Annotated in this window: 55 protein-coding genes (2 of these 55 only partly in view); 34 read left to right on the top strand and 21 right to left on the bottom strand. The window is 64.1% G+C overall.

Going from position 1 to position 56605, the window contains the following annotated elements:
* From C6A77_RS02105 to C6A77_RS02090, 4 genes are all read left to right on the top strand, one after another.
* Positions 1-167 carry the 3' end of a response regulator gene (locus C6A77_RS02105; RefSeq protein WP_114167815.1) on the top strand. It extends 1441 nt beyond the left edge of the window, so 167 of the gene's 1608 nt are visible here — the last part of the coding sequence; the start codon falls outside the window, past its left edge; it ends in the stop codon at positions 165-167.
* On the top strand, positions 164-856 hold the full coding sequence (locus C6A77_RS02100) for a HAMP domain-containing sensor histidine kinase (RefSeq protein WP_114167814.1): 693 nt from the start codon (positions 164-166) through the stop codon (positions 854-856). Before C6A77_RS02105 ends, C6A77_RS02100 begins: the two co-directional genes overlap by 4 nt.
* 46 nt (positions 857-902) lie before the next feature.
* On the top strand, positions 903-1544 hold the full coding sequence (locus C6A77_RS02095; RefSeq protein ID WP_114167813.1) for an MBL fold metallo-hydrolase: 642 nt from the start codon (positions 903-905) through the stop codon (positions 1542-1544).
* A 108-nt stretch (positions 1545-1652) separates the two neighbouring features.
* Complete coding sequence (locus tag C6A77_RS02090; RefSeq protein WP_114167812.1) at positions 1653-2372, top strand: OmpA family protein; 720 nt, start codon at positions 1653-1655, stop codon at positions 2370-2372.
* 180 nt (positions 2373-2552) lie between these two features.
* On the opposite strand, the gene pta is transcribed toward C6A77_RS02090, so the two are convergent.
* Together pta and C6A77_RS02080 are read right to left on the bottom strand one after the other, a co-directional pair.
* Complete coding sequence (gene pta / locus C6A77_RS02085; RefSeq protein ID WP_114167811.1) at positions 2553-4640, bottom strand: phosphate acetyltransferase; 2088 nt, start codon at positions 4638-4640, stop codon at positions 2553-2555.
* A gap of 31 nt (positions 4641-4671) precedes the next feature.
* On the bottom strand, positions 4672-4974 hold the full coding sequence (locus tag C6A77_RS02080; RefSeq protein WP_114167810.1) for a DUF3565 domain-containing protein: 303 nt from the start codon (positions 4972-4974) through the stop codon (positions 4672-4674).
* Here C6A77_RS02080 and C6A77_RS02075 point away from each other — a divergent pair.
* Together C6A77_RS02075 and C6A77_RS02070 are read left to right on the top strand one after the other, a co-directional pair.
* On the top strand, positions 4973-5458 hold the full coding sequence (locus tag C6A77_RS02075) for a peptidylprolyl isomerase (protein WP_003259610.1): 486 nt from the start codon (positions 4973-4975) through the stop codon (positions 5456-5458). The genes C6A77_RS02080 and C6A77_RS02075 overlap by 2 nt on opposite strands.
* Before the next feature lie 145 nt (positions 5459-5603).
* Complete coding sequence (locus C6A77_RS02070; RefSeq protein ID WP_114167809.1) at positions 5604-6086, top strand: glutathione peroxidase; 483 nt, start codon at positions 5604-5606, stop codon at positions 6084-6086.
* A gap of 525 nt (positions 6087-6611) precedes the next feature.
* Here the strand turns inward: C6A77_RS02070 and C6A77_RS02050 are convergent.
* Positions 6612-7829 (bottom strand): glycosyltransferase family 1 protein, encoded by a 1218-nt coding sequence (locus C6A77_RS02050; protein WP_114167808.1) that lies wholly within the window; start codon positions 7827-7829, stop codon positions 6612-6614.
* Between the two features lie 177 nt (positions 7830-8006).
* Between C6A77_RS02050 and C6A77_RS02045 the strand changes: the two genes are divergently transcribed.
* Entirely contained in the window at positions 8007-9323 is a 1317-nt protein-coding gene (locus C6A77_RS02045) for a PAS domain-containing methyl-accepting chemotaxis protein (protein WP_114167807.1), read from the top strand.
* Positions 9324-9357: 34 nt separating this feature from the next.
* On the opposite strand, the gene cysZ is transcribed toward C6A77_RS02045, so the two are convergent.
* Positions 9358-10086 carry a sulfate transporter CysZ gene (gene cysZ / locus C6A77_RS02040; protein WP_114167806.1) on the bottom strand — a complete coding sequence of 243 codons (729 nt, stop codon included), beginning with the start codon at positions 10084-10086 and terminating at the stop codon, positions 9358-9360.
* Positions 10087-10417: 331 nt separating this feature from the next.
* Here cysZ and trxB point away from each other — a divergent pair, with 331 nt between their 5' ends.
* On the top strand, positions 10418-11380 hold the full coding sequence (gene trxB / locus C6A77_RS02035; protein WP_114167805.1) for a thioredoxin-disulfide reductase: 963 nt from the start codon (positions 10418-10420) through the stop codon (positions 11378-11380).
* A gap of 79 nt (positions 11381-11459) precedes the next feature.
* Here the strand turns inward: trxB and nadC are convergent, their stop codons facing one another.
* On the bottom strand, positions 11460-12308 hold the full coding sequence (gene nadC, locus C6A77_RS02030) for a carboxylating nicotinate-nucleotide diphosphorylase (protein ID WP_114167804.1): 849 nt from the start codon (positions 12306-12308) through the stop codon (positions 11460-11462).
* A gap of 242 nt (positions 12309-12550) precedes the next feature.
* Between nadC and C6A77_RS02025 the strand changes: the two genes are divergently transcribed.
* The 3 genes from C6A77_RS02025 (at position 12551) to ampE (ending at position 16198) form a co-directional block, all read left to right on the top strand.
* Entirely contained in the window at positions 12551-14710 is a 2160-nt protein-coding gene (locus C6A77_RS02025) for a DUF1631 domain-containing protein (RefSeq protein ID WP_114167803.1), read from the top strand.
* A gap of 88 nt (positions 14711-14798) precedes the next feature.
* Positions 14799-15371, top strand: a complete 573-nt coding sequence (gene ampD, locus C6A77_RS02020) for a 1,6-anhydro-N-acetylmuramyl-L-alanine amidase AmpD (protein WP_114167802.1) — start codon at positions 14799-14801, stop codon at positions 15369-15371.
* Positions 15368-16198, top strand: coding sequence for a regulatory signaling modulator protein AmpE (ampE, locus tag C6A77_RS02015; protein WP_114167801.1), 831 nt, complete (start codon positions 15368-15370; stop codon positions 16196-16198). The genes ampD and ampE overlap by 4 nt, the downstream gene beginning before the upstream one ends.
* A gap of 477 nt (positions 16199-16675) precedes the next feature.
* Here ampE and C6A77_RS01995 read toward each other — a convergent pair whose 3' ends face one another.
* Both C6A77_RS01995 and cra read right to left on the bottom strand, forming a co-directional pair.
* Positions 16676-17452: a TatD family hydrolase gene (locus C6A77_RS01995; RefSeq protein ID WP_114167800.1), complete on the bottom strand. Its 777-nt coding sequence runs from the start codon at positions 17450-17452 to the stop codon at positions 16676-16678.
* Positions 17453-17454: 2 nt separating this feature from the next.
* On the bottom strand, positions 17455-18450 hold the full coding sequence (gene cra, locus C6A77_RS01990) for a catabolite repressor/activator (protein WP_114167799.1): 996 nt from the start codon (positions 18448-18450) through the stop codon (positions 17455-17457).
* A gap of 284 nt (positions 18451-18734) precedes the next feature.
* Between cra and ptsP the strand changes: the two genes are divergently transcribed.
* From ptsP to C6A77_RS01975, 3 genes are read left to right on the top strand one after another with little or no spacing between them, the layout of a single operon-like run.
* The gene (gene ptsP / locus C6A77_RS01985) at positions 18735-21587 is read left to right on the top strand and encodes a phosphoenolpyruvate--protein phosphotransferase (protein WP_114167798.1); all 2853 of its coding nucleotides are present in this window, start codon (positions 18735-18737) and stop codon (positions 21585-21587) included.
* Positions 21588-22535 carry a 1-phosphofructokinase gene (gene pfkB / locus C6A77_RS01980; protein WP_114167797.1) on the top strand — a complete coding sequence of 316 codons (948 nt, stop codon included), beginning with the start codon at positions 21588-21590 and terminating at the stop codon, positions 22533-22535.
* A complete protein-coding gene (locus tag C6A77_RS01975) occupies positions 22532-24271 on the top strand; it encodes a PTS fructose-like transporter subunit IIB (RefSeq protein WP_114167796.1) in 1740 nt (579 codons plus the stop codon). Before pfkB ends, C6A77_RS01975 begins: the two co-directional genes overlap by 4 nt.
* Before the next feature lie 121 nt (positions 24272-24392).
* Here the strand turns inward: C6A77_RS01975 and C6A77_RS01970 are convergent, their stop codons facing one another.
* Positions 24393-24614 (bottom strand): DUF3820 family protein, encoded by a 222-nt coding sequence (locus tag C6A77_RS01970; RefSeq protein WP_114167834.1) that lies wholly within the window; start codon positions 24612-24614, stop codon positions 24393-24395.
* A 203-nt stretch (positions 24615-24817) separates the two neighbouring features.
* Here C6A77_RS01970 and C6A77_RS01965 point away from each other — a divergent pair, with 203 nt between their 5' ends.
* Positions 24818-25294, top strand: coding sequence for a PA2169 family four-helix-bundle protein (locus C6A77_RS01965; protein WP_114167795.1), 477 nt, complete (start codon positions 24818-24820; stop codon positions 25292-25294).
* Here the strand turns inward: C6A77_RS01965 and C6A77_RS01960 are convergent.
* The 7 genes from C6A77_RS01960 to norR form a co-directional block, all read right to left on the bottom strand.
* The gene (locus C6A77_RS01960) at positions 25291-26781 is read right to left on the bottom strand and encodes a sensor domain-containing diguanylate cyclase (protein WP_114167794.1); all 1491 of its coding nucleotides are present in this window, start codon (positions 26779-26781) and stop codon (positions 25291-25293) included. The two genes, C6A77_RS01965 and C6A77_RS01960, sit on opposite strands and share 4 nt — an antisense overlap.
* Before the next feature lie 238 nt (positions 26782-27019).
* Entirely contained in the window at positions 27020-28354 is a 1335-nt protein-coding gene (locus C6A77_RS01955) for an OprD family porin (RefSeq protein ID WP_114167793.1), read from the bottom strand.
* Between the two features lie 205 nt (positions 28355-28559).
* Positions 28560-28784: a hypothetical protein gene (locus C6A77_RS01950; RefSeq protein WP_114167792.1), complete on the bottom strand. Its 225-nt coding sequence runs from the start codon at positions 28782-28784 to the stop codon at positions 28560-28562.
* A 181-nt stretch (positions 28785-28965) separates the two neighbouring features.
* Complete coding sequence (locus tag C6A77_RS01945; protein WP_114167791.1) at positions 28966-29700, bottom strand: YkgJ family cysteine cluster protein; 735 nt, start codon at positions 29698-29700, stop codon at positions 28966-28968.
* Positions 29697-30008: a hypothetical protein gene (locus C6A77_RS01940; RefSeq protein WP_114167790.1), complete on the bottom strand. Its 312-nt coding sequence runs from the start codon at positions 30006-30008 to the stop codon at positions 29697-29699. Before C6A77_RS01940 ends, C6A77_RS01945 begins: the two co-directional genes overlap by 4 nt.
* An 85-nt stretch (positions 30009-30093) precedes the next feature.
* Complete coding sequence (locus tag C6A77_RS01935; RefSeq protein ID WP_114167789.1) at positions 30094-30993, bottom strand: chemotaxis protein; 900 nt, start codon at positions 30991-30993, stop codon at positions 30094-30096.
* 181 nt (positions 30994-31174) lie between these two features.
* The gene (norR, locus tag C6A77_RS01930) at positions 31175-32728 is read right to left on the bottom strand and encodes a nitric oxide reductase transcriptional regulator NorR (RefSeq protein ID WP_114167788.1); all 1554 of its coding nucleotides are present in this window, start codon (positions 32726-32728) and stop codon (positions 31175-31177) included.
* Positions 32729-32882: 154 nt separating this feature from the next.
* Here norR and hmpA point away from each other — a divergent pair, with 154 nt between their 5' ends.
* From hmpA to C6A77_RS01860, 13 genes are all read left to right on the top strand, one after another.
* Positions 32883-34061, top strand: a complete 1179-nt coding sequence (gene hmpA, locus C6A77_RS01925) for an NO-inducible flavohemoprotein (RefSeq protein WP_114167787.1) — start codon at positions 32883-32885, stop codon at positions 34059-34061.
* 560 nt (positions 34062-34621) lie between these two features.
* Entirely contained in the window at positions 34622-35128 is a 507-nt protein-coding gene (locus tag C6A77_RS01920) for a disulfide bond formation protein B (RefSeq protein WP_114167786.1), read from the top strand.
* Positions 35129-35686: 558 nt separating this feature from the next.
* The gene (gene cyoA, locus C6A77_RS01910) at positions 35687-36631 is read left to right on the top strand and encodes a ubiquinol oxidase subunit II (RefSeq protein ID WP_015268993.1); all 945 of its coding nucleotides are present in this window, start codon (positions 35687-35689) and stop codon (positions 36629-36631) included.
* Between the two features lie 3 nt (positions 36632-36634).
* Positions 36635-38653 (top strand): cytochrome o ubiquinol oxidase subunit I, encoded by a 2019-nt coding sequence (gene cyoB / locus C6A77_RS01905; RefSeq protein ID WP_114167785.1) that lies wholly within the window; start codon positions 36635-36637, stop codon positions 38651-38653.
* A gap of 3 nt (positions 38654-38656) precedes the next feature.
* Positions 38657-39280: a cytochrome o ubiquinol oxidase subunit III gene (gene cyoC / locus C6A77_RS01900; RefSeq protein WP_114167784.1), complete on the top strand. Its 624-nt coding sequence runs from the start codon at positions 38657-38659 to the stop codon at positions 39278-39280.
* Positions 39280-39612: a cytochrome o ubiquinol oxidase subunit IV gene (gene cyoD, locus C6A77_RS01895; protein WP_003259128.1), complete on the top strand. Its 333-nt coding sequence runs from the start codon at positions 39280-39282 to the stop codon at positions 39610-39612. The genes cyoC and cyoD overlap by 1 nt, the downstream gene beginning before the upstream one ends.
* An 11-nt stretch (positions 39613-39623) precedes the next feature.
* Positions 39624-40511, top strand: coding sequence for a heme o synthase (cyoE, locus tag C6A77_RS01890; RefSeq protein ID WP_114167783.1), 888 nt, complete (start codon positions 39624-39626; stop codon positions 40509-40511).
* Positions 40512-40824: 313 nt separating this feature from the next.
* Positions 40825-42033 (top strand): alanine transaminase, encoded by a 1209-nt coding sequence (gene alaC / locus C6A77_RS01885; RefSeq protein WP_112252045.1) that lies wholly within the window; start codon positions 40825-40827, stop codon positions 42031-42033.
* Positions 42034-42149: 116 nt separating this feature from the next.
* The gene (locus C6A77_RS01880) at positions 42150-43277 is read left to right on the top strand and encodes a hypothetical protein (protein ID WP_114167782.1); all 1128 of its coding nucleotides are present in this window, start codon (positions 42150-42152) and stop codon (positions 43275-43277) included.
* A gap of 126 nt (positions 43278-43403) precedes the next feature.
* Positions 43404-43787, top strand: a complete 384-nt coding sequence (locus tag C6A77_RS01875; RefSeq protein WP_114167781.1) for a YkgJ family cysteine cluster protein — start codon at positions 43404-43406, stop codon at positions 43785-43787.
* A 643-nt stretch (positions 43788-44430) separates the two neighbouring features.
* Complete coding sequence (locus C6A77_RS01870) at positions 44431-44994, top strand: GNAT family N-acetyltransferase (protein ID WP_114167780.1); 564 nt, start codon at positions 44431-44433, stop codon at positions 44992-44994.
* An 88-nt stretch (positions 44995-45082) separates the two neighbouring features.
* A complete protein-coding gene (locus C6A77_RS01865; RefSeq protein WP_114167779.1) occupies positions 45083-45622 on the top strand; it encodes a hypothetical protein in 540 nt (179 codons plus the stop codon).
* A 22-nt stretch (positions 45623-45644) separates the two neighbouring features.
* Positions 45645-46031, top strand: coding sequence for a lysozyme inhibitor LprI family protein (locus C6A77_RS01860; protein ID WP_114167778.1), 387 nt, complete (start codon positions 45645-45647; stop codon positions 46029-46031).
* 301 nt (positions 46032-46332) lie between these two features.
* On the opposite strand, the gene mnmH is transcribed toward C6A77_RS01860, so the two are convergent.
* The gene (gene mnmH, locus C6A77_RS01855) at positions 46333-47445 is read right to left on the bottom strand and encodes a tRNA 2-selenouridine(34) synthase MnmH (protein WP_114167777.1); all 1113 of its coding nucleotides are present in this window, start codon (positions 47443-47445) and stop codon (positions 46333-46335) included.
* Complete coding sequence (gene selD, locus C6A77_RS01850) at positions 47445-48479, bottom strand: selenide, water dikinase SelD (RefSeq protein WP_114167776.1); 1035 nt, start codon at positions 48477-48479, stop codon at positions 47445-47447. Before selD ends, mnmH begins: the two co-directional genes overlap by 1 nt.
* A gap of 127 nt (positions 48480-48606) precedes the next feature.
* Here selD and C6A77_RS01845 point away from each other — a divergent pair, with 127 nt between their 5' ends.
* The 4 genes from C6A77_RS01845 to phnE are packed head-to-tail and all read left to right on the top strand — an operon-like array spanning position 48607 to position 51855.
* Complete coding sequence (locus tag C6A77_RS01845) at positions 48607-49461, top strand: putative selenate ABC transporter substrate-binding protein (protein ID WP_114167775.1); 855 nt, start codon at positions 48607-48609, stop codon at positions 49459-49461.
* Positions 49462-49475: 14 nt separating this feature from the next.
* The gene (locus tag C6A77_RS01840; RefSeq protein ID WP_114167833.1) at positions 49476-50270 is read left to right on the top strand and encodes an ATP-binding cassette domain-containing protein; all 795 of its coding nucleotides are present in this window, start codon (positions 49476-49478) and stop codon (positions 50268-50270) included.
* Positions 50264-51091 (top strand): ABC transporter permease, encoded by an 828-nt coding sequence (locus tag C6A77_RS01835; RefSeq protein WP_114167774.1) that lies wholly within the window; start codon positions 50264-50266, stop codon positions 51089-51091. Before C6A77_RS01840 ends, C6A77_RS01835 begins: the two co-directional genes overlap by 7 nt.
* Entirely contained in the window at positions 51088-51855 is a 768-nt protein-coding gene (gene phnE, locus C6A77_RS01830; protein WP_114167773.1) for a phosphonate ABC transporter, permease protein PhnE, read from the top strand. The genes C6A77_RS01835 and phnE overlap by 4 nt, the downstream gene beginning before the upstream one ends.
* Before the next feature lie 136 nt (positions 51856-51991).
* Here the strand turns inward: phnE and C6A77_RS01825 are convergent, their stop codons facing one another.
* On the bottom strand, positions 51992-52885 hold the full coding sequence (locus tag C6A77_RS01825; RefSeq protein WP_114167772.1) for a bestrophin family ion channel: 894 nt from the start codon (positions 52883-52885) through the stop codon (positions 51992-51994).
* Positions 52886-53085: 200 nt separating this feature from the next.
* On the opposite strand from C6A77_RS01825, the gene C6A77_RS25245 reads away from it, so the two are divergent.
* Entirely contained in the window at positions 53086-53331 is a 246-nt protein-coding gene (locus C6A77_RS25245; protein WP_133295859.1) for a transcriptional regulator, read from the top strand.
* Between the two features lie 95 nt (positions 53332-53426).
* Here the strand turns inward: C6A77_RS25245 and C6A77_RS01820 are convergent, their stop codons facing one another.
* Genes C6A77_RS01820 through C6A77_RS01810 form a run of 3 tightly spaced genes read right to left on the bottom strand, consistent with a single transcriptional unit; the run spans position 53427 to position 55977 of the window.
* Positions 53427-54329, bottom strand: coding sequence for a transporter substrate-binding domain-containing protein (locus C6A77_RS01820; RefSeq protein WP_114167771.1), 903 nt, complete (start codon positions 54327-54329; stop codon positions 53427-53429).
* Positions 54330-54356: 27 nt separating this feature from the next.
* Positions 54357-54707, bottom strand: a complete 351-nt coding sequence (locus C6A77_RS01815) for a RidA family protein (RefSeq protein ID WP_114167770.1) — start codon at positions 54705-54707, stop codon at positions 54357-54359.
* 28 nt (positions 54708-54735) lie between these two features.
* Positions 54736-55977: a D-amino acid dehydrogenase gene (locus C6A77_RS01810; protein WP_114167769.1), complete on the bottom strand. Its 1242-nt coding sequence runs from the start codon at positions 55975-55977 to the stop codon at positions 54736-54738.
* A gap of 108 nt (positions 55978-56085) precedes the next feature.
* On the opposite strand from C6A77_RS01810, the gene C6A77_RS01805 reads away from it, so the two are divergent.
* Positions 56086-56605, top strand: the 5' portion of a protein-coding gene (locus tag C6A77_RS01805) for a LysR substrate-binding domain-containing protein (RefSeq protein ID WP_114167768.1). Its footprint extends 386 nt past the window's final position; 520 of the gene's 906 nt are visible here — the first part of the coding sequence; it begins with the start codon at positions 56086-56088; its stop codon lies off the right edge, out of view.

Genomic DNA, 56605 nt, shown 5'->3' with positions numbered 1-56605 from the left:
TCGCCCTCAACACCGCCCAGGCGCTGCTGCGCATCGGCGGGGACAACCCGCAGCCGGCGATCATGCAGGAGTGCCGCGACGCCCTGACCAGCGTGGCCGGCATTCCCGCCAGTGACAACCGCTACGACCGCTATCGCAAATTGCACATCCGGGTGTTCGGCGCATGAATCAAGACAATCAGGGGCTGGACTTCTCCACGGTGATCGCCTCCACCGTGCATGACCTGAAAAACACCCTGTCGGCACTGATCCAGTCCCACAACCAGTGGGTGCAGCGCTTGCCCGAGGAACTGCGCGGCGGCGCCGAGCAAGGGGTCATGGAACATGAGTTCCGTCACCTCAACGGCATGCTGGTGCAACTGCTGGGGCTGTACAAGCTGGGGGTGAACCAGCTACCGGTGTGCCCGGACTACCATGAACTGGACGACTTCATCGAAGCCCAGCTGGCCGCGCACGAAGAGGTGCTGAAGCACAAGAACATTGCAGCAACCTGGCGCATCGACACCGACAACCCGCTGGGCTTCTTCGACCGTGAACTGGTCGCTTCGGTGGTCGCCAACGTGCTCAACAACGCCACGCGCTTCGCCCAACAGGCCTTGCTGATCACCATCGAGGAAGCGGACAACCAGCTGGTCATCTGCGTCAACGATGACGGCCCGGGTTATCCACAGCGCATGCTCGAACGCCAGGAAGAATTCATCCAGGGCATCGATTCGAACAGCGGCAGCACCGGCCTGGGGCTGTATTTTGCCGCGCGGATTGCCGCATTGCACGAAAGCGGCGGGGTGCGTGGGCGGATCGAGATCACCAATGGCGGGGCGCTTGGGGGCGGGTTGTTCAGGTTGTTCTTGCCTTGAAACGTTATTCAGGTCAGCGTTTCAGGTATCTAGCTTGGAGATACGTATGCAGAGCAATTCAGCGCTCATCCGCGAAACCTTCCCCGTAGGGCCCCTGCAATGCAACTGCACGCTGATCGGCGACCCGCTGAGCAAAAAGGCCATCGTCGTCGATCCGGGCGGTGACCCGGACAAGATCCTGGCCCGGCTGCAGGCCCACGGGCTGACGCTGGTGAGCATCATCCACACCCACGCGCACTTCGATCACTTTCTCGCCTCGGGCAAGCTCAAGGAGCTGACCGGCGCCACGCTGCACCTGCACAAGGACGACCAAGCGCTGTGGGACAACCTGGAAATGCAGTGCCAGATGTTCGGTGTGCCCTATACGCCAGTGCCGGCCCCCGACCGTTGGCTGGGCGATGACGAAGAGCTGGCCTGTGGCTGCGGCGTGGCGTTGCATACCCCTGGTCATACGCCGGGCTCGATGAGCTTCTGGTTCGCCGACGCCAAGCTGCTGATCGCCGGTGACACCCTGTTCCGCCGTGGCATTGGCCGTACCGATCTGTGGGGCGGCGACCAGAGGGCGATCGTGCGTTCGATCAAGGAACGGCTGTACCGGCTGGACGAGGAGGCCATCGTGGTGACCGGCCACGGGCCTGATACCCGCCTGGGCGACGAGATGCGCGAAAACCCCTTCGTGCGTGCCTGATGGCACATGAAGGCACTTTAATGGAATTTTTCGTTGCCGATGCAATCCAAGGCTGGCATAGATCCCTTTGCGATCTGTCGCATTCATGAATTCAGTAGGAGCTTGTCCATGTTCACCATGCGTCGTCTGATTATCGTCGCAACCGCCGCTGCCCTGATGACTGGCTGTGCCGGTCAGAACCCTTATGACAGCCAGGGACAGGCGCAAGGCTCCACAGGGATGAGCAAGACCGCCAAGTACGGTGGCCTGGGCGCGCTGGCCGGCGCCATTGCCGGTGCCGCCATCGACCACAACAACCGTGGCAAGGGTGCGCTGATCGGCGCCGCCGCCGTGGGTGCTGCCGCCGCCGGTTATGGCTACTACGCCGACAAGCAGGAAGCCGAGCTGCGTGCGCAAATGGCCAACACCGGTGTGGAAGTGCAGCGCCAGGGTGACCAGATCAAGCTGATCATGCCGGGCAACATCACCTTCGCGACCGACTCGGCGAACATCTCGCCAAGCTTCTACCAGCCGCTGAACAACCTGGCCGGTTCGTTCAAGCAATTCAACCAGAACACCATCGAAGTGGTTGGTTTCACCGACAGCACCGGCAGCCGCCAGCACAACATGGACCTGTCGCAGCGCCGCGCGCAGGCGGTCAGTACCTACCTGACCTCGCAGGGTGTGGATGCCTCGCGTATCTCCGTACGCGGCATGGGCCCGGACCAGCCGATCGCCAGCAACGCCGACGCCAATGGCCGCGCGCAGAACCGCCGGGTGGAAGTGAACCTGAAGCCGATTCCGGGTCAGCAGTATGACCAGCAAGGCCAGGTTCAGCAGTACCCTTGATCTATCCTCGGGGCCGCTGTGCGGCCCATCCCTGGCAAGCCAGCTCCCACTGGGATTTGCACAGCGTTGAGCCTTGTGCCGGACCTGTGGGAGCAACTGTCTTACTCAATTTCTAAAGGCTGGCGCGATCCCTGTGGGAGCTGGCTTGCCGGCGATGGGCTGCAAAGCAGCCCCGGCTTTTCAGTGCGTTACGCTGGCCTGGATAGCGGTCAGGGCAATGGTATGCACGATATCGTCCACCTGCGCCCCGCGCGGCAAGTCATTCACCGGCTTGCGCAGCCCTTGCAGCATCGGCCCCAGGCTGACCCCGTCGGTACTGCGCTGCACCGCCTTGTGGGTGGTGTTGCCGGTATTCAGGTCGGGGAACACGAACACCGTGGCACGCCCGGCCACCGGGCTGTGCGGCGCCAGGTCGCGGGCAATCGCCGGGTTGGCTGCGGCGTCATACTGCAGCGGCCCATCGATCAGCAGCCCCTGCGCAGCGTCCTGTGCCAGGCGGGTCGCCTCGCGCACTTTCCCGACTTCCTCGTCGCTGGCCGAATCGCTTGAATAGCTGATCATCGCCACCCGCGGCGCGATGCCGAAGGCCTGCGCCGATTCGGCACTCTGGCGGGCGATCTCGGCCAGTTCGGCGGCATTGGGGTGCGGGTTCATCACGCAGTCGCCGTACACCAGCACCTGCTCGGGGAACAGCATGAAGAACACCGACGACACCAGGCTCGAACCCGGCGCGGTCTTGATCAGCTGCAGGGCAGGGCGAATGGTATTGGCGGTGGAGTGCACCAGGCCCGAGACCAGGCCGTCCACCTCGTCCAGCGCCAGCATCATGGTACCGATCACCACCGGGTCTTCCAGTTGCTGCTCGGCCATCGGCGCGTTGAGGTTCTTGCTCTTGCGCAACTTGACCATCGGCTCCACATAGCGCCCGCGAATCACCTCGGGGTCGAGCACCTCCAGGCCCGGCGGCAGGCTGATGCCCTGTGCGCGGGCCACCGCATCGACATCTTCAGGCTTGGCCAGCAGCACGCAGCGGGCAATGCCGCGTGCCTGGCAGATGGCTGCAGCCTGCACCAGCAGCGGTTCGGCGCCTTCCGGCAGGACGATGCGCTTGTTGGCCTGCTGCGCCCGCTGGATCAGCTGGTAGCGGAACACCGCCGGTGACAGGCGCAGTTCGCGCGGGGTGCCGCAACGCTGGTGCAGCCAGGCCGCGTCGAGGTGGCTGGCGACGAAGTCGGTGATGAATTCGGCGCGCTCGCGGTCGTCCACCGGGATTTCGCGGTTCAGCGAGTTGAGCTGGTTGGCGGTGTCGTACGAACCGGTGCTGACCGACAGAATCGGCAGGCCGGCCTGCAGGGCGCCGCGGCACAAGCCGAGGATGCGTGGGTCGGGCTTGCCGTCGCTGGTCAGCAGCAGGCCTGCCAGCGGCACCCCGTTGATCGCTGCCAGGCTGACGGCGAGGATGATGTCGTCGCGGTCGCCCGGGGTCACCACCAGCGTGCCGGAGGTCAGCAACGGCACGGTATTGGCCACGGTGCGCGCGCAGATGATGATCTTGCTCATGCGCCGCTGCTCGTAGTCGCCGGCGTTGAGCACCTGCGCACCGAGCAGGTCGGCCACGTCGCGGGTGCGCGGGGCGTTCAGTTCGGGCTGGTAGGGGATGCAGCCGAGCAGGCGGAAGTCGTTGCCGCGCAGCAGCGGCGAATGCTCGCGCAGGCGGGTGGAAAAGTCCGCCATGCTTTCCTCGGTGCGCACCTTGTTGAGGATGACCCCGAGCACTTTCGGGTCGCGCGGGCCGCCGAACAGCTGGGCCTGTAGTTCGACCCGGCCAGACAGCTCGCTGAGCACTTCGTTTTCCGGGGCCGATACCAGGATCACCTCGGCATCCAGGCTCTTGGCCAGGTGCAGGTTGACCCGCGCCGCGTAGCTGGCGTGGCGCGTGGGCACCATGCCCTCGACCACCACCACATCGTTGCCGACGCAGGCTTGCTGGTACAGGCGGATGATTTCTTCGAGCAGTTCGTCCAGCTGGCCGTCGCCGAGCATGCGCTCGACCTGGGCCAGGCTCAGCGGCACCGGTGGGCGGATGCCGTGGGTGCGGGCGACCAGTTCGGTGGAGCGCTCGGGGCCGGTGTCACCGGGGTGAGGCTGGGCGATCGGCTTGAAGAAGCCGACCTTCAGGCCGGCGCGCTCCAAGGTGCGCACCAGGCCCAGGCTGATCGAAGTCAGGCCGACACCAAAGTCGGTCGGCGCGATGAAAAATGTCTGCATGCGTGCTTCTCGGAATAAGCGGTGCAAGAAATTAACGGCCAAGGGTAGCGCTATCGGCCCCCTGTGCGCACCAGCCGCAAGCGAAAGGCTGGCCGATGCGCTGCGCGCGCTGGGCCGGGTCGAGCACCCAGGGGCGTGCCTGCCACGGCGGTTGGTGGCGCAGGTGCTGGGTATGGCCGCAGGACAGTTCGGCCACCCAGTGGCCCTCTTCGTCCTGATGGAAACCGCTGATCCGACTGATGGGCCGCTGCTCATCCGCAGTGCGGTCGCAATCGGGCGATGGCTTGGTTACACTTGTCCGCTCTACATTCTTTTGCAAAAGGTCTTGCCCCATGCTGATCGCCGCCAACAAGGCTGTCTCCATCGACTATACCCTGACCAACGACGCCGGGGAGACCATCGACAGCTCCGCCGGTGGCGCGCCGCTGGTTTACCTGCACGGTGCCGGCAACATCATCCCAGGCCTGGAAAAAGCCCTGGAAGGCAAACAGGCCGGTGACGAGCTGAACGTTTCCATCGAGCCGGAAGACGCCTACGGCGAATACCTGGCCGAACTGGTCAGCACCCTGAACCGCAGCCTGTTCGAAGGTGTCGACGAGCTGGAAGTGGGCATGCAGTTCCACGCTTCGGCGCCGGATGGCCAGATGCAGATCGTGACCATCCGCGACATCGACGGCGACGACGTCACCGTCGACGGCAACCACCCACTGGCCGGTCAGCGTCTGACCTTCCAGGTCAAGGTAGTCAACGTGCGTGACGCCAGCGACGAAGAAATCGCTCACCGTCACATCCACGGTGAAGGTGGCCATCACCACTGATTTTCTGCGCTAAGCTCAGAAAGTCGCCAGGCGCTCGGGCAAGCCGATTGGCCTTCCTACGGGAGGTGGACGGTTTGCACGAGCGCCTTTTTAGTGGGCGGAATTCGCCTGCGCGGCGACCGCGAACCTGAGAGGGGATGTCATCATGAGTGCATTTCACGAGCTGAAACTGGACGCGCTGAACGGCGGGGAACTGCCCCTGGCACCGTTCAAGGGCCAAGTGGTGCTGGTGGTCAATGTTGCCTCCAAGTGTGGTCTCACGCCGCAGTACAAGGCCTTGGAGAACCTCTACCAGGTTTACAAGGACCAGGGCTTCAACGTGCTTGGCCTGCCGTGCAACCAGTTTGCCGGCCAGGAGCCGGGCAGCGAAAAGGAAATTCAGGACTTTTGCAGCCTGAATTACGGGGTGAGCTTTCCGTTGGGGGCCAAGCTGGAAGTCAACGGGCCGCAGCGTCATTCGTTGTATCGCCTGCTGGCGGGTGAGGGCGCCGAGTTCCCTGGCGACATTACCTGGAACTTCGAGAAGTTCCTGGTTGGCAAGGACGGGCGGGTATTGGCGCGCTTCTCGCCGCGTACCGCACCGGATGACCCGGCGGTGGTGCAGGCTATCGAGAAAGCGCTTGCCTGAATGCCTGGAGCCGCTTTGCGGCCCATCGCTTACCGTGTGAGCCCGAAGCCCGCGCAGTACCTGTGGGAGCGGGCAAGCCCGCGAAGCAGGCAACGCGGTGTATGGCACCGGCTTCGCCGGTGTTCGCGGCTAAAGCCGCTCCCACAGGTACAGCGTAAGCCCGAGGCCTGTGCGGTACCTGTGGGAGCGGGTTCACCCGCGAAGTAGGCAGCGCGGTGTATGGCACCGGCTTCGCCGGTGTTCGCGGCCATGGCCGCTCCCACAGTGACCGTGTGAGCCCGAAGCCCGCGCAGTACCTGTGGGAGCGGGCAACGCGGTGTAAGGCACCGGCTTCGCCGGTGTTCGCGGCTAAAGCCGCTCCCACAAGTACAGCGTAAGCCCGAGGCCTGTGCGGTACCTGTGGGAGCGGGTTCACCCGCGAAGCAGGCAGCGCGGTGTATGGCACCGGCTTCGCCGGTGTTCGCGGCCATGGCCGCTCCCACAGTGACCGTGTGAACCCGAAGCCCGTAGCCGGCACGCGATCATTCAGCCGCGAGGTGCTGGTGAGCCTGGCTTGATCGCCATTGTGGTTGCTTCGGCCTTTTCAAATGCAGGGGCGATTTGCCGGCAGGCGCCATACAGGTACCCTTCAAACTGCTCGACAATCGCCGGCCAGCCCTGGCGGCTGGCATGCCGCCGCGCATTCAGGCGCACCCGGCGCAAGGTTTCCTCTTCTTCGAGCAGCCAGCAGGCCGCATCGATAAAGGCCATCTGATCCCCCGGCATGGCCAACGCGCCACTGTGGCCATGGCGTATATGCTGCGCAGCCGCCGCTTCGTCATAAGCGACCACCGCCAGCCCCGATGCCATGGCTTCGAGCACCACATTGCCAAAGGTTTCGGTCAGGCTCGGGAACAGGAACAGGTCGCCGCTGGCATAGTGCTCGGCCAGCACCTCGCCCCGTTGGGCACCGCAGAACACGGCATCGGGCAGCTGCTGTTCGAGGGCGGCGCGCTGCGGGCCGTCACCCACCAGTACCAGGCGCAGGCGCTTCTGTGGATAAGCCGTCTGCAGCGCCTGTAGGGAAGGCCGCAGCAAACCCAGGTTCTTTTCCGCCGCCAGGCGCCCTACATGCAGTACGGCGATGTCGTCCGGGCCAAGCCCCCAGCGTTCACGCAACGCCTGGCTGCGCCGGGCCGGGTTGAACAGGCCGGCATCCACCCCCCGCGCCATCAGTGCCAGGCGTTCGAAGCCGCGCCGTTCAAGCTCCAGGCGCTGGCTGAGGCTGGGTACCAGGGTGATCGCCGTGCGCCGGTGGAACCAGCGCAGGTAATGGGTGAGCAGGCGCGTCAGCAGGCCCAGCCCGTATTGCCCGGAATACTGCGGGAAGTTGGTATGAAAACCGCTGACCACCGCGACCCCCAGGCGCCGCGCTGCACGCAATGCGCTGAGCCCGAGCGGCCCCTCAGTGGCGATGTACAGCACATCCGGAGGTTGCCGACGCCAGTGGCGCAACAGCTTGTGCATCGACACCTCGCCCCATTGCAAACCGGGGTAGCCAGGCAGCGGCCAGCCGCGGCACAGCACCAAGTTCGGGGCGTTGTGCGCCGGGCCCTCGCCGACCTGGCGCGGGCGCACCACTTCGACCTCGTGGCCGCGTTGGCGCAAGCCTTCGCTGAGGCGGCCAAGGGTATTGGCCACGCCGTTGATTTCCGGTGGGAAGGTTTCGCTGACCAGGGTAATGCGTAGCGCGGGTGTATTCATGACAAGAAGTTTCCGCCTGCTCGGTTGCGCCAATGTGACCGCCAGGTGACGTACAGATGACGCCTGATCACCGGCGCTTTTCGCTTGATGAATTTTTCCTTGCAGGCCGCTCAAGAGGCCACACCGGCAGCCGATGCAAAGGCATCCGACTATCTGATTCGCTCCAGGAGAGCGGTGATGTTCAACAATAAGCTCAAGCAAGAAATCCGGCAGCTGCGCGAAGACCTGATGTCCATCGAACAGGTCAAGAGCAGCCTCGACAGCGAGATGCTGGTGCTGCAACTCGACCCCCAGGGGCGAATCGAGATGGTCAACGGCAACTTCGAGAGCGAGATGCTCTACCGGGCCGACCAGTTGCTTGGGCGTAACATCGAGGACATCGTCCCCGCCCATGTGAAAACCCTGGACTTCTACCAGCGCATGAAGGACGCGATCAGCCGCGCAGAGCACCTGAACGGCGCATTCCGCCTGCTGCGCGGCAATGGCCAGGAAGCCTGGTTACGCTCGATCCTGCAGCCGGTCAAGGACAGCGAAGGGCGCATCAGGTACTTCACCCTGCACTCCAGCGACCTAACCCGCACCATCGAGACCTCCCGCGAGCATGAAAGCCTGATCAAGGCGCTGATGCGTTCCACCGCAGTGATCGAGTTCGCCCTCGACGGCACCATCCTCACCGCCAACGAACGGTTCCTGAGCACCGTCGGTTATCGCCTGGAACAGATTCGCGGCAAGCACCACCGCATGTTCTGCGAGCCCGAGGAAACCAGTTCGCCCGCCTACCAGGCCTTCTGGGACAAGTTGCGCCGTGGCGAGTACGTTGCCGACCGCTTCAAGCGGATCGATGCCCACGGCCGGGTGGTGTGGCTGGAAGCCTCGTACAACCCGATCTTCGACGCCCATGACGTGCTCTACAAGGTGGTCAAGTTCGCCACCGTGATTACCGATCAGGTCAACCAGGAGCAGGCTGTGGCCGAGGCGGCGGATGTGGCCTTCAACACGTCGCTGGGCACGGACGCCAGCGCTCGCAAGGCGACCGACGTGGTGACCCAGACGGTCAGCGTGATGCGTGGGCTGGAAGCCTCGATGCAGGAAGCCGCCGAAGGCATCCAGGCCCTGGACACCCAGTCGCGAGTGATCGGTTCGATCATCAAGACCATCAGCGACATTGCCGGGCAGACCAACCTGCTGGCGCTCAACGCAGCCATCGAAGCGGCCCGCGCGGGCGAGCAGGGCCGGGGCTTCGCCGTGGTTGCCGATGAAGTGCGCCAGCTGGCTTCGCGCACCAGCACCGCCACCGAGGAAATCGCCCGGGTGGTGCAGCAGAACGAGCAACTGGCGCAGGCGGCCGTGGCGATCATCGACACCAGCAAGCGCCAGGCCGAGCAGGGCCTGGCGCTGGCCGACGAGACGGGGAACGTGATTGTCGAGATTCAGGACGGGGCGAAGCGGGTGGTGGATGTAGTGGGGCAGTTTTCCAACCGGCTGGGGCAGTGAGGCCCTGAAATTGACTAGGCCCCTGTGGCAGGGGTCAGTCGCGCTCGCGTACCCAGAACAACGTGGCGCCGGCCACCGCCGCCGGCATCATCAGCACGTTCACCAGCGGAATCATCAGCGCCAGGTAGGTGATGCCGCCAAAGCCCAGTGACTGCCAGCGCTTGCTGCGCAGCCAGGCGAGCATGTCCTGCCAGCTCATCTTGTTGTTGTCCGCCGGGTAGTCGATGTACTGGATCGCCATCATCCACACCCCGAAAATCAGCCACAGCGGCGCCGCGACCACGTTGACCACCGGGATCAGCGACAGGATGAACAGGGCGATGGCCCGTGGCAGGAAATAGCCCAGCTTGCGCATCTCCCGGCCGAAGGTGCGCGGCACCATCGCGATCAGCTCGCCCCAGCTGAACGCCGGGAAGTTGTCCTGGCCGCGCACCACCACCTCGACCTTTTCCGCCAGAAAGCCGTTGAACGGCGCGGCAATGATGTTGGCCACCAGGGTGAAGGTGAAGAACACCATCAACACCACCAGGGCGACGAACAGTGGCCAGAGGATGTAGGTGAGAAAACTCAGCCAGCTCGGCAGGCTCGGCATCAGGGCGTCCACCCACAGGCTGAACTGGTGGCCGGCGAAGTAGATCAGGCCGCCGAACAGCAACAGGTTGACCGCCAGCGGCAGCAGCACGAACAACCGCAGGTTGGGGCTCAGCACCAGTTTCAGGCCTTCGCGCAGGTACTGGGGGCCAGAGAGGACAGGGGCTTGCATCGAGACACTCCGCAGAGAAGGAAAACGCGCTGACCTTACCGAGTTTGCCGCGGCGACGAAAGGTGGGCAGCGACTGGGAAACGGGCTGTAACAAAAGCGGCAGGCGTTTGCCTATCGATCAAATCGCTGAATAGACGATGCCTATGAGGTGGATTGTCGAAGGATATTTCCTTAATCTTTGCCACCTCGCTACAGTGCGCTCAACTTTCCGCTTTTCGGGCCTGCGCGTTGTAGCCTTCCCCAAGTGCTGCGTGGGTCCCTTTTAATTTTCCAGCTGGCGCAGCCGGCACACCGATGCCGGCACCTGCGGCCCGCTCGACAGGAGTTCGAAATGTCTGAAGTACGTCATTCGCGCGTCATCATTCTCGGTTCCGGCCCTGCCGGTTACAGCGCCGCGGTGTATGCCGCCCGTGCCAACCTCAAGCCGCTGCTGATCACCGGCATGCAGGCCGGTGGCCAGCTGACCACCACTACCGAAGTCGACAACTGGCCGGGCGACCCCCATGGCCTGACCGGCCCGGCCCTGATGCAGCGCATGCAGGAGCACGCCGAGCGTTTCGAAACCGAAATCGTCTTCGACCACATCAACGCCGTCGACCTGGCCAACAAGCCATTCACCCTGCAAGGTGACAGCGGCAAGTACACTTGCGACGCGCTGATCATCGCCACCGGCGCCAGCGCCCGCTACCTGGGCCTGCCGTCGGAAGAAACCTTCATGGGCAAGGGCGTTTCGGCCTGCGCTACCTGCGACGGCTTCTTCTACCGCAACAAGCCGGTTGCAGTGGTGGGCGGCGGCAACACTGCCGTGGAAGAGGCCCTGTACCTGGCCAACATCGCCAGCAAGGTCACCCTGGTGCACCGTCGCGACACGTTCCGCGCCGAGAAGATCCTGGTCGACAAGCTGCACGCGCGGGTTGCCGAAGGCAAGATCGAGCTCAAGCTCAACGCCACCCTGGACGAAGTGCTGGGTGACAACATGGGCGTGACCGGTGCGCGCCTGAAGAACAACGACGGCAGCAGCGACGAAATCAAGGTCGACGGCGTGTTCATCGCCATTGGCCACACCCCGAACACCTCGCTGTTCGAAGGCCAGCTGAACCTGAAGGACGGCTACCTGGTGGTCAACGGCGGCCGCGAAGGCAATGCCACGGCTACCAACGTCGAGGGCGTGTTCGCCGCCGGCGACGTGGCGGACCATGTCTACCGTCAGGCCATCACCTCGGCCGGTGCCGGCTGCATGGCGGCGCTGGACGTCGAGCGCTACCTGGACGGGTTGGCCAACGCCTCGTTCTGATTCGCGCGCGAAAGGGGCGCAAAACGCCCCCAATAAAAAACCGGCTCAAATGGCCGGTTTTTTTCTGCGCGCAATCAGCTCACAGGCTCAACCGCATCGACAGGTCCACCGCCTTCACATCCTTGGTCATGGCACCGATCGAGATGTAGTCCACCCCAGTCTCGGCAATCACCCGCAAGGTCGTCTCGTTGACCCCGCCACTGGCTTCCAGCTTGGCCTTGCCGGCGGTAATGCGCACGGCTTCGCGCATTTCTTCCAGGTTCAGTTCGTCGAGCATGATGATGTCGGCGCCGGCAGCCAGCGCCTGGCGCAGTTCGTCCAGGCTTTCCACTTCGATTTCCACCGGCTTGCCCGGCGCAATGCGGTGCGCCGCCGCTACTGCCTCGGCTACCCCGCCGCTGGCGGCGATGTGGTTTTCCTTGATCAGGAAGGCGTCGTACAGGCCGATGCGGTGGTTGTCACAGCCGCCGCAGGTGACCGCGTATTTCTGCGCCAGGCGCAGGCCGGGCAGCGTCTTGCGGGTGTCCAGCAGGCGCACCTGGGTGCCTTGCACCAGGTCGGCCAGGAAGCGCGCACGGGTGGCGACCCCCGACAGCATCTGCAGGAAGTTCAGCGCACTGCGCTCGCCACTGAGCAGCGAACGTGCCGGGCCTTCGAGGTGGAACAACACCTGGTTGGCCGTGGCGCGTTCACCGTCGGCCACCTGCCAGTGCACTGCCACGCGCGGGTCGAGCTGGCGGAACACCGCATCGACCCAGGCGCTGCCAGCGATCACGCAGTCTTCGCGGGTGATGATGGTCGCCTTGGCCAGGCGCTCGGCCGGGATCAGCTGCGCGGTGATATCGCCACTGCCGATGTCCTCAAGCAGCGCGCGGCGCACGTTGGCTTCGATTTCAGCGGTCAGGTCGGCAAGGCGTAGGTTCGGCATGGTCGGCTCCACAAGCTAGATGCCGGCGATTATAGGGCAGGGGGCCGGTGTGTACAGCCGCCTTGGCGATGACCTTTGGTCGGCGCGTGCGAGCAACTGGCGCAAATCACTGTCACTAGCCAGCCAGTGAAACGGCGCTGGCAGCAGTACGATTTTTTACCGATAATGACGACCAGTATTTGGCGTCATGACTTTGACGATCTTCTGCCCTTTCGGGCGAGACACCCTGCAAGGAGTACGGGATGCAAAAAGAAGGCAAGGTGGTGCCCTTGGCGGCAGCCATCGACCGAGGCGGGCGTGCGCCTCTGCCTTGCCTTCCGGTGGTGTTGCTGCAGGTCCGCGACAAGGCTGCCTTGCAGCTGCGCCAGGGCCTGCAGGGCTTGTTCGACAACGCCGACGACACCCTTTTCGCGATGGCCGACAAGGCCTTCGATCGCGCTGAGCAGAACCTGTATTTCGAGGCCATGCGCGACCTGCGCCTGAAGCGCAAGAGCATCGAGCGTGGTTTTCTCGACACGTTCTACGGCGCCTTTGCCGGTATCGGCCAGGTCGACTTGCTGGCGCGCCTGGTGCAACCGGGCAACCCGCGCAGCAAGGCCCAGGTGGAGCGCGCCGCCGCCATCGAAGGCATGGTCGCCCGGGTGCTGTCACGCGATGGCATTGCCCTGCAGCAACTGGGCCTGCGCTTGCAAGCGCTGCTCGACCGCCCGCTGCACGAACAGCACAACCCGCTGGGGCCTGCTGCCTTGTGCGGTTATTTCCTCGACGCCGGGCGCGAGTTGGGGGTAGGCCTGCGGGTCAAACTGGTGCTGCTGAAACTGTTCGAGCGCTACGTGCTGCGTGACGCCGATGTGATCTATGCTGAGGCCAACCAGCTGCTGGCCGCGGCCGGGGTGTTGCCCGAGCTGCCGCCAGCGCCGCGCCGGCGTGCCGAAGACCGGCGCCTGAGTGCACGACGCGGGCCGTCGAGCCTCGGCCACGAGGTGGGCGCGGACGCGGCAGGGCAAGCCTTCTTTGCCTCGTTGCAGACGCTGCTGGCGCCGGCGCGCGGGCAGTTCGCGCCCCGTTTGCACACGGTCGCCAGCGCCCACCCCATCAGCACCGCCGACCTGCTGCGGTTGCTGTCGCATCTGCAGCATTATGTGCCCGCCACCCACGAGGCCGACGAGTTCGAGCTTGGCCAACAGCTTGAACAGTTGCTGCTGCGGGTCAGTGTGCGCAGCGGCACGCGTCGGCGTCTCGAAGTTGCCGACGAAGACATGATCAACCTGGTTGGCCTGTTGTTCGCCTTCATCCAGAACGACGACAACTTGCCGGCCAGCCTGCGTGCGCTGATCGCACGCCTGCATATTCCGCTGCTGAAAGTCGCCCTGCTGGACAAGGGGCTGTTCAGTCGTCCCAGCCACCCGGCCCGCCGGCTGCTCAACGAGATCGCCGGCGCCGCCATTGGTTGGGAGTGCGGTGGCGATGGCCTGCGTGACAGCTTGCACCTGCGCGTGGAGCGCATCGTCCAGCGCCTGCTCAACGACTTTGCCGAAGACACCAGCGTGTTCGCCGAGCTTCTCGAAGATTTCCTCGCCTTCAACCAGGATGAACGGCGGCGCAACGAGCTGCTCGAGCAACGCACCCGCGATGCCGAAGAGGGGCGCGCCCGGGCCCAGCAGGCCAGGCAGCAGGTGCAGCTTGTGCTCAACCAGCGCCTGCGCGGTCGGGTGCTGCCGCAGGCGGTGGTGCAGATGCTGGTGCAGGCCTGGAGCCAGGTGCTGCTGCTGGCCTGGCTGAAGCAGGGCGAGGCTTCGCAGGCTTGGCGCGAGGCCTTGCAGACGATGGACACGCTGTTGGCCAGCATCACCCCGCCGCATGAGCCGCAAGCCCTGCTGCAGCAGGTGCCGGGCCTGCTCAAGGCATTGCGCGATGGCCTTGCCAGCGTGGCCCTGGACTCGGCAGCGACGCGCGAATTCTTCCTGCAACTGGAGCAGTTGCATCTGCGCGCCTGCGCCGGTGGCGCAGGGCAGCCTGGCAGTGAGGGCCAGCCCCTGAGTGATGTGCTGGTGGCCGAAGACATCGTGCTGGCGATTGCCGAGGAACCGGCCTGCGCGCCGTTGCAGTTTGCCGAGGACCAGGCTGCGGCAGTGCGCCAGGTGCAGCGCCTGCGCATCGGCACCTGGGTCGAAGTACTGGATGAGGGCGAACCGCTGCGTTGCAAGCTGGTGGCGCGCATCGACGGCAGCGACCGGCTGGTGTTCGCCAACCGCACCGGCATGAAGGCGCGCGAATGGAACGCTGCCAGCCTGGCCCAGGCACTGCACCGGGGCGAGGTGCGGGTGCTGGATGACGGGCTGCTGTTCGAGCGCGCGCTGGAGGCGGTGCTCGACGGGCTGCGGCAACAACGCGCGCTCTAGGCGCCGGTATTACAATCATTCACATGCAAACGGCGCTGGCCACAGGGCATACTGGTGCTCTGTTCACGGCGCTTTCAGGATCTGCCCCATGCAATTGGACCGTGCCACTGGCTGGTTCCACGGAATCGGAATCACCCACTGCCCCTCGCCGAACTTCAATGCCCGCCCCGAAGGCGAATCGATCTCCCTGCTGGTGATTCACAACATCAGCTTGCCGCCGGCCTGCTTCGGCACCGGCAAGGTCCAGCAATTCTTCCAGAACCGCCTGGACCCTGACGAACACCCATACTTCGCCAGCATCAATCACCTGACCGTATCGGCCCACCTGTTCGTCGAGCGTGACGGTGCGGTGACCCAGTTCGTGTCGTTGCTCGAGCGCGCCTGGCATGCCGGGGTGTCGTGCTTCGACGGGCGCGAAGGCTGCAACGATTTTTCCATCGGCATCGAGCTGGAAGGCACCGACGAGCTGCCGTATACCGATGCCCAGTATGCGGTGCTGACGCAACTGACCCAGCACATCCGCGACGCCTGGCCGGCCATCGACCTGGGCCGCATCCAGGGCCACAGCGATATTGCCCCGCAACGCAAGACCGACCCCGGCCAGGCCTTCGACTGGCCGCGTTATCGCGCAGCGTTGCAGCAGAACGAGGACAAGGCATGAGTTTCCTGGTGTTGTTACTGGCGCTGTGGGTCGAGAAATTTTCCGCCCTGCGCCATCGGCTGCAGCGTGACGGGTTGTTCCTCGGCGAACTGGTGCGCCTGGAGCGCAGCGGCAAGGTGCATCCGTGGTGGACGCTGGCGGTTCTGGTACTGGCACCGGTAGCGTTGCTGGTGTTGCTGCTGCATGTGCTCGACCCGGTGGCGTATGGCCTGCTGGCCTTGCCGGTGCATTTGCTGGTGTTGATCTACAGCCTGGGCCGCGGCGATGCCAAGGCGTCGCTCGGGCCGTTTCGCGATGCCTGGCGCCGCGGCGATGACCAGGCTGCGCTGCATGTGGCCGAACGTGATCTCGGGCTGGTTGCCGACGCGCCGCACAGCTTGCTGGTGCGCGTGCAGGGCAACCTGTTGTGGCAGGTCTACCAGGGCTTTTTCGCGGTGATCTTCTGGTACTTCGTGCTGGGGCCGGGGGCCGCGCTGGCCTACCGTCTGCTGGCGCTGTGCGCCGAGCATGGCCGGCAGCCAGCGCTCAAGGCCCGCGCCGAGCAGTTGCGCCATATCATGGACTGGTTGCCGGTGCGGGTATTGGCGTTGAGCTTTGCCCTGGTCGGCAACTTCCTCGCGGTCACCCGGGTGATGCTGCACGAGGTGCTCAACTGGCACATCAGCGCGGCGCACCTGGTGGCCCGGGTCGGGCGGATTGCCGATGACATTCCCGAGGAAGAAGACAGCCAGCGCGGGCTGGGGCGGCTGGACAGCCTGTGGGAGTTGCTGCTGCGCTGTGCGGTGCTGTGGTATGCCGGGTTTGCACTGTGGACCGTGCTGGTCTGAAGCCAGGCGCATACCTCAGCGATCAATTTCTAAAAGCTGGCGCGATCCCTGTGGGAGCGGGTTCACCCGCGAAGCAGGCGGCGCGGTGGATGGCACCGGCTGCGCCGGTGTTCGCGGCCACGGCCGCTCCCACAGGAACAGCGTCAGCCCGAGGCCTGCGCGGATCCCTGTGGGAGCGGGCAAGCCCGCGAAGCAGGCAGCGCGGTGGATGGCACCGGCTGCGCCGGTGTTCGCGGCTAAAGCCCCCCACAAGTACAGCGTCAGCCCGAGGTCTGCGCGGGTCCCTGTGGGAGCGGGTTCACCCGCGAAGCAGGCGGCGCGGTGGATGGCATCGGCTGCGCCGGTGTTCGCGGCTAAAGCCGCTCCCACAAGTACAGCGTCAGCCCGAGGTCTGCGCGGATCCCTGTGGGAGCGGGCGAGCCCGCGAAGCAGGCGGCGCGGTGCGCGTGGCTAAAGCCCCGCACAATCTCCCGGTACCTACCAGCCAAACACCTCACAGGCATTGCGGCTGCTGGCTTCAGCCAACTCCGTAACCTCTACGCCCATCACATCTGCCAGCGCCCCGGCAATTTCCGGCAGATGCTCTGGGCTATTGCGCATTCCCGGGAACATCACCGGTGCCATATCCGGCGCATCGGTCTCCAGAACCACGCTGTCCAGCGGCAGCCGCGCCAGGGTCTTGCGCAGCCGCAGCGCCTGCGGCCAGGTGGCCGCACCGCCCAAGCCAAGCCGGAAGCCCAGCCTGATGTACTCGCGGGCCTCTTCGTAGCTGCCGGCAAACGCATGAATAACCCCCGCGCGCGCCGGCTTGTAGCGCTTGAGCGTGGCGATCACCTGGGCGTGGCTGCGGCGTACGTGCAGCAGGGCGGGCAGGGCGAAGTCACAGGCCATCTGCAGTTGCGCTTCGAACAGCTCCTGCTGGCTGGCCCTGTCCAGCGTTTCGACGTAGTAGTCCAGGCCGAACTCGCCTACGGCACAGAGCCGTGGGTCGCCGTGCAAGCGCTCCAGCCACTCGCGCAACTGCACCAGGTGCTCCGGGCGATGCTGGTCGAGGTAGATCGGGTGCAGGCCGAGCGCGGCGAACAAACGCTGATCGGCGCAGGCCAGGTCCCACACCCGCTGGAAATTCGCCTGGAACACCCCCAGCACCACCATCCGCTGCACCCCGCGCGCCGCCGCGTTGGCCAGCAGGCGCGGGCGGTCGGCGTCGAAGTCGGGGAAGTCGAGGTGGGTGTGGGTGTCGATCAGGCGCATGTTCAGGCCGCCGGGATACGTTGCTTGAAGGTACGGCCGACGGCGTGCACACCCGGTTCGTAGCGTTTCTCTTCGATGGCCGCCAAGGCCAGTTCCAGCGCGGTGGCGGCAATCTGGCCATGCTGCTGGGCCATGGCATTCACCGGCAGCGGCAGGAAGTCGAGCAACTGGTTGTCACCAAAGGTGCCCAGCTGCAGCTGACGCGAGTCGGCCGGGCGCGCCTGCAGGGCGTCGAACACGCCTTGCAGCAGCACGTACGAAGTGGTCACCAAAGCATCCGGCAGGCCGCCAAGCTCGTCGATCAGTCGCTGCATCAGGCGCTGCCCGCACTCACGGCTGAACGCTTCGCCCTGATAGCGGCGAACGTCCCCGGCATAGCCTTGCAGGGCTTCGTCGAAGCCGCCGGCACGGGCCTGGCTGACCGACAGCTCGGGGCGTGCGCCGATCAGCGCGATGCTGCGCGGCGCGGCACTGAGCAGGCTGGCGGCCAGTTGCCGGCTGGCGTCACGGTCATCGCTGATCACCGAACAGAAGTGCGCAGGGTCCAGGCGGCGGTCGATGGCGATCACCGGCAGGCCTTTGTCCTGCAATTCGCGGTAGCTGTCATCTTCCGGCGGCAGGCAGCTGGCGACGAACAGCGCGTCGCAGCGGCGCGCGCGGAACAGCTGCTGCAACTGGCGCTCGCTGTCGGGCTGGTCGTCGCTGCTGGCGATCAGCAGCTGGTAGCCGCGGGCCCGGGCACCTTGCTCGAGCTGCTTGGCGATGCGGGCGTAGCTGGGGTTCTCCAGATCCGGGAGAATGAAGCCCAGCGTGCGGGTATGCCGGCTGCGCAGGCCAGCGGCCTGCGGGTTGGGGGTGAAGCCGTGGGCCTCGACCACCGCGCGTACCCGCTCGACAGTGCTGTTGCTGATGCGTTGTTGTTCGGCCTTGCCATTGATGACGTAGCTGGCAGTGGTCACGGACACACCGGCCAGACGGGCGATATCGCTGAGTTTCACCGAATTTTCCTTGTTATTACCGGGGCTGGCTGGGAAGCCTGACCGGGTAGTTTGACCCGGCAGGGGCGCCACGCGCAGACGACCATTGTCGCAATTGTCCGACAGGATGGGGCTTTTTCCTCGGCAGATTATCGAGTAACGTGGCCGTCTGGTCAGATTAATCGTTTCAGCTGCCGAATTTTCTGCCTCGGCTGCCTTTCGTGCAAGGCTGTTGAACTGGCCGTTCAGGTGAATTTCACAACAATACTCCAGTACCCGACCGGGAACTGCAAAAGGAGAAGGTCATGCTCGAGCTCGCCAAGGAGCAGATAGCCATGGGCCAGAAGGCCGCCGACAAAGCCGAGGCATTGCGCCTGCTGGCCGAGCGGCTGGTGGCTGACGGCCTGGTTGCCGACGGATACCTGCAAGGGCTGCAGGACCGCGAGGCACAAGGCTCCACCTTCCTCGGGCAAGGCATTGCCATTCCGCATGGCACGCCGCAGACCCGTGACCTGGTGTACGCCACCGGCGTGCGCCTGCTGCAGTTTCCCGAGGGCGTGGACTGGGGCGATGGCCAGCGGGTGTACCTGGCCATCGGCATCGCCGCCCGTTCCGACGAGCACCTGCGCCTGCTGCAATTGCTGACCCGCGCCCTGGGCGAGACCGACCTGGCCGAAGCACTGCGCCGTGCCGGCTCCGCCGAGGCGCTGCTGAAGCTGCTGCAAGGGGCGCCACAGGAACTGGCGCTGGATGCGCAACTGGTCGGTCTGAACCTGCCGGCCGAAGACTTCGCCGAACTGGCCTGGCGTGGTGCGCGCCTGTTGCAGCGCGCCGACTGCGTCGACAGCAGTTTTGCCGCCGTGTTGCAGCAGGCCGAGCCTCTGCCGCTGGGCGAGGGCCTGTGGTGGCTGCACAGCGAGCGCCACGTGCGTCAGCCCGGCCTGGCCTTCATTACCCCGCAGCAGCCGCTGCGTTATCGCGACCAGCCGCTCAATGGCCTGTTCTGCCTGGCCAGCCTCGGAGCGGCCCATCAGGCCTTGCTCGAGCGCCTGTGCGAAGTGCTGATCGAAGGCCGCGGGCAGATGCTCTACCAGGCCACCAGCAGCCGCGCGGTACTGGAAGTGCTGGGCGGTGAGGCCCCGGCGGACTGGCCCAGCGTGCGCGTGGTGTTGGCCAACCCGCATGGTTTGCATGCCCGCCCGGCCAAGGTACTGGCACAACTGGCCAAAGGTTTCGACGGCGAAATCCGCGTGCGCCTGGTCGACAGCGCGCAGCCGGCGGTCTCGGTGAAGAGCCTGAGCAAGCTGCTCAGCCTCGGCGCCCGCCGTGGTCAGGCTCTGGAACTGGTGGCTGAGCCAGGCATCGCCGCCGATGCCTTGCCGGTGCTGCTGGCGGCCATCGAACAAGGCCTGGGCGAAGACGTGGAGCCGCTGCCGCAAAGTGCCGCGCCGGTCGCCAGCGCCGTCGCCGAGGTGCTGCAAGCCCCGCAGGCCGGTAGCCGCGTCCAGGGCGTGGGGGCTGCACCCGGTATTGCCAGTGGCCCTGCGCATGTGTGTGTCGAGCGCGACTTCGACTACCCGCTGCGCGGCGAGTCGTCCGCCCACGAGCGGCAGAAGCTGCGTGAAGCCCTGGCGATCGTTGATGGCGAGCTGCAGGCCTTGATCCAGCGCAGCGACAAGGCCATTGGCGAAATCTTCGTCACCCACCAGGAGATGCTCGCCGACCCGGCCCTGAGCGACGATGTCGAGCAGCGCCTGGGCCAGGGCGAAAGCGCTGCGGCGGCCTGGATGGCAGTGATCGAGACAGCCGCGCGCCAGCAGGAGTCGCTGCACGATGCCTTGCTCGCTGAACGCGCCGCCGACCTGCGGGACATCGGCCGCCGCGTGCTCGCGCAACTGTGTGGCGTGCAGGCCCAGGTGGAACCCGAGCAACCCTACGTGCTGGTGATGCGCGAAGTCGGCCCGTCCGATGTCGCCCGGCTGGACCCGAGCCGCGTCGCCGGTATCGTCACCGCCCAGGGCGGCGCTACCGCCCACAGCGCGATTGTCGCGCGTGCCTTGGGCATCCCGGCAGTGGTGGGCGCGGGGGCGTCGATACTGCTGTTGGCCAGTGGCACACCGCTGCTGCTCGATGGCCAGCGCGGTGTGGTCAGCGTGGCGCCGCCGGCAGATGAACTGCAACGCGCCCTGGCTGAGCGCGACCTGCGCGAGCAGCGCTTGCAGGCCGCCTGGGCCAAGCGCTTCGAGCCGGCGGTCACCCGCGATGGGCACGCCGTGGAAGTGTGCGCCAACATCGGTGATAGCAACGGCATCGGCAAAGTGGTCGAGCAGGGCGCCGAAGGCGTCGGCCTGCTGCGTACCGAACTGATTTTCATGGCCCACCCCCAAGCCCCGGATGTGGCCACCCAGGAAGCCGAGTACCGCCGCGTGCTCGACGGCCTCGACGGGCGCCCGCTGGTGGTGCGCACCCTGGATGTCGGCGGCGACAAGCCGCTGCCGTACTGGCCGATCGCTGCCGAAGAAAACCCGTTCCTCGGCGTGCGCGGTGTGCGCCTGACCCTGCAACGCCCACAGGTGATGGAAGACCAGCTGCGTGCCTTGCTGCGGGCCGCCGACCAACGCCCGCTGCGGATCATGTTCCCGATGGTCGGGCAGGTGCACGAATGGCGCGAGGCCCGCGCCATGGTCGAGCGCCTGCGTGGCGAAATCCCGGTCGCCGACTTGCAACTGGGCATCATGGTCGAGGTGCCCTCGGCGGCATTGCTGGCGCCGCAACTGGCGCGCGAAGTGGATTTCTTCAGCATCGGCACCAACGACCTGACCCAATACACCCTGGCCATCGACCGTGGCCACCCCAGCCTGTCGGCCCAGGCCGACGGCCTGCACCCGGCGGTGCTCAACCTGATCGACATGACCGTGCGCGCCGCTCATGCCCATGGCAAGTGGGTGGGCGTGTGCGGCGAACTGGCGGCCGACCCGCAGGCGGTGGCCGTGCTGCTGGGCCTGGATGTGGACGAACTGAGCGTCGCCGCGCGCAGCATTGCTGAAGTCAAGGCCCTGGTCCGCCAGGCCGATCACCAGACGGCCCGCGCCCTGGCGCGCGAGGCCCTGCAACAGGACAGCGCCGCAGCGGTTCGTGCGCTGGTGGAGCGTTACTGAATGGCCAAGATCCTCACCCTTACCCTGAACCCGGCGCTGGATATCACCATCGGCCTGGATACCCTGCGCCCGGGGCAGGTCAACCGCAGCCAGGCGCAGCACAGCCACGCCGCCGGCAAGGGCCTGAACGTCGCCCAGGTCCTGGCCGACCTTGGCCACAGCGTCACGGTGGGCGGCTTCCTTGGGTGCGATAACCTGCAGCCGTTCGAGGCGCTGATTGCCGGGCGCGGCTTTGCCGACTGCTTTGTCCGTGTGCCGGGCGAAACCCGCAGCAACCTCAAGCTGGTCGAGGCCGATGGCCGCGTCACCGACATCAATGGCCAGGGCCCGCAGGTCGACGAGGCGGCACGCAGCGCCTTGCTGCGCCGCCTGGAGCAGGTCGCCCCGGGGCACGATGCCGTGGTGGTGGCGGGCAGCTTGCCGCGCGGCATCAGTGCCGAGTGGTTCCGCGCGTTGCTCGAACAGCTGAAGGCGCATGGCCTCAAGGTGGCCCTGGACAGCAGCGGCGACGCCCTGCGTGCCGGGCTGCAAAGCGCGCCCTGGCTGGTCAAACCCAATACCGAAGAGCTGGGCGAGGTGCTTGGCCACGCGGTGGATAACCCGGCGCAACAGCGCGCCGCTGCCGAGCGCCTGCTGGCCAGTGGCATCGAACACGTGGTGGTGTCGGCGGGTGAGCAGGGCGTCAGCTGGTTCGCCCGCGACCTGGCCCTGCACGCCTGCCCGCCCAAGGTGCGGGTCGCCAGTACGGTGGGGGCGGGGGATTCGCTGGTGGCCGGCATGGTTCATGGCCTGCTGCAAGGCGAAGCGCCTGCGCAGACCTTGGCCCGGGCCACCGCGATCGCCGCCCAGGCGGTTACCCAGGTAGGATTCGGCATTCGTGACCGCGAGCAACTGGCACGTCTGCAAGCCGCCGTGCAACTGACAGAACAACAAGAGGGTTGCCGATGAACATTGCCATTGTCACCGCCTGCCCCAACGGCCAGGTGTCCAGCGTGCTGAGCGCGCGCCTGCTGTCTGCCGCTGCCCAGCGCCGCGGCTGGAGCACCAGCGTCGAAGTGCAGGATGCCGAGCACCCCGAGCGGCAACTGAGCGCCGCGCAGATCGCCGAGGCCGACTGGGTGCTGGTGGTCAGCACCGGCCCGGTGGACCTGGCCCGCTTCGTCGGCAAGCGCGTGTACCAGAGCACGCCGTCCCAGGCCTTGGCCGACCGCGAAGGCTTTCTCGATGAAGCGGCGGCCAACGCCCGGTTGCTGGCCAGCGTGCCAGACAGCCCGGTCGAGGCCGACAGTGCTGGCGTACGCATCGTTGCGGTAACTGCCTGCCCGACGGGTGTCGCGCACACCTTCATGGCGGCAGAGGCTTTGCAGCAGGCCGCGCAACAACTGGGCTACCAGCTGACCGTCGAGACCCAGGGTTCGGTCGGCGCGCGCAACCCGTTGTCTGCCGAAGCCATCGCAGCGGCCGATGTGGTGCTGCTGGCCGCCGACATCGAAGTGCCCACTGCGCGTTTCGCCGGCAAGCGGATCTACCGTTGCGGCACCGGTATCGCCCTCAAACAGGCCCATGCCACCCTGGACAAGGCGCTGGCCGAAGGCAAAGTGGAGAACGCCAGCGATGATGCCGCTGCGGCTACGCCGGCAAAGGCCGAGAAGAGCGGGGTATACAAGCACCTGCTCACCGGTGTTTCGTTCATGCTGCCGATGGTGGTGGCCGGGGGCCTGCTGATTGCCCTGTCGTTCGTTTTCGGCATCGAAGCCTACAAGGAACCGGGCAGCTTGCCGGCCGCGTTGATGCAGATTGGCGGCGAAGCGGCGTTCAAGCTGATGGTGCCGTTACTGGCGGGCTACATCGCCTGGTCCATCGCTGACCGCCCGGGGCTTGCACCGGGCATGATCGGCGGGCTGCTGGCCAGCACCCTGGGCGCCGGTTTCATCGGTGGTATCGTCGCGGGCTTCCTCGCCGGTTACAGCGCCAAGGCCATTGCCCGCTGGGCGCGCCTGCCCAGCAGCCTGGAAGCGCTCAAGCCGATTCTGATCATTCCGCTGCTGGCCAGCCTGTTTACCGGCCTGGTGATGATCTACGTGGTTGGCCAGCCGGTGGCGGCGATGCTCGAAGGCCTCACGCAGTTCCTCGACAGCATGGGCACCACCAACGCCATCCTGCTCGGGCTGTTGCTCGGCGGCATGATGTGCGTCGACCTCGGCGGGCCGATCAACAAGGCCGCTTATGCCTTCTCGGTGGGGCTGCTGGCCTCGTCCAGCTATGCACCGATGGCAGCGACCATGGCCGCCGGCATGGTGCCGCCGATTGGCCTGGGTATCGCCAGCTTCCTGGCCCGGCGCAAGTTCGCCCAGAGCGAGCGCGAGGCGGGCAAGGCGGCGCTGGCCCTGGGGCTGTGCTTCATCTCCGAAGGGGCCATCCCGTTTGCCGCCAAGGACCCGCTGCGGGTGATCCCGGCCAGCGTGGCCGGTGGTGCGCTGACCGGGGCCTTGTCGATGTATTTCGGCTGCAAGCTGATGGCGCCGCATGGCGGCCTGTTCGTGCTGCTGATCCCCAATGCGATCAACCACGCGCTGCTGTACTTGCTGGCGATCGTGGCGGGCAGCTTGCTGACGGCGGTGGTGTATGCGCTGATCAAGAAGAGCGAGCGGGTGGAGTTGGCGGTGGCGCCGGTGAAGGGTTAGAGATTTCAGTTGGCCTCATTGGCCTCTTCGCGGGTGAACCCGCTCCCACAGGTACTGCACCGGCATCAGGCCGGTGTGGTCTCTGTGGGAGCGGGTTTACCCGCGAAAGGGCCGCAACAGGTCAACGCCTGTGCTTCTGCCGCAACGGCACCAGCAGCTCGCCCAAACCGTTGTGATCGATTTCGTGCATCAAGGCCAGCAAGCCACCCAGTTCCCCCGGTGGGAAGCCCTTGCGCGCGAACCATGCCAGGTAATCCCCCGGCAGGTCGGCAATGATTCGCCCTTGGTACTTGCCGAACGGCATGCTGCGGGTCACCAGCAGTTCGAGGGTTTCCGGCTTCATCATCGGCGCACCTGGCTGTGGAAAAGCGCCGACCATACTGCAATCTGCACGAAGGCCCAAGCGGCAATCATGCAGAACGCCGTTATCAGGCTTCGCTTTAGCGATGCTAAATCATTGAAAAATAACAACATTACAAAATTGCCAGGCTTGGCACGAACGCTGCTCCCTTACAGATGACTATCACCTGCCAAGGAGTTCGTACCATGAGCAATCCCAACAAAGATGTAATCGACGTGCTCAACGACCTGATCGAGTACAGCAAGGATGGCGAGAAAGGCTTCAAAGCCTCGGCCGATGATGTTAAGAACCCCGAACTGAAAGCTTTCTTCGTTCAGCGTGCCGGCGAATGTGCCAATGCTGCCGGCGAGCTGCAGAGCGAAGTGCGCCGCCTGGGTGGTGACCCGGAAACCTCCACCAGCATCAGCGGCGACCTGCACCGTGGCTGGGTCAACCTTAAAGCAATGGTCACCGGCAAGGACGAAGAAGCGGTGCTGAACGAAGTGGAGCGCGGCGAGGACCACGCCCTCAAGGCCTACAAGGAAGCCCGCGAGAAGCTGGTGAAACTGGGTCGCACTGCCAGCGACCAGACCTACGCCCTGGTGGAAAAACAGCTGCAAGGCGTGCAGCGCAACCATGACCAGGTCAAGGCCCTGCGCAACGCCGCCAGCGCCCGCTCTTAAGCTTCCGGCCCCTCTACCCGGTTGCGGCCCTTGGCCTTGGCCCGGTAGAGCGCTTCGTCCGCAGCACCCAGCACCGTCGCCAGATCGTGCTGGGTGCCGGACAGGCCGATGCCGATGCTCACCGTGACCGAGTGGGCATCATCGGCAAACGGCGCCAGTGCCTCGACACTGGCACGGATGCGTTCAGCCAGCAGCTGCGCACCAGCCAGGTCGGTTTCCGGCAACACCACCTGAAATTCCTCCCCACCATAACGTGCCGCCAGGTCTGCGGGGCGGCGGATGCACGCCTCGATGGTCTTGGCCACTTCGCGCAGCGCATGGTCGCCACCGGCGTGGCCGTGACGCTGATTGAACGCCTTGAAATGGTCCACATCCACCATCAGTACCGCCAACGGCTTGCGGTTGCGTTGCGCGCGCGCCCACTCCTGACGCAAAACCTGATCCAGGCGGCGGCGGTTGGCCAGGCCGGTCAGGCTGTCGGTGGCGGCCAAAGTTTCCAGGCCTTGTTCGGCTTCTTGCCTGCGGCGTAGTTCCCGGCCCAGCAGCAAGGTCAGCCAGAGAATGCCCACGCACAATACGCCGGTGGCAACACTGACCAGGATCGCCGTGCGGCGCCAGGACTGGAACACCTCGTCGGCGGAGTGCGCCACCAGGACGATCAGCGGCAGCTGTGCAACCCGCGAAAAGGTATACATGCGCAGCTTTGCGCTGTGGCTGGAGCGGGCGGTGAAACTGCCACTGTGTTCCCCGAGGATGCGCTTGAAGTTGGCATGCTTGGCGAAATTGGAGCCGATAAGCGGATCCTGCGGCCGTGATGGCTGGCGGGCGAGCAGTTGCCCGTCGGTGTTGAACAGGCTGATGCTGCTGTCGTCGCCGATGTCCAGGCGCCGGAACAGGTCGCTGAAGTACGACAGCCGCAGCGCACCTGCGGCCAGCCCCGCAAACTCGCCATTGGCGCCGGAGATGCGCCGGCTGAAACTGATGCACCAGTCGAGGCCGCCGAGCCTGGCCTTGAACGGCGGGCCTACCAGCAAGCCCAGGTTGGCATCGCGCTGGTGGGCCTGGAATACCCCGGTGTCGGCGAAGTTGGCCTTGCGTGGCACGCTGCTGGTGGAATCGCCCACCACATCGCCATGCTTGTCCAGCCACAGCACATCGCCCCGCTTGCGGTCGACGAAGGCTTCGTTGAACAGCAGGCGTTGGCGCAGCGGGCCGGGGATCTGCGTCAGCTCCTTGCGCCCGACCGCCCAGATCAAGCCTTGCAGAGACTGGTCGTAGAGTTCGACGTTGCGCAGGATGTCGCTTTCGATCAGCTCGACGATGTTATTGGACGAGCGAATGGCCGACAGCTCGACACTGTCACGCTCGCGGGCGAGCAGGTAACTGACGATGGTCACGATGGCGAGCACGGCAAGGCAACTGCCCAGGTTGAGGATCAGCTCGGGGTGTGACCTGTGAAGTGCGAAACGCGGGGATCGGGTGGTCATGCTCGCTACTGCGTGGGCAGGGCCATTGCGGCGGCGACATTCTATGGAAGCGGGGATTGTCGGACAACATCTGTCCGACGGAATCGCGGTATGGCGAGTTTTCGACTTGGGCTGATGCGAGCCTGTGGGAGCGGGTTCACCCGCGAAGAAGCCAACGCGGTGTCTGGCACCGGCTTCGCCGGTGTTCGCGGGCTCGCCCGCTCCCACAGGGGTCAGGTGTGCTGCATGGAAACCAGAATCAGAACACGTTCAGTGGGTAATCGACGATCACCCGCAGTTCGTCGTTATCGCTGTTGCTGTCGATCGAGGCATAGCCCTGGCTGCCACGGTGGCTGGCATAGCGCACCAGCACCGACAGGTCCTTGAGGTCGCCTTGCTGGAATACGTATTTCACATCCAGGTCGCGTTCCCAGTGCATGGCGTTCTTGCCATCGGCGCGGTAGTAGTCGTAGTGGCTGGTGTCCTGGCTGGCTTTGGTCAGGTCCGCTTCACCCCGCGAATACGACAGCACCGTGCTCAGGCCAGCGATACCCATACCGGCGAAGTCATAGCCGTACTGCAGCTTCCATGAGCGCTCGTTCGGCGCGTTGAAGTCCGAGTACATGCGCGAGTTGTCCAGGTAGATGCTGTCGCCCAGGTTGATGTAATCGAACGGCGTGTTGCCATTGACCCGCTGGTACGCGGCGGTAACGCTGTGGAACCCGGCGTTGACCGTGAAATGCACGCTGTAGGTATTGTTGTCGATCTTGCCCAGCAGGGCCTGGCCGGTGTCCTGGGTGTGATAGAAGTGCACGCCCGGGTTGAGGCTGACCAGGTCATTGACCACGTAGGTGTAATCGAAGTCGGCGTAGTACTGGTTCCAGATATCCTTCAGCTCGGCCGCATACAGGTTGGCGGTGATGTTCGGCGTACCGCTCCACGACGCGCCGGCCCAGTTCAGGTGCTCGCTCTTGTCGTGCTCGTCCAGCGAGCCGTAGTAGGTGTCGATGCGGCGGTGACCGCTCTGGTTGTACGGCTTGGTGAAGCTGACCTGGCCGGCTTCGAGCAGCAGGCCGTCGATGCTGCTGTTGGTCAGGCTCACGCCGCGGAAGGTCTGCGGCAGCATGCGGCTTTCGCCACCGGCGATCACCGGGTTGGTCAGGAACAGGTCACCGGCTTTCAGCTCGGTGTCGAACGCCTTGAGCTTGACCGCGGCACCGGCGGTGGAGAACGAATGCGGGGCAGCGCCCAGTTCGCCATCGTCCTTGATGTGCTGCGGCAGGATGCTGGTGCCGGCATGGCCACCACCGCCATCGAGCTTCAGGCCGAGCATGGCATGGGCGTCCAGGCCAAAGCCGACCACCCCGGGGGTATAACCCGATTCGAAGCGCGCGACCGCGCCCTGGCCCCACTCGCGGGTGTCGCGCACGCCGGCGTTGAGGTTATCGCGGTTGAAATAGGCATTACGAAAATGCAGGTTGAAGGACGAGCCTTCGATGAAGCCATCAGCCTTGTCTTCATCGGCCTGGGCGGCGGCAGGGATCGTTGCAGTCAACGCAATGAACAGCGGGGTAAAACGAAACGCAGAAGGCACCGGTTCTAGCTCCTTTGGTCTGACGGTGGGGCAGTTGTTATTTTTGAATGTGCGTCTTTTTTATAGAGGGACGTTACAGCGGGGCTGATAGTTAAAGCACATAAAAAAAGCCGCTGATCGGCAGCGGCTTGAAAAGGCTAACATATCGGCACCGGCGGTGCCCATGGCGTAGCCAAGGGAAAACGGCAGCAGTGACAGCGCTTGATCAGCTGTCGGCGTTAACATCGGCAGAAACCTTGGACGCTGTCTGGTTGGCGTCTTTTACGGTTTCGGTCCGCTGTGCGGCCACGGTTTCGCGGGCCTCCTGGTGGACGGCGGCGAACTCGGCATTACGGGTGACGAAAGCCGGGGATTCTTCGGCCATGACCAGTGGCGACAACAACAGGGAAGACAGGACGAAGACGCTGGCAATACCCATACTGTTGGACATTTGTAACTACCTTCTTGCGCTGCAAGTGTGAGTGAGGACGGGGTAAAGTTAGTCCTTTCAATGCACTTGAAACAGAGCGAAGCGCGATAAGCACTGTTGCGTAAAAAGTAATGGTCATTGACCAGGGCAATGGGACTTTCGCCGCAGAGGCGCAGCCTAGAGCGGCTGCACCCACGAAAAGTCAGAAGCCGATGAAAGCGTAATAAACCGGAGGCTCGCGGGTAGTGAGCAGCCCATGGTCGTGCAAGCTCGCTGCCAGTGCTTCATCCTCCACATGCAGCGCCCACGCGGCGCCGTTGTCGCCCGGCACCTGGGCCAGGGCTGCCGCGAACGCTTCCATATTCGGCAGGTAGGCGGTAAAGCCATTGCCCTTGAGCGCGCTGGTAGTCATGCCCAGCGCCTGGCACACCGCCACCTTGGCGGCGATGTCGTCGCGGTCGGCCTGGCGCGAGGCGTGTACCAGCGCCTGCAGCCCGGCATCGACCAGTTGCGTGCCGTGAATCAGCTCCGGCCCCTGCTGCCAGGCTTGCGGCGGGCAGTCTTTGTTGCCCGGGCGCAGCGGGATATGCGGGTTGATTTCCACCGGGTAGATGCGGCAGACCAGCGGGCGCTGGTCATAGATGGTGCACAGGTCGTTGTCGTCGAGGTTGCGACAGCGCCCGGGGTTGAACGCGGCAAACGTCACCGACACCCGTACCTCGCCGCTGCCGCAGGGCACTGGATACGAGCGACGCAACACATGTTCGCGCTGGTCTGCCGGCATGCCCGGGCCATCGGTCACGAAGGCTTCGATCAGCACCACCACCTGGCCGCCGTCGTCTGCCCATTGGCGTGTTTCGGCCAGGGTCAACGGTACGTGGTGGCCGGTGCAGCACTTGCCGCAGCCCGTACAGCCGAAACGCAAGCTGCCGCTCACTTGGCCTCCGGGTTCCATTCGCTGACGAAGGCCCGCTGCTGCCGGCGGTCGTACAGGCACAACTTGGTGCCACTGCGCTGCTGCATGTGCTTTTGCGGGTAGACGCCTTCGATCAGCAAGGCGCTCATGCCGACCTGGTCATCGAACTCGGCGGGCTTGCTGCGGGCGTGGGGGTCTTTGAACTGGCTGGCGGCCAGGCAGGCCTTGAGCATCTGCTGGCGCTGCTCGTTCCAGGCCTGGCTGCTGGAGGCCTGGGCTACACCGCTGACGAGGGCGCAGCTGATCAGAAGGGAGCTGAGAAACTTCATACGCGATTCCGGCAAGTGGCTTGCGAGGGCGCGAATTATGCCCGACTCGACCCCGGCGGCAAGCCGGGGAGTGTCGCCGAATATATCAGGGTTCGGCGAATACCACGGTACGCGCTGCCACCACCAGGCAATCGGTCAGTTCCGGCGAGGAGAACTTGGTGAGGATGGCATTGGCCCCGGCCTGGCGTGCCTTCTCGCTGCTCATGGCGCTGTCCAGCGAGGTGTGCAGCAGCACGTACAGGTGCTTGAAGTCCGGGGTTTCGCGCAGCGTGCGGGTGAAGGCGTAGCCGTCCATTTCGCTCATTTCGATGTCGGAGACGATCACGTTGATTTCCTGCGCGGTGCCTTGCAGCTCCAGCAACACGTTGATGGCGTCCTTGGCGCTGCGCGCGGTGTGGCATTCGACGCCAAGGTTGCGCAGGGTGTGCACCGACTGCTGCAGGGCTACCTGGCTGTCGTCCACCACCAGGATGTTGGCGGCGGCCAGCAGGCTCGCGTCTTCCTCGCTCACGCTGCGCTGAGGCGGTTCGGGCAACGGCGGTGCGATGGCATGGATGACTTTTTCGATGTCCAGCACTTGCACCAGGGTGTTGTCGACCCGGGTCACGCCGGTGATGAACGAGCGGCTGCCCGAGGCGTAGGGCGGCGGTTTGATGTCGGTGCTCAGGCAGTGCACGATGCGGCTGACCGCCTGCACATGCAGGCCCTGGCGTGAGCGGCTGATCTCGGTGACGATCAGGCAGCCGCCGTCCGGGTCGGCCAGCGGCCGTTCGCCGATGGCACGGGACAGGTCGATGACCGACAGCGAGTTGCCACGCAGGGTCGCCACGCCTTTCACATGGGGGTGCGACTCGGGCAGCTTGGTCAGCGGCGGGCAGGGGATGATCTCGCTGACCTTGAGCAGGTTGATTGCCATCAACTTGCCGCTGCGCAGGGTGAACAGCAGCAGCGACAGCGAGTCCGCGCGGGCATTTTGCGTGGCCATGGTGACCTTCGTGGGGAACAGGGGATAACCGGTTATCGGCCTGTTCGGGCTTGGCTTTAGTCATTTTGCACCGCCCCTGTGGGAGCGGCTTTAGCCGCGAACACCGGCGCAGCCGGTGCCATGCACCGCGTTGGATTCTTCGCGGCTAAAGCCGCTCCCACAGGTACCACACTGGTTTCAATCAGCGCAGCCCCAGCCGACGGGCCAGGCGGCTGAGGTTGGCGCGGTCCAGCCCCAGCTCCCGGGCCGCGGCTGCCCAATTATCCTGGTGGCGTTGCAGGCAAGCTTCGATCACCTGGCGCTGGTAGACGTCGACGGCTTCGCGCAGGCCGCCCTCGGGCATCGGCGCCACCGGCACGGGCACGGCAGGGGAGGCCGGGGCGCCGGGCGCTGCCGTTACCCGCAGGTCGAGGTCGATGGCTTCCAGGGTAAGGATGCGTGGCCGGTTGGGGTGCTGGCCCAGCGCCTTGAGCGCCGAGCGGCCGATCAGGTGTTCCAGTTCACGCACGTTGCCTGGCCAGTCGTAGGCCAGTAGGGCGTTCTGCGCTTCGCTGCTCAGGCGCAGGCTGTTCAGGCCGAGGCGCGAACGGTTCTGTTCGAGGAAGTAGCCCGCCAATAGCAGCACATCACGCCCACGTTCGCGCAGCGGCGGTACGTGCAGCGGGTACACGCTGAGGCGGTGATAGAAGTCGGCGCGGAAGTTGCCCGCGCGCACTTCTGCCGCCAGGTCGCGGTTGGTCGCGGCAATCAGGCGCACATCCACCCGGTGCTCGCGGTCCGAGCCCAGGCGCTGCAACTGGCCGCTCTGCAGCACCCGCAGCAGCTTGGCCTGCACCGTCAGCGGCAGTTCACCGACCTCATCGAGGAACAGCGTGCCGCCATTGGCCAGCTCGAACTTGCCGCGGCGCTCGCCATGGGCGCCGGTGAAGGCCCCGCGCACATGGCCGAACAGCTCGCTTTCGACCAGGGTGTCGGGCAGCGCGGCACAGTTGAGGCTGACCAGCGGTTTGTCGGCGCGGTTGCTGGCCTGGTGCAGGGCCTGGGCTACCAGTTCCTTGCCGACGCCAGTCTCGCCGGTGATCAGCACGGTCAGGTCGCTGCCGCCGACCAGGCGGATTTCCTCCACCAGGCGCTTGTGCGCCGGGCTTTGGCCAATCAGCTCTTTATCCTGGCCGCTGGCCTGGCGGTAGATTTCCGCGCGACGGTGTTCGTCTTCGGCGCGCAGGGCCAGGTGCTCGATGCGTTCGGCCACGGTGACGGTGGCGGCCGCCAGGCTGGCGAAGGCCTGCAGGGCGCCCAGCTCCAGGCTCTGGAACTGCCCGGGGGTGAGCGCATCGAGGGTGACCAGGCCCCAGGGGCGTTCATCGACCATCAACGGGCAACCCATGCAGTCGTGCACTTCCAGGTTGACATCGGCGGCATTGACCAGGCCGTCGTAAGGGTCGGGTAGCCCGGAATCGCTGGCGAAGCGGGTCGGTTCCGGGCTGCTGAGCAGGATCTGGAAGCGTGGATGTTCGCTGACCCGGAAGCGCCGGCCGAGGGTGTCGGGGCTCAGGCCATCCACCGCCAGCGGCACCAGCCACTCGCCGTCCAGGCGCAGCAGCGCGGCGGCATCGCAGGGCAGCAGCCCTCGCATGGCCTGCAGCAAGCGGCGGTAGCGTTCCTGATCGGGCAGGTCGCGGGAGAGGTCGCTGACCAGGGGCAGCAGGGTGGTGAGCAGCGGTGTTGTGGTCATATGGACTCCGATAGGTCGATATGACTATACGCCGGGGTGGGTCGTTTTGACATGACCGGGGTCAAGCCCCCGGATTTGCTGGGGATAAAAGTTGGCACGATTGCTGTAATAGCCAGGGCAGTCATTCGAAGCCACAGGCTCAGGAGTTGTTGCAATGCTCAATGCCGAACAACGTGCAATCATCAAGGCCACTGTGCCCCTGCTGGAAAGCGGCGGCGAAGCGCTGACCACGCACTTCTACAAGATGATGCTCAGCGAATACCCGCAAGTGCGCCCGCTGTTCAACCAGGCCCACCAGGCCAGCGGCGACCAGCCGCGCGCCTTGGCCAACGGGGTGCTGATGTATGCCCGCCACATCGACCAGCTGGAGCAGCTTGGCGGCCTGGTCGGACAGATCATCAACAAGCATGTTGCCTTGCAGATTCTGCCGGAGCACTACCCGATCGTCGGCAGCTGCCTGCTGCGTGCCATCGAAGAAGTGCTGGGCAAGGAAATCGCCACCCCTGCAGTGATCGATGCCTGGGGCGCGGCGTATGGTCAGCTGGCCGATATCCTGATCGGCGCTGAAGAAAACCTCTACAAGCAGAAAGAAGAAGCCGCAGGCGGCTGGCGTGGTACCCGCGAATTCCGCCTGGTACGCCGCGAGCAGGAAAGCAGCGAGATCGTTTCGTTCTACTTTGCCCCGGTGGATGGCAAGCCGGTCCTCAAGGCCGAACCGGGCCAGTACATCGGCCTGAAGCTGGACATCGACGGTGCCGAGCAGCGTCGCAATTACTCCCTGTCGGCACTGTGCGACGGCAAGGAATACCGCATCAGCGTCAAGCGCGAGGCGGGCGGCAAGGTTTCCAACTACCTGCACGACGTACTGGCGGTGGGCGACACCTTGCAGCTGTTCCCGCCAGCGGGCGATTTCACCCTGGCGGCCAGCGACAAGCCGCTGGTGCTGATCAGCGGTGGCGTGGGCATTACCCCGACCCTGGCGATGCTCCAGGCGGCACTGCAAACCCAGCGCGAGGTGCATTTCATTCACTGCGCGCGTAACGGTGCGGTGCATGCCTTCCGTGACTGGATCGACGGCCTGGCCGCGCGTCATCCACAACTCAAGCGCTTCTACTGCTATGCCGAGCCGGAAGGTGGCGCATCTGCCGATGCCGTGGGCCTGCTGAGCGAAGACCTGCTGGCCGAGTGGCTGCCGCAGGAGCGTGACGTGGATGCCTACTTCCTCGGGCCCAAGGGCTTCATGGCGACGGTCAAGCGCCAGTTGAAGGGCCTGGGTGTGCCGGAGCAGCAGAGCCGTTACGAGTTCTTCGGGCCGGCGGCGGCCCTGGAGTGATGTAGCGCCTGCACTGGCCCTTTCGCGGGTGAACCCGCTCCCACAGGTAGCCCACAGCGCCTGAGACCTGTGCGATCTCTGTGGGAGCGGGTTTACCCGCGAAAGGGCCGGCGCAGGTTCATGAAATTTCATCCCAGCCGCTGGCAAGCCAGCTCCCTCGCAGCACTGCTCCCGCCCGTGGGTAATCGAGAACGAAACGGTCGATCGCATGCGTTGCCTGGGGGCTGGCTTGCCAGCGGCTGGGTCGCACCTCGCCTTTGTGCCTATATATAAAGGAGAGATGAAAGCGTCAGCGCAGCTTTCATCGTTAATCGTCCTTTAATCACGGTATCCTTCACTCCCGGGTGTCGAGGGGCTTGCCCCTGCGCGGCACCCGGGCAGCCGCTTTTTTGCCGCCCGGCGTTGAACCGACGCCGGCGCGGCCGGTCTCAGCCACACCGGATAGCCCTGCGCAGCGCTATCACGCCGCCGCCTCGACACGCTCAAAGGCCTTGCCCAGCGTGTAGACTTGCGCCCAGGCAGGCGGACCACGCTGCCACTATCCATCGAAGGAACCGGTAATGAACGAACAAACTTCGCGCCTGAATCGGGAACGGCGCTTTCTGGTGCTGTTGGGCCTGATCTGCATCTCGCTGATCGGCGGCGCGCTGTACATGCAGATCGTCCTGGGCGAGGCGCCATGCCCGTTGTGCATCCTGCAGCGTTACGCGCTGCTGTTCATCGCCCTGTTCGCCTTCATCGCCGCAGCGATGCCCGGGCGCCGCAGCCTGACCTTCTTCGAGGCACTGGTGGTGCTCAGCGCCATCGGCGGAATCGTTGCGGCCGGCAACCATGTGTATATACTCGCCAGCCCCATGGTCAGTTGCGGCATCGATACCCTGCAGCCCATCGTCGACGATCTGCCGCTGGCCAAGCTGTGGCCGCTGGTGTTCCAGGTCGACGGCTTCTGCAGCACGCCGTACCCGCCGATCCTCGGCCTGTCGCTGGCGCAGTGGGCGCTGGTGGCGTTTGTTCTGACCGCCGTGCTGGTTCCGCTCGGTATCTACCGCAACCGACGCCAGGCTTAGACAAAAGTCCCGAACGGCATAGGCTCTTTTACGCCCCGTGAGAAGAGCGAAAATTTGCTCCCCGCTTGATCCAGATCAATCCACAGGCCTTGCAGAATGCGGCTTTGAGGGCTAGCAAGCGGGGTGCGACAAACTGTCGCGAAGTTGAATTTTTGAGCAGTATTGTTACGGATTCGGTAAAAGACTGTTGCTCAATAAGTCATAGTCAAGGGTTGGCGACCTATCTACAATCGCCCCCAATTTCCGTTCGGCACTGCTTGCGAGTCGCAGGATTGAAGGAAGCCCCAGCGCTCCTTTTTGCTGACTTCGTCAAGTTTCGCCAAACGGCGATACCGGGCGGACCCCCCTCCGCGTTTTCCGCACCAAATGGACTTGGTCTGAAGTACAGGCCTGTTGCCTACGAAACCATAAGCACCGCTAACACGCTTTGACGCCAAGGTCCTGCAGCCGGACCCGGGCAGGAGCGAGTACGGGCGCGAATTGCCGCACTTGGCAGGACGAAGTGTTGGCTACCAAAACACAAATTGCATTGAAGCAAGCTGATCTAGAGGTCGTGAGATGAGTAAAAAGCGTTACCCCAGACTGTTTGGCATATTGCCCTTTTTAGGCATGCTTTTACTCAGTGGGTGCAACTGGACCCTGCTCGACCCGAAAGGTCAGGTCGGCATTGAGCAAAAGAACCTGATCCTGATCGCTACCGGCCTGATGCTGCTGGTGGTGATTCCCGTCATTATCATGACCGTGGTTTTCGCCTGGAAGTACCGTGCTTCCAACAAGGCTGCCACCTACACCCCCGACTGGTCGCATTCGACCAAGATCGAAGCCGCGGTGTGGATCATCCCGATCCTGATCATCATCGCCCTGGGCTACTTCACCTACCACTCCACCCACAAGCTGGACCCGTACCGTCCACTGGATTCCGATGTGAAGCCTGTGCAGATCGACGTGGTCGCGCTGGACTGGAAATGGCTGTTCATCTACCCGGAGCAGGGCATTGCCACGGTCAACAAGATCGTCTTCCCGGCTAACACCCCGGTCAACTTCCGCGTCACTTCCGATGCCGTGATGAACTCGTTCTTCATCCCGGGCCTGGGCGGCCAGATCTACGCCATGGCCGGCATGACCACCAAGCTGCACCTGATCGCCAACGAAAACGGCGAATTCGACGGTATCAGCGCCAACTACAGCGGTGCTGGCTTCACCGGCATGAAATTCAAGGCTACTGCCACCTCTCAGGAAGACTTCGACAAGTGGGTCGCCGAGGTCAAGCAGTCGCCGAAGAAGCTGGACAAGGCCGAATACGACGCCTTGGCCAAACCAAGCGAAAACAACCCGGTCGCGCTGTATAGCGAGGCTTCGCCTGACCAGTTCCAGCTGATCGTCGACAAGTACGAAGGCATGAACCGCGGTCGTCCGAGCCACGAAGAAGCAGGCAGCAAAGATCTGGCCACTACCAAGGGTGTGGAATCGAGTATGCAACCAGCTGCCGGTGCAGAGGAGTAAGAGATGTTCGGTAAACTAAGCCTGGAGGCGATACCCTATCACGAGCCGATAGTCATGGTGACACTTGCCATGATTGCGCTCGGTGGTATCGCTGTCGTCGGTCTTATCACCTATTTCCGCAAGTGGACCTACTTGTGGAGCGAGTGGCTGACTACGGTTGACCACAAAAAGATCGGCGTGATGTACATCATCGTCGCGATGGTCATGCTGCTGCGCGGCTTTGCCGACGCCATCATGATGCGTACCCAGCTGGCTGCCGCTACCGGTGGCTCCGAAGGCTACCTGCCGCCTGAACACTATGACCAGATCTTCACCGCTCACGGTGTGATCATGATCATCTTCATGGCGATGCCGTTCTTCACCGGCTTGATGAACCTGGCGGTTCCTCTGCAGATCGGTGCACGTGACGTTGCGTTCCCGTTCCTGAACTCCCTGAGCTTCTACCTGCTGCTGGCAGGCGTGCTGCTGGTCAACATCTCGCTGGGCGTTGGTGAATTCGCCAAGACCGGCTGGGTTGCCTATCCGCCGCTCGCGGGCATTCAGTACAGCCCTGGGGTGGGTGTCGACTACTACATCTGGGCGCTACAGCTATCCGGACTGGGTACGACGCTGACCGGCGTGAACTTCCTCGTCACCGTGATGAAGATGCGCGCACCTGGCATGAAGCTGATGGACATGCCGATCTTCACCTGGACCTGCACCTGGGCCAACGTGCTGATCGTGGCTTCTTTCCCGATCCTGACCGCTGCACTCGCGCTGCTGACTGTTGACCGTTATCTGGACTTCCACATCTTCACCAACGAGCTTGGTGGGAACCCGATGATGTACGTCAACCTGTTCTGGGCGTGGGGTCACCCTGAGGTGTACATCCTGATCCTGCCGGCCTTCGGTGTGTTCTCGGAAGTTACCTCGACCTTCTCCGGCAAGCGTCTGTTCGGCCACCACTCGATGATTTACGCATCGGGCGCCATCGCCGTGCTGGGCTTCGCCGTATGGCTGCACCACTTCTTCACCATGGGTGCCGGCGCCAGCGTCAACACCTTCTTCGGCCTGGCGACGATGCTGATCTCCATCCCGACCGGTGTGAAGCTGTTCAACTGGCTGTTCACCATCTACCAGGGCCGTCTGCGCTTCACCGCGCCGATCATGTGGACCCTGGGCTTCATGATCACCTTCTCCATCGGTGGCATGACTGGCGTTCTGCTGGCTGTTCCAGGTGCTGACTTCGTGCTGCACAACAGCCTGTTCGTGATTGCTCACTTCCACAACGTGATCATCGGTGGTGCGGTATTCGGCTACATCGCCGGCTTCGCCTACTGGTTCCCGAAAGCCTTCGGTTTCACCCTGAACGAGAAGTGGGGCAAGGCTGCCTTCTGGTTCTGGATCTCGGGCTTCTACGTGGCGTTCATGCCGCTGTACGCCCTGGGCTTCATGGGCATGACCCGTCGTCTGAACCACTCCGACAACCCACTGTGGGAACCCTACCTGTACGTAGCCGTTGTCGGCGCTGTGCTGATCCTGTTCGGTATCGCCTGCCAGCTGATCCAGCTGTACGTATCGGTTCGCGACCGCAACCAGAACCTGGACGTGACCGGCGACCCATGGGGCGGCCGTACCCTGGAATGGTCGACTTCGTCGCCACCTCCGTTCTACAACTTCGCCCACATGCCTGAGAAGGTTGGCCTGGACGCCTGGCACGAAGCCAAAGAAGCCGGTGTTGCCTACAAGCCTGCGGCCAAGTACGAAGCGATCCACATGCCGAGCAACACCTCTACCGGTTTGTTCATGGGCCTGTTCCTGACCGTCTTCGGCTTCGCCTTCATCTGGCACATCTGGTGGCTGGTTGGCGCGAGCCTGGTTGCAACCATCGCTGTCTTCGTTCGCCACGCTGCGCGTGACGACCAGGGCTACATGGTTCCGGCCGAAGAAGTGGCGCGCATCGAAGGCGAGCGCATGAAAGCGCTGGCCAAAGCAGGTGCTCTGCCTGCCGGCGCACGTGTCGAATCGTTTGAGCGGGTGTAATCAATGTCCAGTCAAGTAATGCACGGTGCTGCTCATGGTCACGACCATGGGCATGACGACCACCACCACGACTCGGGCCAGATGACCGTACTCGGTTTCTGGCTGTACCTGATGACCGACTGCATCCTGTTTGCGTCGCTCTTCGCCACCTACGCGGTGCTGTCCGGCAGTTTTGCCGGCGGCCCGTCGGGTCATGACATCTTCCAGCTCGATTTCGTAGCTGTTGAAACGCTGTTCCTGCTGCTGTCCTCGATCACCTTCGGCTTCGCCATGCTGAAGATGTTCGCGGGCAACAAAGCTGGCGTGCTGGGCTGGTTGGCTGTGACCTTCCTGTTCGGTGCAGGCTTCATCGCGATGGAAATCTATGAATTCCATCACCTGATCGCCGAAGGCTACGGCCCGAACCGCAGTGGCTTCCTGTCGGGCTTCTTCGCCCTGGTAGGTACCCACGGTCTGCACGTGACCGCCGGTTTGATCTGGATGGCAATCATGATGTACCAGATCAACAAGCACGGCATCACGCCGACCGCCAAGACCCGCATGAGCTGCCTGAGCCTGTTCTGGCACTTCCTCGACGTGGTCTGGATCTGCGTATTCACCGTCGTCTACCTGCTGGGAGTTCTGTAATGGCTAACGCACACGACACTCATCACGAAGGTAATCACGGCAGCGTCAAGTCGTACATGATCGGCTTCATCCTGTCGATCATCCTGACCGCGATCCCGTTCGGCCTGGCCATGTCGCCAAGCCTGCCGAAGAACCTGACCGTTCTGATCATTGTTGCCATGGCCGTGATCCAGGTAGTCGTACACCTCGTGTACTTCCTGCACATGGACCGCTCGAAAGAGCAGCGCAACAACGTTTCGACGTTCCTGTTCACCACCCTGGTGATCGCTCTGCTTGTCGGCCTGTCGCTGTGGATCATGTTCAGCATCCACTTCGAAATGTTGGCCAAGTGAGGTAAGACTGCATGTCCGTTAAGCACTTTATCCAAATCACCAAACCGGGGATCATTTTCGGTAACGTGCTTTCCGTGGCAGGCGGTTTCTTCCTTGCCTCGAAGGGCCATGTGGATTTCGCCCTGTTCCTGGCGGTGGTGATCGGTACTTCGCTGGTGGTCGCGTCCGGATGCGTGTTCAACAACTGCATCGACCGTGACATCGACCACAAGATGGAGCGCACCAAGAACCGCGTCATGGTTCAGGGCGGCATGTCGCTGCCCCTCGCGCTGATCTACGCCACCCTGCTCGGGGTGGCGGGTTTCAGCCTGCTGTATGTCCAGGCCAACCCGCTGGCGGCGTTCTGCGCGCTGGTCGGCTTCATCGTCTACGTCGGTTTCTACAGCCTGTGGCTGAAGCGTAAATCGGTGCACGGTACCTTGGTCGGCAGCCTGTCGGGTGCCATGCCTCCGGTGATCGGCTACTGCGCCGTGAGCAACAGCTTCGACCTGGCTGCGGTTACCCTGCTGGTGATGTTCAGCCTGTGGCAGATGCCGCACAGCTTTGCCATCGCCATCTTCCGCTTCAAGGATTACAGCGCTGCCAACATTCCGGTCCTGCCGGTGGCGCGCGGCATCCTCGCGGCGAAGAAGCAGATCGTGCTGTACGTGCTGGCCTTCGTGCTCGCGACCCTGATGCTTACCCTCGGCGGTTACGCAGGCCTCGGCTACCTGGCCGTGGCAGCCGCCATGGGCCTGTACTGGCTGTACATGGCCTGGGGTGGCTACAAGGCCGAGGACGACAGCAAGTGGGCGCGCAAGGTGTTCGGCTTCTCCATCCTCACCGTCACTGCCCTGAGCGTGATGATGGGTGTGGACAGCCAGACTGCTGCGGATGTGCTGATGACTTACGCACGCTGAGACTGCTGCCTGTTTCACCAAAACCCCGGCCTTTGCGCCGGGGTTTTTTGTGGGCGTATTCCTGTGCCGACCTCTTCGCGGGTAAACCCGCTCCCACAAGGGGTGGTCTCTGTGGGAGCGGGTTTACCCGCGAAAGGGCCGGCCCTGAAAACACAAAAATTCAGATTTTCAAAAAATACAGCTGAAAAGTTCTAGGAAAACGGGAAATTACCCTTTACAGAATTCCCGTTTCGGCACTATCTTCTGCATCAGGCCGCCACATCGGCCAACGTCGCTCGGACGGTTCCGGGCGCTTACGTACTCAGAGGAAGCCATGGCCAACCCAGGTTCGCCGCGCCGCTTTGCGCGCATCGATCGTCTCCCCCCTTACGTCTTCAACATCACCGCCGAACTCAAGATGGCTGCCCGCCGCCGTGGCGAGGACATCATCGACCTGAGCATGGGCAACCCCGATGGTGCCACCCCGCCGCACATCGTCGAGAAGCTGGTGCAGGTCGCCCAGCGTGAAGACACCCACGGCTACTCCACCTCCCGCGGTATCCCGCGCCTGCGCCGGGCTATCTCCAACTGGTACAAGGAACGCTACGAGGTTGACATCGACCCGGAAAGCGAAGCCATCGTCACCATCGGCTCGAAAGAGGGCCTGGCCCACCTGATGCTGGCTACCCTCGACCAGGGCGACACGGTGCTGGTGCCCAACCCCAGCTACCCGATCCATATCTACGGGGCGGTGATTGCCGGTGCCCAGGTGCGTTCGGTACCGCTGGTGCCGGGAGTGGACTTCTTCAACGAGCTCGAGCGGGCCATTCGAGAATCGATCCCCAAGCCGAAGATGATGATCCTCGGCTTCCCGTCCAACCCTACCGCGCAGTGCGTAGAGCTGGATTTCTTCGAGCGCGTGGTGGCCCTGGCCAAGCAGTATGGTGTGTTGGTGGTGCATGACCTGGCCTATGCCGACATCGTCTACGACGGCTGGAAGGCCCCATCGATCATGCAGGTGCCAGGCGCCAAGGACATCGCGGTGGAGTTCTTCACCCTGTCCAAGAGCTACAACATGGCCGGCTGGCGGATCGGCTTCATGGTCGGCAACCCCGAGTTGGTCAGCGCCCTGGCGCGGATCAAGAGCTACCACGACTACGGCACCTTCACCCCGCTGCAGGTGGCCGCCATTGCCGCGCTGGAAGGTGACCAGCAGTGCGTGCGCGACATTGCCGAGCAATACCGCCAGCGTCGCAACCTGCTGGTGAAAGGGCTGCACGAGCTGGGCTGGATGGTTGAGAACCCCAAGGCTTCGATGTATGTGTGGGCGAAAATCCCGCCAGAGTATGCGCACCTGGGCTCGCTGGAGTTTTCCAAGAAGTTGCTGGCCGAGGCCAAGGTGTGCGTGTCGCCGGGGATCGGCTTTGGTGACTATGGTGACGACCATGTGCGCTTTGCCCTGATCGAGAACCAGGACCGTATTCGCCAGGCGATTCGCGGGATCCGGCAGATGTTCCGGGCTGACGGCCTTATCCGCAAGTAAGCCATGGGGGCTGCAAAGCAGCCCCGACTGATTCAAAGGCGAGTTTTCCACCTGCATCTCACCGATTGATCTACCTATTTTTCTGCACTCATTAAACTCACCACAGAGACCCACGAATGAGTGTTTTCACCGCCTATTTCTGCGGCACCGGCTCGCACCGCTTCGATGACGCCAACCCCAACTTCTGGAACGGTGAACTGGTCTCGACCCTGGCCAGCAACGACCAGGGCCGCGAGTTCGCCCAGTGGATCGCCGTGGATGGCCCTGGCAGCGGCAACCTGCAGGATGACCAACTGTTCGTCGAACCCGGGGGTTACTTCAACTGGACCGGCCAGCTGTTCGGCCGTGGCTGGGAGGAGAACGTCAACCACGTGCTGCAGGTCATCAAGGGCGAAAGCAGCTGGCAGCGCACCAAGCTGAGCGAAGAGGAGTACCTGCGCCTGAAAAAGGCTGGCGTGCCGGTTCCGGACCCTTCTTCAGCGGCCTCGTGGTTCTGGCGCACCTACGATTATGGCGACCGCCACCCCACCCCGCAGGAGCTGCAGGAAAGCATCATCCGCCTGTTCCGCAAGCCACGCCTGCCAACCCAGGTCAACCTGGTCGGCTGGAGCAGGGGAGGGATCAGCTGCCATATGCTGGCGAATGCCATGGCCAAGGACCCGGTATTGCGGCACATTCCGGTGAACATCTTCGCCATCGACCCGGTGCCGGGCGTCGGCAATGTGCAGCCTGAACGGGTAACGTTGGCTGACAATGTCAACGAGTACGTAGGCTTCTACTCGCGGGACGAGCGCTCGAAAGGCTTTGCTTGCGTCATTCCAGCGGTCGCACGCGCGACGCGGATATGTGTTTATCCAATGCCGGGCCGGCATGCCACGCTGGTGGGCAATGCCTCGGTGGATGGCGCAGGCGATGGCAAGGTGCTGGCGGAGCCGGGCCTGATCGTTCGGCATTTTGCCGAAGTCTGCCTGACCCGCTGGGGTGTACGGTTGAACAAATGCCTGGCCCTGGACGCTGGGCAGCTGATGAAACATCACCAGGCCATGGCGGCTGCCGACAAGTACTACCAGGCCATGCGCAGCAAGTCCTACACCGTGTTGACCGAGGGCGAGAAGAACGACCGGCTGGTGCATTGCGGTGAAGCTCGCACCCACTTCAGCCAGGTGCAGGGCAGTGACTACGACCCGCATGCAGGCCTGGCGTTGCAGCGCTGGGAGGCTGCAACGTACAAGGCTATCTGCTAGCGGCAACGGGCGGTCGGATCAGCGGCAAATATTTTTGCATTGCCCCTCTATCCAGCCGCCCCCGCTTGGATTGAAAATGGCGCCGCGGGCCAGCCCCGATAACAACAACCTTCCCTCCGTGCCATCATGTCCGAATATAACCCTTGCCTCGACTGCGGCGCCTGCTGCGGGTACTTTCGTGTGTCCTTCTTCTGGGGTGAATGCCAGTCTGCCGGGGGTGTCGTGCCGGACGACCTGGTGGTCCAGATCAACCCCACCCGCGTTGCCATGATCGGCACCGATGCCAAGCCCTGCCGCTGCGTCAGCCTTGAGGGCGAGATCGGCAAAGAGGTGGCTTGTAGCATTTATGCCAACCGGTCCAGCCCGTGCCGCGAGTTCGAGGCGTCGTGGGAGGGCGGGGTGCATAACCCCAGTTGTGATGATGCGCGGGCGGCTTATGGGTTACCGCCGCTGACCCCGCCAGAGGCCAATGAGCCGCATTGGCCGGATGATGGGGCTGAGGTGGCCTGATCGTATTTGGTCAGCCTGTAGCGGCCCTTTCGCGGGTAAACCCGCTCCCACAGTGACCGCGCCGCGTTCAGGGCTGGCGCAATACCTATGGAGACCATGGGGACCACCGCCATTTCAAGGCGAGCGCAGTACCTGTGGGAGCGGGTTTACCCGCGAAAGGGCCATCAGCTGTAAGAAGATTCTGAACGTGATGCCAAATGCTTCAGGTTCTCTAGATTGGGAATTATCCTACGACCTCAGTCGGATGCCGTCTGATAGGCAGGGAAGAATCACAGCGGTAATTTCGCCGTTCGTCCCTATGGCGAGCGAGTGTGAGAACTCGTTGTTGGTTGTCTTCCTGCCAGTTCATGGCAGCTGTGCGCGTGCAGGCTTCGGCCTGACCGTGGTGACTCCAACACGGGCTTCTCACCACGCGCACGGCTGCCGCCCAAATCTGTGAGAAGGATTCAGGTGGTTGCTCCTTTGCTTTGCGGCCCATTGCCGGCAAGCCAGCTCCCACAGCTACTGCACAAGGTTTCGAGCGCGACGCGATCGGGGTGGGAGCTGGCTTGCCGGCGATGGGCTGCGCAGCAGCCCCGGGATGCCGGAACCGTGCGCATGCCGTTAAACTGTCATCTCCCCAGCAATGGACAGGAGATCCGGCGTGACCCCAACCCGCAGTTTCCCCAGTGACCTCTGCCTCGACAGCCCGCGTCTGCAATTGCGCCCCATGCGCCACGCCGATGCTGCGCAATGGCTGGCGATCATGGCCGACCCCGAGGTCATGCGTTACTGGCACCATGCCCCTTGGCAAGACCTGGCCGAAGCCGAAAGCGCCCTGGCTGCCGACCGCGAAGCCTACGCCAACGGCGACCAGCTCAAGCTCGGCATGTACCGCCGCGACAACGGCGAACTGATCGGCATGGTCCAGCTGTTCAACATCGACGATGTGTCCCGCCGCGGCGAGATCGGCTACTGCCTGGCAAGCGCCGTTCAGGGCAGAGGGTACATGGACGAAGCCTTGACCTGTTTCATCGATTACCTCGCCCATACCCTGCACATGCGCCGCCTGGAGGGCGAGATCGACCCGCGCAACCTCGGCTCGGCGCGCACCCTGGAGCGCCAGGGGTTCGTTCTCGAAGGTACCCTGCGCGCACGCTGGTGCGTCGCCGGCGAGCTGTCTGACTCGGGTATCTACGGCTTGCTGCTGGAGCCGCCGGTTGCCTGATCGGCCTGTCACCCCACCCGAAGGTTTGGAGGCGGGGCGAGGCCTGGGTTATGGTCCCAGCCTGTCCCGCTTCCCCCAGGAATCCCCCTTGCCCGTCTTCTACCTGAGCATCAGCCTGGCGCTGTACCTGCTCGCCCTGTTCTTCGATGGTGCGCTGATGAGCGGCGACCGCCACATGCCGGCCCTGCAGATGCTGCTGTACGGGCCATGGGGCATGCCCTTCGGCCTGTACCAATGGTTCGCCAACCCGCTACTGGCCCTGGCTATCCTGGCCCATCGACGCTTCCGGCGGCTGGCGTTGCTGGCCGGGTTGGCGGCGGTGTATCTGGCTGCCAGCAGTTTCGGCATCGACCGCTTGCCGGACAACCAGAGCTACGCGTTTCATGAGCTGACCGGCCTGGGTGCCGGTTTCTACCTGTGGCTGGCGGCGATGGTGGTGTTCTGCATGGGGCAGGCCTGGCATTGCTGGAAGGCACGCAGCGCCGATGACATGCCCGGCTGGAGCTGGCTCGATGTGGTGCTGATTGCGGCGCTGGGTGTGGCGTTTTATGCGGCAACGCAGATGCCGGCGTTGCGCTTCGAGCCGGGTAATGTGCTGATGCCGCCGGAACAGCCGCAGACGCTTTGATATTCACCAAGGGAGCATGAACATGAGCAAGCGTTACCTGACCGGCCTGGCACTGGCCTGTGTGCTGCCGTCGGCCATGGCCCAGGACTACACGCCGGGTTACCAGCAGTGCATGGACCAGGCTTCGAGTACCGTGGCCATGAGCGAATGTATCAAGGCCGAGACACAAATGCAGGACCAGCGGCTGAACCGGATGTACAAACAACTGATGGGCAAGCTGGACGCCGCGCAGCAGAAGAGCCTGCGCGATGTGCAGCGCAAGTGGATCGCCTACCGCGACGGCAACTGCCAGTTCCATGTGCAGGCCAGTGGCGGGACCATGGCGCAACTGGAAGGCGGGACATGCCTGCTGAACATGACCCGGGACCGGGCCGCGGAGCTGGAGCGGGTGCTCAGCCCGGGGCAGTGAGGTCGACCGTTCCGGCCTATTCGCGGGTGAACCCGCTCCCACAGGGACCGCACGTGACGCGAATCCGATGCGGTCGGCTGGGGGCAACTGCCTTGCTCAAGTGTTGAAAGCTGACGCGATCTCTGTGGGAGCGGGCTTGCCCGCGAACACGGGCGAAGCCCGTGCCATCCACTGCGTTGTCTGCTTCGCGGGCTTGCCCGCTCCCACAGGTACTGCGCAGGTCTTGAGAGCAGCGCTGTCGGGGTGGTGTGGCTTGTCGTGGCGACGAACCGCGGCGATGGGGCGCGATGCGGCCCTGGTGCTACTTGCGCGGTTCGCGCAGCGCCCGGGCCTTGAGGTACTCGCGCACTTCCAGGGCATCCCCGGCGAACTCGATACGCTCTGCCTTCGCGGCCCGCTGGTAGGCATACATCGGGTCGTAGTACTCGTTCAGCAACCCTTCGATCCAGCCCCGATGCAGGTCCACCGCACCACTGCGCAGTTGCTCGTCCAGCGCCTCGCGCAGGATCTCCGACAAGCGCTGGTGACGCTCGCCGCCCAGGCGTTTGTAGATATTGGCCATGCTCTGCATCATGCGCTCGGCAAACAACCGGCGGCCATCCTCCTCGCCATGCACGCTGACGAACTCGGCGCTCAGGTTGACCACGTAGTCGCGCAGAATGCGCTCCACGCGGTTGGCGAAGCTGTCTTCCAGCCACACCAGCGGGTACTGCTGCATGCCCTGGTACAGCGCCAGTGGCACCGTGCAGCTGCCGACGATCCGGCCTTCATCTTCCAGCACGAACTGCTCGACGCCACGGGCGCGCTTCTTCAGTACGTCGATGGCCAGCTGGTTCTCGAAGTCGATCTGCGCCGGCTGCGCGGTAGCGCGCTTGCCGAAGCTGGAACCGCGATGGTTGGCATGGCCTTCCAGGTCCAGCACGTTGTCCAGCTGGTGCAGCACATCGGTCTTGCCAGTGCCGGTCAGGCCACCTACCAGGACGAAATCGCATTGCTCCACCGCCTGCTCGGTGGTGTCCAGCAGGAAGGTACGCATGGCCTTGTAGCCACCTTTGACACGCGGGTAGTGGATTCCCGCCTCGTCGCGCAGCCAGCCCTGCACGATCTGTGAGCGCAGGCCGCCACGGAAACAGTACAAATAGCCTTGCGGGTTAGCCTGGGCGAACGCCGCCCAGGCTTCCAGGCGGGCCTGTTTGCTGGCGCCGCTCACCAGTTGGTGACCAAGGGCGATTGCGGCGGCCTGGCCCTGCTGCTTGTAGCAGGTACCTACCTTCTGCCGCTCCTGGTCGGTCATCAGCGGCAGGTTGACCACGCCGGGGAAGGCGCCCTTGGTGAATTCGACGGGGGCGCGCATGTCCATCATCGGCACATCATCGAGGAACAGCTGGCGGAAATCGGTGCAGTCGGGGCGCATCAGATCACCTCGACCGCGTGGCTCTGTCGCTCCACCAGCTTGCCGATCGGCGCCAGCTGCAGGCCCAGTTCGGCAGCCACCGCGAGGAACTCGGCTTCACCTTCCGGGGCCACCGCCACCAGCAGGCCACCGCTGGTCTGCGGGTCGCACAACAGGTGTTTCTGCTCGTCGCCAAGGGTGCCGATCTTGTGCCCGTAGCTGTCGTAGTTGCGCAGCGTACCGCCGGGGATGCAGCCCTCGGCCAGGTAGTGCTCGACGCTGGGCAGGCGTGGTACGGCGGCGTAGTCCAGATGCGCGGTAAGGCCGCTGCCTTCGGCCAGCTCCACCAGATGGCCGAGCAGGCCGAAACCGGTCACATCGGTCATGGCCTTGACCGCGTCGAGCTTGCCGAAGCGGCTGCCCGGGGTGTTGAGGGTGCACATCCAGTCGCGCGCCAGGCCCTGGTCCTGGGCGCGCAGCTTGGCCTTTTTCTCGGCGGTGGTGAGGATGCCGATACCCAGCGGCTTGGTCAGGTACAGGCGGCAGCCGACGCTGGCGGTGTCGTTGCGCTTGAGGTGGCGCTTGCTGACCACGCCGGTGACGGCCAGGCCGAAGATCGGCTCGGGGGCGTCGATCGAGTGGCCGCCCGCCAGCGGGATACCGGCCTCGGCGCACACCGCACGGCCGCCGCGGATCACTTCGCGGGCCACTTCCGGTGGCAGCACGTTGACTGGCCAGCCGAGGATGGCGATGGCCATCAGCGGGTCGCCACCCATGGCATAGATGTCGCTGATGGCGTTGGTCGCCGCGATGCGGCCGAAGTCGTACGGGTCATCGACGATCGGCATGAAGAAGTCGGTGGTCGAAACCACGCCGCGCTCGTCGTCCAGCGCGTACACGGCAGCGTCGTCGCGCGAGGCGTTGCCAACCCACAGTTTCGGGTCCAGGGCCTGGGCGCCGCTTTCGGCGAGGATCACATCCAGCACCTTGGGGGAGATCTTGCAGCCACAGCCGGCTCCGTGGCTGTACTGGGTCAGGCGAATCGGCTCGCTCATGTGTACCTCGGCAGGTCAATTTGTCGCGCGATTGTAGCAAAGCTGGCCTTTGCGCCTGCGCCTCTTATAATCCCCCGTTGTCGGCGCATAGGCCGACCTTTCCCCGCTATTGAACCGGAGAACACCCATGCTCAAACGCCCTATGGCGCTCGCCGCCGGCCTCGTGCTGTCCTGTTGTGCCGTTGTCGCCCAGGCGGCTGACACGCTGCGGGTCAGCGCCATCCCCGACGAAGCACCGACCGAACTGCAGCGCAAGTTCAAGCCGTTGGGCGAATACCTGGCCAAACAGCTGGGCATGGAAGTCAAGTTCGTACCGGTGGCCGACTACCCCGCCGTAGTCGAATCGTTGGCTTCCGACCGCCTCGACCTGGCCTGGCTGGGGGGCTTCACGTTCGTCCAGGTGCACCTGAAAGACCCAGCCGCCACGCCGCTGGTGCAGCGTGAGCAGGATGCACAGTTCACCTCCAAGTTCATCACCGCCAACCCTGAAGTAAAGAGCCTGGCCGACCTCAAGGGCAAGTCGTTTGCCTTCGGTTCCATCTCGTCCACCTCGGGCAGCCTGATGCCCCGTTACTTCATGCTCAAGCAGGACAACATCAAGCCTGAAGACTACTTCAGCCGCGTGGCCTACTCCGGCGCCCACGATGCCACCGTGGCCTGGGTGCAGGCCGGCAAGGTCGATGGCGGCGTGCTCAATGCCAGCGTGTGGCAGAAGCTGGTGGATGCCGGCAAGGTCGATACCGCCAAGGTGAAAGTGTTCGCTACCACGCCGACCTACTTCGACTACAACTGGACCGTGCGCGGCACCATGGACCCAGCGCTGAAAGAGAAGATCAAGCAAGCCTTCCTCAACCTCGACCCGGCCAACCCGGAACACAAGGCAATCCTCGACCTGCAGGCCGCCAGCCGCTTCATCGAGACCAAGCCTGAGAACTACGTGGGCACCGAGCAGGCTGCGCGCGAGGCCGGCCTGCTCAAGTGACTGCCTCTTCCAGCGTGGCGATTCAGCTGCACGACGTCAGCCTGCAGCATGGCCAGGTGCGTGCGCTTGATGCGGTCAGCCTGCGTATCGGCGAGGGCGAACGCGTCGCCATCATCGGGCCTTCGGGGGCCGGCAAGTCCAGCTTGTTGCACCTGATGGCCACGGCCATCCAGCCCGGCTGCGGGCAGCTCGAACTGCTCGGCGAGCAGCCTTGGGCGTTGTCCTCCAGAGCTCGACAGCGGCTGCGCGCGCGGGTTGGCCTGGTGCACCAGGCACCGCCATTGCCGCCGCGCCAGCGGGTGGTGACGGCGGTGCTGGCCGGCCGCCTCGGGCAATGGGGCATGCTGCGCGGCCTGCTCAACCTGCTGTACCCCAGCGATGTGCCGGGGGCCCGGCAAGCCCTGGCCGAGCTGGGCCTGGCCGACAAACTGTTCGTGCAGTGCGGGCAGTTGTCCGGCGGCCAGCTGCAGCGGGTGGGCATTGCCCGCGCGCTGTACCAGCGGCCGCAGCTGTTGCTGACCGACGAGCCGGTGTCGGCCATGGACCCGGTGCTGGCCGACCACAGCCTGGCCTTGCTCAACTGCCATGCCCAGGCCAATGGCGTGACCCTGGTGGCTAGCCTGCATGCCGTGGACCTGGCGCTGGCGCACTTCCCGCGGGTGATTGGTATCCGCGAAGGGCGGGTGGCCTTCGACTGCCCGGCCGAGGCCGTGACCGGGCAGTTGCTGGATGCGCTGTATGCCAACGAACAACTGGGCTCGCCGCCAACCCAGGGGCCAACCCTGACCGTGCAGATTCCGCGATGCTGAGGGGTAATGCCCGCGACCCGGCGCTGTTGCCCCGGCTGCTGCTGACCTTGCTGGCGCTGGCGGTGCTGTGGCCGGGCATTCGCTTGAGTGAACTGAACCCCGGGGTGCTGTTGCAGGCGGAGAACCGTCAGCAGATCGCCAGCTTCACCAGCGCCTTCTGGCCGCCGGCGCACGATGGCGATTTTCTTTCGCTGCTGTCCCAAGCTACCTGGCAAACCCTGGCCGTGGCCACCGCTGGCATGGCGCTGGCGTTGTTGTTGGCGGTCCCTGCCAGCCTGCTGGCCAGCCGCGCCTTGTCGTTGCGCGCGGCCTCCCGTGGCGGGCGCGTCGGTTGGTGGTCGCGTCTGCTGCGCCTGCCGGTGCGCTGGTTACTTGTGTTCCTGCGTAGCGTGCCGGAAATCGTCTGGGCGTTGCTGTTCGTGCGGGCTGTCGGCCTGGGGCCGACGGCTGGCGTGCTGGCCATCGCCATTACCTACAGCGGCATGCTCGGCAAGGTCTATGCAGAGATCTTCGAGTCGGTCGACCAGCGCCCGGCGCACGCTTTGCTGCAGGCGGGCAGTGGCCGGCTGGCGGCGTTTCTCTACGGCATCCTGCCCAATGCGGTGTCCGAGATGGTGTCGTACACCGTGTACCGCTGGGAGTGCGCGGTACGTGCCTCGGTGGTGATGGGCTTTGTCGGCGCAGGCGGGCTGGGGCAGCAGATCGACCTGTCGATGCGCATGTTCGCCGGAGCAGAAGTGGCGAGCATGCTGCTGACGTTCCTGATGCTGGTGATGCTGGCCGACCTGCTCAGCCGGCTGCTGCGCTGGAGGCTGGCATGAACCGGGCGCTCAACGTGCTGGTGCTGGTAGCCATCGTAGCCGCGGTGATGGCCTCGTTCGCGTACCTGGAGCTGGACTGGCAGGCACTGGTCGGCAACGGCGGGCTGGGCCAGATGGCTGAGTATGCCGGGCGTTTCCTGCACCCGGACCTGTCGGCCATGCACCTGCGTGCGGTTGCGCACGGGGCGCTGGAAACCCTGGCGATGTCGGGCCTGGGTACCTTGTTGGCGATGGTGCTGGGCATGCTGCTGGCGCTGCCGGCCGCTGGCCGCTTCGGTTGGCCGTTGCAGGCCGCTGCGCGGTTGTTGCTGAATGCCTTGCGTGCCATTCCCGAACTGGTGTGGGCTGCGCTGACGGTGCTGGCTGCCGGGCTTGGGCCGAATGCCGGTACTCTGGCGCTGGCGCTGCACACCGCTGGCGTACTGGGGCGGCTGTTTGCCGAGGCCCTGGAGAACGCACCGCCAGAGCCGGCGGCGGCCATTCGCCTGCAGGGCGGCAGCCAGGTGGCGGCGTTCTGCTTTGGGACCTTGCCCAATTTGTGGCCGCAGTTGCTGGCTTACAGCCTGTATCGCTGGGAAAACAACATCCGTATGGCCAGCGTGCTGGGGTTTGTCGGGGCTGGCGGCTTGGGGCAGATGCTCTACACCACCCTGAGCCTGTTCCAGGAGGCCCAGGCCAGTACGGTGATCATCGGCATGCTGGTGCTGGTGCTGCTGGTGGATGCGTTGAGCGATGTGTTGCGCCAGCGCTATGTGCGGGCCTGACCGAAAGCCGGGGCCGCGTTGCGGCCCATCGCGACACAAGGCCGCTCCCACAGGTACCGCGCAGGCTTGGGGCTGATGCTGTAGCTGTGGGAGCGGCCTTGTGTCGCGATGGGCTGCAACGCAGCCCCGAAATCGCTCAGGCCCCCACAACTTCGGCACACTGCGCCTCCCGCTGCATCGACTCGAGGTTGCGCTCGATCGTCTCGCAAATGCTGTCCATCTGGATCTGGTGCTCACTGAAGCGAAACGGGCTCTGCAAATCCGTCCCGATCCGCTCGATGGCCAGCAGCATGAAGCCCACCACGGTCGAAGCCAGCGGCGTGAACCAGCCCAGCGACTCCACCAGCCCCACCGGCACGATCAGGCAGAACAAGGTAATGAACAGCCGCGGGAAGTACACGTAAGGGTAGGGCAGTGGCGTATTGGCAATTCGCTCCATGCCGCCCTGGGCGTTGGACAGGTCGACCAGCGTCGACTCCAGCCTTGCCAGGCGAATGCTGTCCAGCCGCCCGGCCTGGTATTCCCGCGCCAGCAGCGCCGCAGAGCCACTCAGAATGTCGTTGGCGAAGTTGTTCGAACGGTTGCGCCGCTCGAATTCCGCCGGCGGGATGAACGCCATCAGTTCATCCGGGCAGTGCTCACCTTTCAGGTGCGCCGCCAGGCAGTTCACGTAGGCGATATGCCGGCGCAGCAGGGTGGCCTTGACCGGGTTGAGGCCGTCATCCGGGTCATCGATCAAGGTCAGTGCCTGCCGTGCGAAGCTGCGCGAGCTGTTCACCAACGCCCCCCACAACGTGCGCGCCTCCCACCAGCGGTTGTAGGCGCTGCTGTTGCGAAAGCTCACCAGCACCACCAGCGCCGAGCCGAGCAGGGTCAACGGAATCAGCGGCAGGCTGAACTTGCTGTTGAAAAACAGCATGAAGTCGATGGTGACCAGCACATCCCAGATCAGCAGCCAGAACAGCGACCAGCCGATGTAGCCGATGGTTTTTACCACCAGGCGGTACTTGCGGGTGATGATGTCTTTCACACGGGGGTACCTCGAAACGCGGGGGATGCAGGATCGGACGTCGAGGGATGGGCATGGTTCGGTGTGGTTCGTCAGGGGTTGTTACCAGACATGTTCACTGTCAAGCGAGTAAGAAAAGGACTGCAAATTTTTAGGAGGGTGCGCTGTGTAGTACTTAACAGGGGGCTGTCACGCTCTTGTTGCCTGTTCAGGGGACGTCGATGCAAAAACTGATACCGTTTGACCTAATGGATTTGCTGAATAGCGAAGAAGCCATTCAAGAATATTTGCCTCAGGTTATGAGTGGTACTGATCATGCTGAAAGAGCCCGAGCCACTATTTACACAGAGGAAGCTCGGGCGAGAAATAAGCGGATTGTTGAATCACCCGCTTTATCTTTAAAACGCCAGCCACGTGACATTGCCGCATCCCCAATGCCGGACGGCACGAAGCCCAGCTGTGGATAAAACCTGAACCTGCGGTGTTTAGATAGAAGCACGACACCATTCTTCTGGTGCCGTGCTGCTGGTCATCGCATGCGGGTTTCGACGTCAAATCGGCGCTACTCCACCGGATCACTCACCGGCTTGGCAATGATGGCCTTGAGTTCGCTGGTCATCGGGAACTCCAGGTTCAAGCCTTTGGGCGGAATCGGTTGTTCGAACCAGCGCTGGTAGATGCCGTTGATTTCCCCGGAGCTGTACAGCTCGCCCAGCGCCGCGTTCACCAGGGCGAGGAACTGCGGGTCGTCCTTGCGCACCATGCAGCTGTAGATTTCCCGCGATTGCTCCTCCCCGACCACCACCCACTTGTGCGGGTCGCGGGCCTTGGCGCGTTCTCCGTAGAGCAGCGCATCGTCCATGTAGAACGCCGCCGCCCGACCGGACTGCAACATCTGGAAGGCTTCACCATGGTCCTTGGCACTGATGACGAACATGTCGACCTTGTGTTCGACGTTGTAGCTTTTCAGGTAGCGTTCGTTGGTGGTGCCGGCGGTGGTCACCACATTCTTGCCGCGCAGGTCGGCAAAACTGTTGATCCCGCTGTCTTTGGCCGTCAGCAGTTGGCCTTTGACGTAGATGAACCCGTAGGAAAACGCCACCTGCTTCTGTCGCTCTGCGGTAACGCCGGTCGAGCCGCACTCCAGGTCGACGGTACCGTTCTGCACCAGCGGAATGCGGGTTTGCGAGGTCACCAGGTTGTACTTCACCTTCAGCTGCGGCAACGCCAGCTTCTGCCGTACCCGCTCGACGATCTTGCTCGCCAGGTCTACCGAGTAGCCCATCGGCTGGCCGGAGTGGTCGCCCACGTAGGAGAACGGCACCGAAGCATCGCGATAGCCCAGGGTGATGCTGTTGGCTTTGGCGATCTTGCTTAACGTAGGGCCCAACGCTGCTTCATCGGCATGGGCCTGAGTGGCCAGCAAAAGGGCAAGGGTGCAGCCGATCAACGTGATTTTTTGCATTGTTGTTCTCCGTTGTGGGTAAGGGGGTCAGCGACGTGCGGCGATCACGGATATTTCCACCAACACCTGCGCACGCGCCAGTTCGGCCTGCAAGGTAGTGCGGCTCGGGGCCTGGCCGGGCGACAGCCAGGCGGACCATACTGCGTTCATCGCGGCGAAATCCTGGTCGATGTTTTTCAGGTAAATGGTTGCGCTGAGCAGGTGGTCCTTGTCGCTGCCGGCCTCGGCCAGCAAGGCGTCGATCTTTTCCAGTACCTGGGCAGTCTGGCCGCCGGCATCGGTGGCGTCGCCCGGCACCTGGCCGGAGAGAAACACCAGCTCGCCGAAGGTTACGGCGGCGGACAGGCGTGGGTTGGGCTGGATACGGACGATGGTCATCGGGTAGTCCTTTCAGGAGGTTCAGGGTTCAGGCCGCGCGGGGCGTGAAACCCTGCAGGTCGATGGCGGGGCGGCGCTGGCCGATCAGTTCACTGAGCAAGCGTGCGCTGGCGCAGGCCAGGGTGAAGCCAAGCGCACCATGGCCGAGGTTGAGCCACAGATTGCGATAGGCTGTTGCGCCCAGCAGCGGCACGCCGCTCGGGGTCGCCGGACGCATGCCGGCCCATTCGATGGCATGGTCGTAGTCACCGGCATTGGCGAAGGTTTCGCGGGCCTGGCGTTTGAGCAGCGCCAGGCGCTTGGGCGCCAGCGACGCGTCGAAGCCAACGATGTCGACCATCGCCGCCACGCGCAGCTGCTCACCGATACGGGCATAGACGATCTTGCGGTCGTAATCGGTGATGCTCAGGTCCGGTGCCCGGTGTTGTGTGCCGATCGGTACCGTCAGGCTATAACCCTTGAGCGGGTACAGCGGCAGGTCGACGCCCGGCAGGGCCAGCAAGGTACTGCGATGGCCGGCAGCGACCACCAGTCGCTCTACCGGCAGCACTTCGTCGCCCAGTTCGATTGCATTCACCGCGCCATGCGCATGGCGAATACCGGTCACCGCCTGGCCCAGGCGGAATTCGCAGCGTCCCGACGCCTGCAAGCGCGCGGCCAGTTGCTGGCAGAAAGCGTGGCAATCACCCACTTCTTCATCCGGCGTATGGATGGCGCCGACAAAGGGCGCCTGCGCCAGGGCCGGGTCCAGGCGGGCGCAGTCTGCGTGCGACAGCACCTGTTGTTGCTGGGGGGCGGCAAGGTTGTTGCGCGCATGGTCGAAGCTGCTGGCCTGGCGGAAGGTGACCAGCTTGCCATTGCGCCGCCAGTGGAAACCCTCCAGGCCATCTTCTTCACGCCAGGCCTGCAAGGTGGCCTGGCTCAACAGCGCCAGGCGCAACAGGTGGCCTGCATTGGCGCGGTTGACCGAGGAGCGGCAAGCCGCGAGGAAAGCAGCCATCCAGCGCCACTGCGCGGGGTCGAAGCGTGGGCGCAATTTCAGCGGCGAGTCACCGCGCAACATCCAGCCGATGGCTTGCAGCGGCACACCGGCGTCGGCCAGAGGCGCCACGTAGCGATAGGACAACTGGCCACCGTTGGCGAAGCTGGTTTCACTGCCCAGCGCGTCGCGAGCCTCGATCAGCGTCACATCGAAGCCGTCGCGCACCAGCGCATAAGCCGTTGCCAGGCCAATGACGCCGCCACCGATGATGCTTGCATGCTGAGCCATGTCAGTCCTTGAATCGTTGTTGGGACGAGGCCGAGGTTAGGGCCAGGTGACAGCTGGCGACAAATGAATAAAGATCGCTGAGCCATAAACAAAGGTTATGGATTTGCCATGCGCCTTCGCCATATCGAGATTTTCCAGGCTATCCGCCAGACCGGCTCGGTCAGCGGTGCCGCGCAGTTGCTGCACGTTTCCCAGCCTGCGGTGACCAAGGTGCTGCAACACGCCGAGCAGCAACTGGGCTTCCCGTTGTTCCTGCGTGTGCGCGGCAAGTTGCAGCCCACGCCCGAAGCGCTGGAGCTGGAGCGTGAGGTCGACAAGGTCACCGAGAGCCTGCAAGGGGTGCGACGCCTGGCGCAAAGCCTGCGCCGCAAGCCGGGCCACAGCCTGCGCATCGGCGCGACCCCGGCACTGGCGCTGTCGCTGCTGCCGCCGGCGATTCATGAATGGGTGCAGCGTTATCCGGACATCGCCTGCGAGCTGTCCAGTGCCCACAGCCGCGAACTGGTGCAGAACCTGCTGATGCGCGAAATCGACGTCGCGCTGACCCTGCAACAACCCGATCACCCCGCGCTCAGCGCCCAGGCGTTGGCCAGCGGTGTGTTGGTGGCGTTGGCACCGGCAGGCTATT

The organism is Pseudomonas sp. AFG_SD02_1510_Pfu_092 (assembly GCF_003331055.1).
Taxonomy (GTDB): Bacteria; Pseudomonadota; Gammaproteobacteria; order Pseudomonadales; family Pseudomonadaceae; genus Aquipseudomonas.
This window is presented reverse-complemented; position numbering and strand designations above follow the sequence as displayed.

Bases quoted from the DNA above. Each gene is read 5' to 3' on its own strand.
- ptsP (WP_114167798.1), top strand. From the start codon at position 18,735: ATGCTCGAGCTCGCCAAGGAGCAGATAGCCATGGGCCAGAAGGCCGCC.
- C6A77_RS02100 (WP_114167814.1), top strand. From the start codon at position 164: ATGAATCAAGACAATCAGGGGCTGGACTTCTCCACGGTGATCGCCTCC.
- C6A77_RS01975 (WP_114167796.1), top strand. From the start codon at position 22,532: ATGAACATTGCCATTGTCACCGCCTGCCCCAACGGCCAGGTGTCCAGC.
- phnE (WP_114167773.1), top strand. From the start codon at position 51,088: ATGAACCGGGCGCTCAACGTGCTGGTGCTGGTAGCCATCGTAGCCGCG.
- C6A77_RS01960 (WP_114167794.1), bottom strand. From the start codon at position 26,781: ATGACCACCCGATCCCCGCGTTTCGCACTTCACAGGTCACACCCCGAG.
- C6A77_RS01935 (WP_114167789.1), bottom strand. From the start codon at position 30,993: ATGGCCACGCAAAATGCCCGCGCGGACTCGCTGTCGCTGCTGCTGTTC.
- pta (WP_114167811.1), bottom strand. From the start codon at position 4,640: ATGCAGACATTTTTCATCGCGCCGACCGACTTTGGTGTCGGCCTGACT.
- cyoC (WP_114167784.1), top strand. From the start codon at position 38,657: ATGTCCAGTCAAGTAATGCACGGTGCTGCTCATGGTCACGACCATGGG.
- cyoD (WP_003259128.1), top strand. From the start codon at position 39,280: ATGGCTAACGCACACGACACTCATCACGAAGGTAATCACGGCAGCGTC.
- C6A77_RS25245 (WP_133295859.1), top strand. From the start codon at position 53,086: ATGCAAAAACTGATACCGTTTGACCTAATGGATTTGCTGAATAGCGAA.
- alaC (WP_112252045.1), top strand. From the start codon at position 40,825: ATGGCCAACCCAGGTTCGCCGCGCCGCTTTGCGCGCATCGATCGTCTC.
- selD (WP_114167776.1), bottom strand. From the start codon at position 48,479: ATGAGCGAGCCGATTCGCCTGACCCAGTACAGCCACGGAGCCGGCTGT.
- mnmH (WP_114167777.1), bottom strand. From the start codon at position 47,445: ATGCGCCCCGACTGCACCGATTTCCGCCAGCTGTTCCTCGATGATGTG.
- C6A77_RS01820 (WP_114167771.1), bottom strand. From the start codon at position 54,329: ATGCAAAAAATCACGTTGATCGGCTGCACCCTTGCCCTTTTGCTGGCC.
- ampE (WP_114167801.1), top strand. From the start codon at position 15,368: ATGAGTTTCCTGGTGTTGTTACTGGCGCTGTGGGTCGAGAAATTTTCC.
- C6A77_RS02045 (WP_114167807.1), top strand. From the start codon at position 8,007: ATGTTCAACAATAAGCTCAAGCAAGAAATCCGGCAGCTGCGCGAAGAC.
- hmpA (WP_114167787.1), top strand. From the start codon at position 32,883: ATGCTCAATGCCGAACAACGTGCAATCATCAAGGCCACTGTGCCCCTG.
- C6A77_RS01970 (WP_114167834.1), bottom strand. From the start codon at position 24,614: ATGAAGCCGGAAACCCTCGAACTGCTGGTGACCCGCAGCATGCCGTTC.
- C6A77_RS01940 (WP_114167790.1), bottom strand. From the start codon at position 30,008: ATGAAGTTTCTCAGCTCCCTTCTGATCAGCTGCGCCCTCGTCAGCGGT.
- C6A77_RS02090 (WP_114167812.1), top strand. From the start codon at position 1,653: ATGTTCACCATGCGTCGTCTGATTATCGTCGCAACCGCCGCTGCCCTG.
- norR (WP_114167788.1), bottom strand. From the start codon at position 32,728: ATGACCACAACACCGCTGCTCACCACCCTGCTGCCCCTGGTCAGCGAC.
- C6A77_RS01965 (WP_114167795.1), top strand. From the start codon at position 24,818: ATGAGCAATCCCAACAAAGATGTAATCGACGTGCTCAACGACCTGATC.
- trxB (WP_114167805.1), top strand. From the start codon at position 10,418: ATGTCTGAAGTACGTCATTCGCGCGTCATCATTCTCGGTTCCGGCCCT.
- C6A77_RS01815 (WP_114167770.1), bottom strand. From the start codon at position 54,707: ATGACCATCGTCCGTATCCAGCCCAACCCACGCCTGTCCGCCGCCGTA.
- ampD (WP_114167802.1), top strand. From the start codon at position 14,799: ATGCAATTGGACCGTGCCACTGGCTGGTTCCACGGAATCGGAATCACC.
- nadC (WP_114167804.1), bottom strand. From the start codon at position 12,308: ATGCCGAACCTACGCCTTGCCGACCTGACCGCTGAAATCGAAGCCAAC.
- pfkB (WP_114167797.1), top strand. From the start codon at position 21,588: ATGGCCAAGATCCTCACCCTTACCCTGAACCCGGCGCTGGATATCACC.
- C6A77_RS01950 (WP_114167792.1), bottom strand. From the start codon at position 28,784: ATGTCCAACAGTATGGGTATTGCCAGCGTCTTCGTCCTGTCTTCCCTG.
- cysZ (WP_114167806.1), bottom strand. From the start codon at position 10,086: ATGCAAGCCCCTGTCCTCTCTGGCCCCCAGTACCTGCGCGAAGGCCTG.
- cyoA (WP_015268993.1), top strand. From the start codon at position 35,687: ATGAGTAAAAAGCGTTACCCCAGACTGTTTGGCATATTGCCCTTTTTA.
- C6A77_RS01810 (WP_114167769.1), bottom strand. From the start codon at position 55,977: ATGGCTCAGCATGCAAGCATCATCGGTGGCGGCGTCATTGGCCTGGCA.
- C6A77_RS01875 (WP_114167781.1), top strand. From the start codon at position 43,404: ATGTCCGAATATAACCCTTGCCTCGACTGCGGCGCCTGCTGCGGGTAC.
- C6A77_RS02025 (WP_114167803.1), top strand. From the start codon at position 12,551: ATGCAAAAAGAAGGCAAGGTGGTGCCCTTGGCGGCAGCCATCGACCGA.
- C6A77_RS02080 (WP_114167810.1), bottom strand. From the start codon at position 4,974: ATGGGGCAAGACCTTTTGCAAAAGAATGTAGAGCGGACAAGTGTAACC.
- C6A77_RS01845 (WP_114167775.1), top strand. From the start codon at position 48,607: ATGCTCAAACGCCCTATGGCGCTCGCCGCCGGCCTCGTGCTGTCCTGT.
- C6A77_RS02050 (WP_114167808.1), bottom strand. From the start codon at position 7,829: ATGAATACACCCGCGCTACGCATTACCCTGGTCAGCGAAACCTTCCCA.
- C6A77_RS01995 (WP_114167800.1), bottom strand. From the start codon at position 17,452: ATGCGCCTGATCGACACCCACACCCACCTCGACTTCCCCGACTTCGAC.
- C6A77_RS02070 (WP_114167809.1), top strand. From the start codon at position 5,604: ATGAGTGCATTTCACGAGCTGAAACTGGACGCGCTGAACGGCGGGGAA.
- C6A77_RS01835 (WP_114167774.1), top strand. From the start codon at position 50,264: ATGCTGAGGGGTAATGCCCGCGACCCGGCGCTGTTGCCCCGGCTGCTG.
- C6A77_RS01920 (WP_114167786.1), top strand. From the start codon at position 34,622: ATGAACGAACAAACTTCGCGCCTGAATCGGGAACGGCGCTTTCTGGTG.
- C6A77_RS02095 (WP_114167813.1), top strand. From the start codon at position 903: ATGCAGAGCAATTCAGCGCTCATCCGCGAAACCTTCCCCGTAGGGCCC.
- C6A77_RS01880 (WP_114167782.1), top strand. From the start codon at position 42,150: ATGAGTGTTTTCACCGCCTATTTCTGCGGCACCGGCTCGCACCGCTTC.
- C6A77_RS02075 (WP_003259610.1), top strand. From the start codon at position 4,973: ATGCTGATCGCCGCCAACAAGGCTGTCTCCATCGACTATACCCTGACC.
- C6A77_RS01860 (WP_114167778.1), top strand. From the start codon at position 45,645: ATGAGCAAGCGTTACCTGACCGGCCTGGCACTGGCCTGTGTGCTGCCG.
- cyoE (WP_114167783.1), top strand. From the start codon at position 39,624: ATGTCCGTTAAGCACTTTATCCAAATCACCAAACCGGGGATCATTTTC.
- cyoB (WP_114167785.1), top strand. From the start codon at position 36,635: ATGTTCGGTAAACTAAGCCTGGAGGCGATACCCTATCACGAGCCGATA.